This is a genomic window from Streptococcus sp. bf_0095 (assembly GCF_004166885.1).
Taxonomy (GTDB): domain Bacteria; phylum Bacillota; class Bacilli; order Lactobacillales; family Streptococcaceae; genus Streptococcus.
The window spans coordinates 461,372-519,042 of the sequence record NZ_RCYU01000002.1 but is presented as its reverse complement, the minus strand read 5'-3'; the positions used below and the strand labels follow the sequence as shown (position 1 = coordinate 519,042).

Sequence of the window (57,671 nt, the reverse complement as noted above, 5' to 3'; positions counted from 1 at the left end):
TCAAGCCGACCTCTTTCGCATTCGGACCCTAGGTTTCCGTGGCGAGGCCTTGCCGTCTATTGCCTCTGTCAGTGTCCTGACCATCCTGACAGCTCAGGAAGGAGCTAGTCATGGGACAAAGCTAGAGGCTAAAGGGGGCGAAATCACTTCTCTTGAGCCGGCGACTAGCCCTGTGGGGACTAAAATCACAGTTGAGGACCTCTTTTTCAATACACCAGCCCGCCTCAAATATATGAAGAGCCAACAGGCAGAGTTGTCCCATATCGTCGACATTCTCAACCGCCTGAGTCTGGCCCATCCAGAGATTGCCTTTACCTTGATCAATGACGGCCATGAAATGACACGGACGGCAGGAACGGGGAATCTCCGTCAAGCCATCGCAGGAGTCTACGGGCTCGCTACCGCTAAGAAAATGGTTGCCATCGAGACAGGTGATTTGGACTTTGAAGTGTCGGGCTTCGTCTCTTTGCCAGAATTGACCCGGGCCAATCGCAATTACATTAGTCTCTTTATCAACGGTCGTTACATCAAGAATTTCTTGCTCAATCGGGCCATCTTGGACGGCTACGGCAGTAAACTCATGGTTGGACGCTTCCCGATAGCGGTCATCAATATTCAGATTGACCCCTATCTAGCGGATGTCAATGTCCACCCGACCAAGCAAGAGGTGCGCATTTCTAAAGAACGAGAACTAATGGCCTTGATCTCCCAGGCCATTGTCTCCGCTTTGAAAGAGCAGGATCTGATTCCAGATGCTTTGGAAAATCTAGCCAAGTCGACGCTTCGTCGAACAGAAAAACCAGTCCAGACCAGCCTCCCTCTAAAAGAAAATAGCCTCTATTACGACCGAGACAAGGGAGACTTCTTTGTCCGTCCAGAGGTTGCAGAATCCCAGCCAAGTGGTGAATTGACCCCAGAGCAAACGGTTCTCTTTGCCTCAGAAGAGGGAAATCAGGAGGCTAAATCACCAGCCATCAAATTTGCGGAGCGAAAGGCGCCTCAGTATGATCAACTGGACCATCCAGAGTTGGATCTAGCTAGTCTAGATAAGGCTTATGACAAGTTGGAAGGAGAAGAACATTCGACCTTCCCAGAGTTGGAATATTTCGGTCAGATGCATGGGACCTATCTCTTTGCCCAAGGCAATGGGGGTCTTTACATCATTGACCAGCATGCGGCCCAAGAGCGGGTCAAATACGAAGAATACCGGGAGAGCATCGGGGACGTAGACGGCAGTCAGCAACAACTGCTGGTGCCTTATATCTTTGAATTCCCTGCAGACGATCTGATCCGCCTGCAACAGCGTAAACACCTCCTAGAGGAAGTGGGCGTCTATCTAGAAGAGTACGGAGCCAACCAGTTGATCTTGCGGGAGCATCCGATTTGGATGAAGGAAGAAGAGATCGAGTCGGGTATCTATGAGATGTGTGATATGCTCCTTTTGACCAAGGAAGTGTCCATCAAGAAATACCGGGCGGAGTTGGCCATCATGATGTCTTGCAAACGCTCCATCAAGGCCAATCACACACTGGACGATTACTCCGCACGGGATCTCATCTACCAACTGTCCCAATGTGACAACCCTTATAACTGTCCCCACGGCCGTCCCGTCTTGGTCAACTTCACCAAGTCGGATATGGAAAAGATGTTCCGACGCATTCAGGAAAATCACACTAGCCTACGAGAATTGGGCAAATATTAAGTAAACGATAAAGGAAGATTATGTACGAATACATTAAAGGAATTTTAACGAAAATCACCGCTAAATACATCGTGGTGGAGACAGCTGGGATCGGCTATCTCTTGCATGTGGCCAACCCCTATGCCTACTCTGGTAAAATGAATCAAGAGGTGCAAGTTTATCTGCACCAAGTGGTCCGTGAAGATGCTCACCTTCTCTATGGCTTTGCGACCGAAGAAGAGAAACAGCTCTTTTTAAACTTGATCTCAGTCTCTGGGATTGGACCTGTCTCAGCTCTGGCTATCATTGCTGCAGATGACAATGCAGGCCTTGTCCAAGCCATCGAAAGCAAGAACATCACCTACTTGACCAAGTTTCCAAAGATCGGCAAGAAAACAGCCCAACAGATGGTCTTGGATCTGGAAGGTAAGATCAATCTTGACCTAGAAGATGCACCGGCTCAGTCCAAAGCCAAAGTTGCAGAAGAAAACCAAGCCCTTGAAGAAGCTATGGAAGCTATGTTGGCATTGGGATACAAGGCAACGGAGCTTAAGAAAATCAAGAAATTCTTTGAAGGCACGACGGATACAGCAGAGAACTATATCAAGTCTGCCCTGAAGATGTTGGTGAAATAGGAGGTTCCTATGCCAAAACGTTGTGGCTGGGTCAAAATGACCAATCCGTTATATGTAGCTTACCATGATGAAGAATGGGGTTGGCCCCTCCATGATGACCAGGCGCTTTTTGAGTTGCTCTGTATGGAGACTTATCAGGCTGGTCTATCTTGGGAAACGGTGCTCAATAAACGGCAGGCTTTCCGAGAATCTTTTCATGGTTACCATCTTCAACGCGTCGCAGAGATGACGGATGAAGAACTGGAATCCTTGTTAGACAATCCAGCCATCATCCGCAATCGTGCAAAGATTTTTGCGACACGGGCCAATGCTCAAGCCTTTCTACAAGTCCAGGCAGAGTTTGGCACCTTTGATGCTTATCTTTGGTCTTTTGTCAATGGGAAAACCATCGTCAATGATGTTCCAGATTACCGGCAGGCTCCAGCGAAGACAGTTCTTTCTGAGAAGCTAGCCAAGGACCTCAAAAAGCGTGGTTTCAAGTTTACGGGTCCCGTTGCGGTCTTATCCTACCTACAAGCAGCAGGCCTGGTCAATGACCATGAGAATGATTGTGAATGGAAAAATCCGAATAGCTAACCCATCGTAGAAAATTTTTCTACGATTTTTCTATTTTTGTGTTACAATGAAGAAAAATTACGAATAGTATAAGTGGAGGCGTTATGAAAGCAGAGATCATTGCAGTGGGAACTGAAATTCTCACAGGACAGATTGTCAATACCAATGCGCAATTCTTATCAGAAAAGTTGGCCGGTCTAGGGATCGACGTTTATTTCCAAACTGCAGTTGGGGATAATGCCGATCGTCTCTTGTCTGTTCTTGCGATTGCGCGTGATCGAAGTGATCTCGTCATCCTCACGGGAGGCCTCGGACCGACCGAAGACGACCTGACCAAGCAGACCCTAGCGCAGTTCTTGGGTAGAGACCTGACCTTTGATCCAGAAGCAATGGCCAAGTTGGACCGCTTCTTTGCCAGTCGGCCAGAACATATCCGAACTCCCAACAATCTGAGACAAGCGCAAATAGTGACAGGCTCAACACCGCTCCAAAATCTGACTGGTTTGGCAGTGGGAGGGCTGATTGAAGTAGAGGGCGTTAGCTATGTGGTCTTGCCTGGTCCCCCTAGTGAACTGAAACCTATGGTTACTGATGAGTTAGTGCCCCTTCTAGCCACAGGCGAGAAGCTCTACTCACGCGTCTTGCGCTTTTTTGGAATCGGGGAAAGCCAGCTGGTAACCGTTCTAGCCGATGTGATTGATGGCCAGACTGACCCGACGGTGGCTCCTTATGCCAAGACCGGAGAAGTGACCTTGCGCTTGTCGACCAAGGCTGCGTCACAAGAGCAGGCTGATCAGAAATTGGATCAGTTGGAGCAAGTGATCCTTCGTCATGAGACTTTAGATGGTCAAGCCTTGAGCCAGCTCTTCTATGGCTATGGAGATGACAATTCCCTAGCTAAGGTTGCTTTTGAACTCTTGCGAGAGAGAGGTTTGACCCTAACCGCAGCAGAGAGCTTGACAGCCGGGATGTTCCAATCGACTCTGGCTAATTTCTCAGGAGCCTCAGCAGTCCTACCAGGAGGTTTCGTCACCTACAGCATAGAGGAAAAGAGCAAAATGCTCCAAATCCCCCTAGCTGAGTTGCAAGAACATGGAGTGGTCTCTGCCCATACAGCTGAGCGGATGGCGGCGCAAGCCCGTCTCTTAACAGGGGCTGATTATGGAGTTAGTCTGACAGGTGTTGCTGGCCCAGACAGTCTAGAAGGCCACCCAGCAGGGACCGTTTTTATTGGAATTGCAGGTCCTAAAGGAGTCCAATCGATCAAGGTCAATATCGCTGGCCGGAGTCGTATGGATGTTCGGAAAGTTGCAGTCCTCCATGCCTTTAATCTGGTACGCCGGACTGTATTATTAGATGAAAATTTGCTATAATGATAAGAAGCTTGTATAGCATTACGCTTTGAATATAGGAGAAAAGAATGGCGAAAAAACAGAAAAAATTAGATGATATCTCTAAGAAATTCGGAGACGAGCGTGAAAAAGCGCTCAATGATGCCCTAAAGTTGATCGAAAAAGACTTTGGTAAAGGATCCATCATGCGTCTGGGCGAACGCGCAGAGCAAAAAGTTCAAGTCATGAGCTCAGGTTCCTTGGCTCTTGATATTGCCTTGGGTGCTGGTGGTTATCCAAAAGGTCGGATCATCGAAATCTATGGTCCAGAATCATCTGGTAAAACAACCGTTGCCCTCCATGCAGTAGCGCAAGCACAGAAAGAAGGAGGCATTGCTGCCTTTATCGATGCCGAGCATGCCTTGGACCCATCTTATGCGGCAGCTCTTGGGGTTAATATTGATGAACTCCTCTTGTCTCAACCAGACTCAGGGGAACAAGGACTTGAAATTGCTGGTAAATTGATCGACTCTGGTGCCGTTGACTTGGTCGTTATCGACTCTGTTGCTGCCTTGGTCCCACGCGCAGAAATCGATGGAGATATCGGTGACAGCCACGTTGGTTTGCAAGCGCGGATGATGAGCCAGGCTATGCGTAAGCTTGGAGCTTCAATCAACAAGACCAAGACCATTGCTATCTTTATCAACCAATTGCGTGAAAAAGTTGGGGTCATGTTTGGGAATCCTGAAACCACACCTGGTGGTCGTGCCCTTAAATTCTACGCTTCTGTTCGTCTAGATGTTCGTGGAAATACTCAAATCAAAGGTACTGGGGACCAAAAAGATACCAACGTTGGTAAGGAAACCAAGATTAAGGTTGTGAAGAACAAGGTGGCTCCACCGTTCAAAGAAGCCATGGTTGAAATCATGTACGGAGAAGGAATTTCACGTACAGGCGAATTGCTAAAAATTGCAACAGACCTTGATTTGATCCAAAAAGCAGGGGCTTGGTATTCTTATAACGGTGAGAAGATCGGCCAAGGTTCTGAAAATGCTAAGAAGTACTTGGCAGACCATCCAGAAATTTTTGATGAGATTGACCACCAAGTGCGCGTGCGCTTCGGTTTGATCGATGATGACACTGCTGTAGTTGCACAAGATGAAGTAGCTGAAAGCCCACTTCTTGAAGAAGTAACACTAGATCTTGATGATGCCATTGAGATTGAAGAGTAATTTTTTTTAAAATAGGTCGAAAGACTGATGGTTTTTATGGTATAATATACTACAATGTTATTATCGTGTGGCGAAAGGAGTGCATGCATGATTAAAATTTACACAGTTTCAAGTTGCACGAGTTGTAAAAAAGCCAAAACTTGGCTAAATGCTCATCAGTTGATCTATAAAGAACAAAACCTTGGTAAAGAAGGGATTACAAAAGAAGAATTACTCGATATTTTGACCAAAACAGAAAATGGCATTGCAAGTATCGTTTCTTCAAAAAACCGATACGCTAAGAATCTAGGTGTCGATATTGAAGACCTCAGCATGAATGAAGTCATCGATATCATCTTAGAAACACCACGAATCTTGAAAAGTCCTATCCTAGTGGATAACAAGCGACTTCAAGTTGGTTATAAGGAAGATGATATTCGGGCCTTTTTACCACGTTCTGTACGAAATGTTGAAAATGCGGAGGCTCGCTTAAGAGCAGCCCTATAAGAAAAGTAGCCAATCGTTTAGCTACTGAGAAGAGTCGAGATGTCAGAATCTCGACTTTTTCTTTTGTATCCGGTCAAAGAATCCACGAAAAAATGGTTGTAAGAATGTTTTTGCGGGGCATTCTATGGTACAATACTTCTGTGGGGAAAATCCCTTTTATAGAAGCTTATCAAAGGAGAAAACATGAAAAAGAAGCTTATTTGTCTAGGAGTCTTGCTTCTGGCGCTGACAGCTTGTGGACAGAAGAAACATGGGAAAACCGATTCTTCCAGTGTTCAAAAATCCAACAGTGCTAAAATTGAATCATTCAATAAAGAAAATCGAAATCTGTTAGAAAAGGCAGAAGAACAGCAAGTCTTTACCAAGCATTTTGTCCTTCCGACAGATGAGAAAGGTATTCGCCAAGAACAGACCATCACCTATCAAGGGGAACAATTACAAAAATTGGTCATGACCAATACCACTCCTGCCAGTGATGAATTGAAAAAAGCCATTCAAGAGGTCGGCCTCGAAGAAGCCCAACGATTGATGGTGGAGTCGATGGACAAGGATGAACAACTCCAACAGGCACGGACTCTTCCAGGCTTTACCATTGAACTGACCGTACCAAATGAAAATGAATACCAAACGGTCATCGCCTATGACTTCACTCAGTTGGATACTAAAAAAGCGGTTGAGTTAGAGTACTTCAAATCAGCGAATATTGCGGATTTGTTGAAGTTGACACCAACAGAGTATATGAATAATCTACTCCGTAATGGAGCAAAAGAAGAATAAGGAGAAAACATGAAAAAATTTCTATTACTAGTCGTTGCTGGATTGCTTGTCTTGGTAGGTTGTGGGAATTCTCAATCAAAAGGGGGCAACTCCCTATCGAAAGATAGCGTCATCACTCGGACCTTTAAGATTGACAGAGATGTTGATGAAGTTGACGTGGTAGGTAAACAGGAAATCACAGTAACCGTATCCTACCAAGGAAAGAAATACAAGAAAGTTTCCATCAAACTAGCAACTCATGTGTCGGATGAATTCAAAGCTGAAATCAAGAAGATGATTGATGCTGAGGATGATAAAGAAGGTGCCAAGCAAGCCTTGATCGAAGGTTACGAAGGTGAAGGTGGCATTGATGAATTGAGAGACTACGATGGAATCACCGTGACATCAGATTGGACAGGTGAAGCAATGGTCTCTGAGATTGAGATTGACCCTGATAAAGTAGACTTCGATGACATTAAAAACAGCGAAGACTTGGGAGAAATTTGCAAAATGATCAAGACCTATTCTCCAACGCTCTTCATCAAAAACATGGAAAAAAATGGTTTTAAAGAAGTAAAATAAAGTCATTGAAAACTGTAGAAGATTGCTTTCGGAAACAAGTGATGAAAAGTCCAAGAAAGCCCATGAAATCAGTAATTTTCGTTTGAGAAAGTATGGAAATTATGATATAATAGTATGAATATAAAGAAAGAGGGTGGTATTGTGGGATTTACAGACGAAACAGTACGTTTTAATCTTGACGATTCAAACCGTAAAGAAATTAGTGATACATTAAAGGATGTCTACTTATCTTTGGATGAGAAGGGCTACAATCCAATCAATCAAATCGTTGGTTATGTACTCAGTGGTGATCCTGCTTATGTACCTCGTTATAACAACGCTCGCAACCAAATTCGTAAGTACGAACGAGATGAAATTGTTGAAGAATTGGTTCGTTACTACTTGAAAGGGCAAGGGATCAATCTCTAATGAGAATTATGGGACTAGACGTTGGCTCGAAGACTGTCGGAGTAGCCATCAGTGATCCATTAGGTTTTACTGCTCAAGGTCTGGAGATTATTCAGATTGATGAGGAGAAAGGAGAGTTTGGTTTTGACCGTCTCTCTGAACTGGTGAAGGAATACCGGGTTGATCGTTTTGTCGTTGGTTTGCCGAAAAACATGAACAACACAAGCGGTCCTCGAGTGGAAGCGAGTCAAGCTTATGGAAAGCGCCTTGAAGAGTTATTCAACTTGCCGGTTGAGTATCAGGACGAGCGTTTGACGACCGTTGCCGCAGAGCGAATGCTGATTGAACAAGCGGATATCAGCCGAAATAAGCGAAAAAAAGTAATTGATAAATTGGCTGCCCAGTTGATTTTGCAAAATTATTTAGATCGAAAATTTTAGAAAAAAGAGGAAATAAGATGGCACACAATCATGATCATGACCACAACCATGACGAACGCGAATTGATTACATTGGTAGATGAGCAAGGAAACGAAACCTTGTTTGAAATCCTTTTGACCATTGATGGAAAAGAAGAATTTGGTAAAAACTATGTTCTTTTGATTCCTGCAAATGCAGAAGAAGATGAAAACGGTGAAGTAGAAATCCAAGCTTACTCATTTACTGAAAACGAAGACGGAACAGAAGGCGACCTTCAACCAATCCCAGAAGATTCAGATGATGAATGGAACATGATTGAAGAAGTCTTCAACAGCTTTATGGAGGAGTAAAAACGTCCGGGGGACGTTTTTAGCCTTGCGCTGGAAATGAAAACCGTAAGTAAGTCTGGGAGACTGTATCACCTCAACTCCTAGAAACTAGAAAGAGTTGAAACATCCAGTGGATGTTTTTAGCCCTGCTTCAAAAAACAAGAAAAAGCAGGAAGTCCGGGGGACGTTTTTAGCCCTGCTTCCAGATACACTGGAAGTGAAATAAGAAACCAAAGAAATAGCAGAGCGTGAGCCAGCAACAAGGCTTGATCGCTCTTTTCTTTTAGGAGAAAGATATGAATCAAATTGAAGAATGGATGAATAGCCGAATTGGACTCAATTTTCGTTCAGGCTTGGGGCGGATGCAACAGGCTGTAAAGCTCTTAGGGGACCCTCGTGAAGCTGTTCCGATGATCCATGTGACGGGGACCAACGGTAAGGGCTCGACCATTGCGTTTATGCGCCAGCTATTCCAACAACATGGCCTAAAAGTCGGGACCTTTACTTCTCCGCATATTGTTAGTATGCATGATCGGATTTGTATCAATGGGCAACCAATTTCGGATCAGGACCTGATTCGCTTGGGTCAGAGCATCCAAGCGATGGAGTCTCAGCTTCTCGAGACCCACGACCAACTGTCTTACTTTGAGATTATCACCCTCTTGGCCTTTTTGTATTTCCATGAACAAAAAGTAGACCTGGCCTTGATAGAGGTTGGGATCGGAGGGCTCCTTGATACGACCAACGTCATCACAGGAGAGGTAGCAGTGATCACCTCAGTAGGGCTGGATCACCAGGAGACCTTGGGAGGAAGCCTAGAGGCCATTGCTAGGCAAAAAGCTGGGATCTTTAAAGCCGGGAAGCCGGCTGTTATCGGTCCACTGGCTAAAGAGGCTGAGAAAGTCTGCATAGAAAAGGCCCAAGCAATAGGCTGTCCGCTAGCTCGCTATGGAGAAGATTTCCAACTGGTGAAGGGCGTCTTTCAAGATGCGCAGCATCGGTTTGACTCACTAAAAATTGGGCTCAATGGAGCTTATCAGGAAGAGAATGCTGCGGTGGCTCTCGAAGCCTTTCTCCTCTTCATGGAGCAGAGAGGTCTGGCGGTCGATGAAAACGGTGTTCGGGAGGCTTTGCAAGCGACTAGCTGGCCGGGTCGTCTGGAAAACTTTAGCCAAGGCATCTATCTAGATGGCGCTCATAACCCCCATGCCATCCATCGCTTGGTCGAATATGCCCGCACTTTTTCAGATAAGCGCGTGAAGATCCTCTTTGGTGCTTTAAAACGCAAGGATTACCAGGGAATGTTGGAGATCTTTGCAAGCGATTTGCCGGAGGCGGACTTGACGGTGACGACCTTTGCTTATGGGGAAGTGGTCCAAGAGGCGGATGGCTTAGGCTATCCTTATGTGGCGGATTTCAGAGATTATTTGCAAGATTTTTATAGCCGACAAGATGGTCAAGAGGTGCTCTTTGTCACTGGCTCTCTCTACTTTATTTCCGAAGTTCGCACATATCTATTAGAGCAGGGAAAGAATCCTTTATAGGTAGCAACTCTCATCGGCCAGTCATAAAGATTGACCAAAAACAGGCTCTAACGTATACTAAAGGTGAGCCACAAATGAACGGGGAAGTCCGTTGAAAAGTTGGCGCGAAAGGAGACCATCCATGGCAAAGAAAGTAACTGCTTTATTAGTAACAGCTACAGTCCTCCTACTTGGAGCGTGTTCGAACCAGCAAACACCATCGCAAACGAACACGTCATCAAGTGCGACGACCACAACGGCAACTTCTTCTCAACAGACAACGACTAGTCCGCAGGTTAACCAAGCAGGTCTGAACGGAACCTATATGGGAATGGATGAAAGCGATCAAGTGACGCTCGTCATCGCTGGTGATTCAGGGACTTGGACGGCTGTAGAGGCAGATGGAGAGCAAGAGCTGAAACAGGTCAAGCTAGATGCTGCCAACCAGATCCTCTTTATCGGAGATGATGGCTACCGCTATCAACTGGAGGGGAAACAATTGACCCTGAAAGAAGCGGATCAAGACTTGGGTGATCAGGATACGATTGTTCTGACCAAGAAATAAACTAGCAGAAATGAGAGTGGGACAGAAATCCTAGCCTCTCAATTGTCTTTGGATTGTCGAGCAAGACGCAGTGGTTGAGTGGGCTCTACTACGCTGATTTTATCAGCTTTTACAGCCCTACTCAACTGTGCGGAGGTGGGACGACGAAATCGAATTCTAACGAATTACCGATTTCTGTCCCACTCTCTTTTTTCATTTTATCGGGTTTGCGCTCCCTTCTTAGAACTGGTATACTAGTAGGGATTATAAAAGAAGGAGAATGAGGGTGAGTTTTCGAAAGATTCGATTGTTAATGTCCAAATATGGGTTCAGTATCCTCTTTATGGGGTTTGAACTCTGGCTGTCCTTTGCGGCCTTCTTTTGGTTAAATGAATGGTTCCCCAACTGGATGTCTGTCACCATCATGGTCCTCTTATATATCTCGACCATTTTGGCGATCGTCAACCGAAATATGCCTCCAGAGAGCAAGGTGACCTGGCTCCTCATTGCCGTCATCCCTGTCTTTGGTTCCCTTCTTTACCTCATGTTTGGGGAGCGTCGTCTGTCCAAGAAAGAAATGGTCCAGTTGGAAAATATGGAGTCTATGAATTTCCGTGAGGACAACAGCCGTGAGCTTCGCCTGCAATTGAAAGAAGAGAGTAAGAGCGTCTATGGGATGGTCAAGTCTATTCTGTCCATGGACCACAACGCAGACCTCTACAACGGGACGGCTTCGACCTTTTTCCCACTAGGGGACCAGATGCTCCCACAACTATTAGAGGATTTGCGCTCAGCCAAGAAATTTATCTTTCTTGAATTCTATATCATCGAGGAAGGTTTCATGTGGAACAGCATCCTAGAGATCCTACTTGAGAAAGTCAAAGAAGGGGTCGAAGTGAAGCTGCTCTACGATGATATTGGCTGTATGGCGACCCTGAAGGGAAACTACACCAGACGCTTGCGCAAATTAGGCATTGATGCCCATAAGTTTAACAAGGTGGTGCCACGATTGACGGCGGCTTATAACAATCGAGACCACCGCAAGATCTTGGTCATTGATGGCCAGATTGGCTATACAGGTGGCGTTAACCTAGCGGATGAGTATATCAACCAGAGAGAACGCTTCGGTCATTGGAAGGATAGTGCAGTGCGCTTGGACGGCCGAGCCGTCAAGGCCTTGACGCGACTCTTTCTCATGAACTGGTACATCAACCAGGGAGAGATTGAAGATTTCGATAAATACCATATGGAAAACCAAGCGGTAGATGGAGAAGGCTTCTATATCCCCTTTGGGAGTGGACCGAAACCCATCTACAAGTCCCAGGTTGGTAAGTCTGTGTATCAGAATATCATCAATCAGGCAACAGACTATGTCTACATTACGACCCCTTATTTAATCATTGATTATGATTTGACGGAAGATATTCGAAATGCGGCTCTCCGTGGTGTCGATGTACGCATCGTGACCCCTTTCATTCCGGATAAAAAATTGATCCAAATCGTTACACGAGGGGCTTATCCAGACCTGATGGAAGCAGGGGTGAAAATCTATGAATACACCCCAGGCTTTATCCATAGCAAGCAAGTATTGGCCGACGATGAAGTCGCAGTAGTCGGGACCATTAACTTTGACTATCGGAGCCTAGTTCATCACTATGAGAATGCTGTCTGGATGTATCGAAGCCCAGAATTGACCAAGATCCGAGCGGATTTTGAAGAGATATTCTTCGTATCTCAGCAGATCCAGTTGGACACTTTCCGGATCACCTGGTACCAGCATTTGATCAAAGAAATTATGCAGTTATTTGCGCCCATGCTATAGGCGATTGAGAGTGGGACAGAAATCGGTAATCCGTTAGAATTCGATTTCGTCGTCCCACCTCCGCACAGTTGAGTAGGGTTGTAAAAGCTGATGAAATCAGCGTAGTAGAGCCCACTCAACCACTGCGTCTTTCTCGATAATCCAAAGACAATTGAGAGGCTAGGACTTTTGTCCCAGCCTCTTTTTTATTACGAAGGAGAGACAAAATATTACAATTTCCTTACATAGGCTTGTCTAAGAATGTTCAAGGGGGCTATTTTTGGTATAATGAACATAATCTATAAAAAATAAGGAGAACTTATGAAAAAGCTCGTAAAATATGGTGTCTTACCAGCCTGCTTGTTGTTGTTGGCAGCTTGTTCGTCAAAACCAGCTACTGAGAAAAAACCAGCCAAAGAGGACAAGGTAGAACAATCTAGCGAATCAAAAGAAGAAAAAACAAAAAAACAAATTGAGAAAGATGGAGATATCATTCTTCGTGCCATCTTCACTGACCATTCTTCTGGTTTCACAACTTTGATGGGAACATCGGTTGATAAGTGGAAAAAACAAATTACTGAAAAATTTGTTGATGAAAATGCATCAAAATATCTACCTGCAGAAGACTTCACGCTTGAACTGACAACTGAAACATTCACTCCAGAAAAAATCTTGGAATTGTTTGACCAAGCTCGTTTCAAAGTGTTAGCAACGATTGGTGATGACTATGAAATCACTAAGGTTGAAGACGAAGGAGATACTGCGACAGTTACCTTCAAATCTCGTGCGATTGCAACACGTGACTTGGCTAACTTGATCAACCGTGCAAAATCTAGTTTGTTTGAAAACGGAATTGAAGATGTTAAAAAATTAGAAGACAACACAGATCCAGAACTAGAAAAACGCTTGTCTCTATTGAACAACTTCTTGTTCTATTATGCCTTTGACCGTTTGAATGAAGACTTTGGTTACATCGAACCACGCGAGTATACTTTGGAATTGACTAAAACCAAAGAAGGACGTTACATCCTTAGCGATGAAAGCTTCCTTGAATTGCGTAAGGAAATCTTTGTAAACGAATATTCTGCTGATGGAGCTGAAACTCGTAAAGGAAGCAATTCCTCACAGAGTGACTCAACTAGCAAGGATTCAGATACAAGTTCAACCTCAAAAGATAAAGTATAAATCTATACAAAAGGTGAGTTTCCTCACCTTCAGATTGAAGATAAAGTCTTCCGAAAAACTTTCCTTAGGTGAGTGCGGACGTCAGCGAACTTCGAAGAAGTTCCATGACTTAGTTTTGAGCCCCCTCGCTCTTTAATTTCTGGGCTCGGGCTAAAACAGTTTCCCAAACTGTTTTACTCTCAAAACTCCCGAGTGCCTGAAACTATTGTGTTTCAGGCACTTTTCTCATAGCGGAAAGTTTTTAATCTTCTTAAATGGCAAAATAAATCATTTTTGAAGAGTAACTGGCTGTTTTATGTAAAATAATAGTTTATCTACATTCAAAAAGGTGAGTTTCCTCACCTTTTTTATTTACTCATTTCTTTGTCCCATATTGCTGTACAGAGAGCTCAGAATAGTATAAAATTAATAGTGGAGAATTGGGCCTAGATTCCGATTTTTAGGCTGATTTTATGTTATAATATTTAAGAAAATAGTATGGGGGATAAAATGAATCAAAGCAGAAAAAACAAACGCTCAACTAGAACTAGCAGTTGGGATCAGCTACGGATTGTCAATAGCGGTCTCTGGGTCTTAACGCTACTTGTGGCTGGGCTCTTTCTTTATAATGTCTTTAGCTACAATATCCTAGCCTTTCGCTATTTGAATATCCTTGTGACGGCCTTGCTGGTTGGCGGACTTTTTTTAACCTTGGGTTTGATCCTTGCAGGCAAGGCTAAAAAGACGACGCTATTTTTATTGGTCCTGGGCTTGCTAGGAACCTCTGTGGGAACCTATGTTACCCAGCAATTGGTCGATGTCGCTGGAAATGTGAACAGAAATGCCAATTATACGGAATTTGAAATGGCTGTCTATGTCAAAGATGATAGCCCAATCCAAGATATCAAAGAAATCAGCAGTGTAGCAGCGCCTACGGGGAATAATAATGCAGATGATCTGATGGCCCTAGTAGAGGAAGTGAAGAAAACGCGCCAGCATGACTTGACCATCGAAGATGTGGAATCTTATGCGGCAGCCTACCAGGCCCTACAAGAAGACAAGACGAAAGCCATCGTCCTGAATAGTACCTTTGAAGATACTGTAGCAAGTGTGGATGCTGACTACGCAAAAAAAATAAAGAAAATCTACTCTTACAAGATCCGTCGCCAAGTGGAAACCAAGGCAAAGGCAGATGCCAATGCGGATACCTTTAACATCTATGTCAGCGGGATTGACACTTACGGTCCAGTCACTTCGGTTTCTCGGTCTGATGTCAATATTATCATGACGGTCAATCGAAAGACCAAGCAAGTCTTGCTGACCACGACTCCGCGTGACGCCTATGTTCCAATTGCTGATGGCGGGAACAACCAAGGGGATAAGTTGACCCACGCTGGGATTTACGGAGTAGATGCGTCTATTCATACCTTAGAAAATCTGTACGACATCAAGATTGACTACTATGTCCGCTTGAACTTCACATCCTTCTTGAAGCTTGTCGACCTCGTCGGAGGGATTGATGTAGAAAATGATCAAGAGTTTACAAGTCTACACGGGAACTACCACTTCCCTGTAGGGGAAGTTCACTTGAATTCGGAACAGGCCCTTGGCTTTGTCCGTGAACGCTACTCTCTCGAAGGTGGAGACAACGATCGTGGGAAGAACCAAGAAAAAGTCATCGCAGCCATTATCCATAAATTAACATCGACCAAAGCATTGAGCAATTACAACGAAATCGTTTCTGGTTTACAAGATTCCTTGCAAACCAATATGCCCTTGCCAACCATTATGAATTTGGTCAATACACAGTTGGAGACTGGTGGAAGCTACAAGGTGACTTCACAAGCTGTCATTGGACAAGGACGAAATGACTTGCCTTCATATGCGATGCCAGGATCTGCTCTTTACATGATGGAGCTGAATGCTGATAGCGTGGCACAAGCCAAAGAAAAAATAAACCAAACCATGGAAGGAAAAAACAATGATTGATATTCATTCACACATTGTCTTTGATGTGGATGATGGACCAAAGACGATTGAGGATAGCAAGCTCCTCATCGAGGAAAGCTACCGTCAAGGGGTTCGTACCATCGTTTCGACGTCCCATCGTCGAAAAGGGATGTTTGAAACCCCAGAAGAAAAGATCTATCAAAACTACTTGGCAGTAAAAGAGATGGTAGAGACCTATCTGCCTGAAATGAAACTGCATTTCGGAGCAGAAATCTACTATACGCGAGATATCCTAGAAAAGCTAGAAGCCGGGACTATTCCAACGCTTGCTGAGACCAGTTTTGCCTTGATCGAGTTTAGTATGGCGACCCCCTACAAGGAGATTCACCAGGCCTTAAGTGCAGTTTTGCGCTTAGGAGTGACTCCGGTGGTTGCCCACATTGAACGCTACCACTGTTTGGAAAAAAATGAAAAACGGGTGCGAGAATTAATCCGAATGGGATGCTATACCCAGATCAATAGTTCGAGTGTCCTCAAGCCGAAGTTGTTTGGTGATCGCTATAAGTTCATGAAACATCGTGCCCAATATTTCTTGGATAAGGACTTGGTCCATTTTGTTGCCAGCGATATGCACAATGTTGATCAGCGCCCTCCATACATGGACCAGGCTTATCAGTTGATTGAAAAACGCTACGGTAGTGACCGGGCGCGTGCCCTTTTTGTTGAAAATCAGCAAACATTATTGGATGACGAATTGTTTTAATCATCAAGTTCCATCACGGAGATTGAAAAGGAGAAAGTGAATATGAAAAACCAAGAGAGCAAAGAGATCGAATTGGATGTGGTCTCCCTCTTTAAAACCTTATGGCGTCGTAAATTCTCAATTCTAATTACGGCCTTGCTATTTGCGATCGGAGCCCTAGGCTACAGCGCATTTGTGGCGAAGAAAATCTACCAAAGTACCAGTCGTATCTACGTGGTCAGCCGTCAGAATCAAGAAAACAATGCCTTGACCAACCAAGATCTTCAAGCGGGATCCTACTTGGTTAAAGACTATCGCGAGATTATCCTTTCTCAAAACGTCTTGAACCAGGCTATTGAAGAGTTGAAGTTGGAAATGACGCCAGCAGAGCTTGCTAAGAAAGTCTCAGTAGCAGTTCCGACAGATACTCGGATTTTGTCTATCACAGCATCAGATCCAGATCCCAAAGAAGCAGCTCGGATCGCGAATGGTTTGAAAGATGTAGCGGCAGAAAAAATTATTGCTGTAACCAAGGTGTCTGACGTGACGACTTTGGATGAGGCTGTCGTACCGCAAAATCCTTCTTCACCAAATATCAAACGAAATGTTGTCATTGGCTTTGTCCTTGGTGGTGTCTTGATTTCCATTCTGGTGATCTTGTCAGAGGTATTGGATGACCGTGTGAAGAAACCAGAAGATATCGAAGAAGTGATGGGCATCACACTATTAGGTGTGATCCCTAGTGTGAAGAAACTGTAAGAGGGAGAATTCATGGCAACCTTAGAAATTGTAAAAAGCAAATTAGCAGCGATGACTCAGGCTGAAGAGTATTTCAATGCCTTGAGTACCAATATTCAGTTGAGTGGGACCAATATTAAGGTCGTTGCCATCTCATCTGTGCAACCAAACGAAGGAAAATCAACCATTTCTACGAATTTGGCGACCGCCTTTGCGCGTGCGGGCTATCGTACCTTGTTGATCGATGCGGATATCCGTAACTCGGTCATGACAGGTGTCTTCAAGAGCCAAGGTCGTGTCGCAGGATTGACAGAAGTACTTTCTGGGAAGAGTGAGATCTCTCAAGCGATTGCGACGACAGATTATCCAAAACTGGATGTGCTCCTGGCAGGGCAGGTTTCTCCAAATCCAACGGGTCTCTTGCAAAGCAAAAACTTCGAGGTCATCATTGAGGCACTTCGCAATCACTATGACTATATCATTGTCGACACCCCACCAATTGGGATGGTGATTGATGCGGCGATTATTGCTCAACGCTGTGATGGTAGCTTGATTGTGACAGCAGCAGGAGCTGTTAGTCGCAAGGCTGTTCAAAAGGCCAAAGAGCAACTGGAGCAGACAGGGACACCATTCCTAGGAGTGGTCCTCAATAAATTTGATATTCAATTAGAAAAATATGGTTCCTATGGTAATTACGGGAACTATGGCAATTACGGGAAAAAGAGATAAGGGATAGGATAGGGATATTATGACAGAAGGAAGGGGATTTCACAAATTTGCTTTGGCCTTTGTCCAGAGCTTACCAGTCTTAGTTGTGGCTTATTTGTTTAGTTTTGTGACAGAGACAGAAATCCACTCTAATACAATTTTCTATCTGTATTTGTTGCATTACGTAGCCTTTTACGTCAGTGATTACAACCAAGATTATTTCAAGCGGGGGCACCTGGTTGATTTCTTACAAACCTTGAAATACAGCTTGTGTTTCGCGCTTGCCATCAGTTTTTCGAGCTTCTTTTTGGAGGAGAAGTTCTCCCTCTCCCGTCGGGGGATGATTTATTTTCTAGTGCTTCTTACTCTGACTCTTTACTTGATGAACTACCTCATCAAACGCTACTGGCGACGCTTCTATTATAGCCTCAAAGGAAGTCACAAGATTCTCTTGATTACAGCGAATTCTCGTCTGGATAAAGTCCTGGATCGGCTTCTTTCGTCAAATGATAGCGGTGGGGAAGTGGTAGCGGTCACTGTATTAGACCGCCCAGACTTTCAACACCGCTCTGTTCGGGTTGTTCCAAAGGAAGACCTATTGACCTTTGCGACCTATGAAGTGGTAGATGAAGTCTTTCTCAATCTTCCAAGTGAAGAGTATGATATTGGGGAGTATGTCTCACAATTTGAGACGATGGGGATCGACGTTACCGTCAACCTCAATGCTTTTGATTTGAACTTTGCTGGTAACAAACGGATTCGAGAAGTGGCTGGGCTCAATGTCGTCACCTTCTCGACCAACTTCTACAAACCTAGCCACGTGACCGCGAAACGTGTGATTGATATCTGTGGTTCCTTGGTAGGCTTGCTTCTCTGTGGTTTGGTGGCGATTGTATTGGTTCCTTTGATTCGTAAGGATGGTGGTCCTGCTATTTTTGCCCAGAAGCGGGTCGGGAAAAATGGCCGCTATTTCAAATTTTATAAGTTCCGTTCAATGTATGTCGATGCAGAGGAGCGGAAAAAAGAATTGATGGATCAAAACACCATGACCGGTGGCATGTTCAAAATGGACAATGACCCTCGGATCACGCCGATTGGCCGCTTTATCCGCAAGACCAGTCTGGATGAGCTACCCCAATTCTTTAATGTCCTAAAAGGAGACATGAGTCTGGTTGGAACCCGTCCGCCAACAGTGGATGAGTATGAGAAATACACTCCAGAACAAAAGCGCCGCTTGAGCTTTAAGCCTGGTATTACAGGACTCTGGCAAGTGAGTGGACGCAGCGAAATTACAGACTTTGATGAAGTGGTTCGCTTAGATGTATCTTATATTGATGATTGGACCATTTGGTCAGATATTAAAATCTTGCTGAAAACGATCAAAGTGGTATTTAAACGAGATGGAGCGAAGTAGGAAATTCCTGCTTCGTCCTTTCCATGTAAGGAGAAAAATGAAACAGTCAGTTTATATCGTGGGTTCTAAGGGAATTCCAGCGAAATATGGTGGTTTTGAAACCTTTGTCGAAAAGCTGACAGAGTGCCAACAAGACCGTGAAATTCAGTACTATGTGGCTTGTATGCGGGAGAATTCTGCAAAATCTGGGATTACTGCAGATACTTTCGAGCATAATGGCGCAATCTGTTATAACATTGACGTCCCTAATATCGGTCCTGCGCGTGCTATTGCTTACGATATTGCGGCACTTAACAAGGCGATTGAGATCGCAAAGGAAAACAAGGACCAGGCACCAATCTTCTATGTCTTGGCTTGCCGGATTGGTCCCTTTATTTCTAGGATTAAAAAGAAAATCAAGGCTATCGGTGGGACTCTTATGGTCAATCCAGATGGTCATGAGTGGCTTCGTGCGAAGTGGAGTCTTCCAGTCCGCAAGTATTGGAAGTTTTCTGAGCAACTCATGGTCAAACACGCTGACCTTTTGATCTGTGATAGCAAGAATATCGAAGCCTATATCCAGAAGGATTACGCAAAGTATCAACCTAAGACCACCTATATCGCCTATGGAACCGATACAAACAAGTCGCTCCTGAGTAAAGAAGACGAGAAAGTACGGACTTGGTTTGCGGATAAGCAAGTCTCCGAAGGGAATTACTATCTTGTCGTAGGTCGCTTTGTCCCCGAGAACAACTATGAGGCCATGATTCGTGGCTTTATGGCATCAAACTCTGACAAGGACTTTGTTCTCATTACCAATGTGGAACAAAACAAGTTCTATGAACAGTTGCGTAAGGATACAGGATTTGATCAAGATCCTCGAGTGAAGTTTGTCGGGACAGTCTACGATCAAGAATTGCTCAAATACATTCGTGAGAATGCCTTCGCTTACTTCCATGGTCATGAGGTGGGTGGAACCAATCCGTCACTTCTAGAAGCGCTCGAGTCTACTAAACTCAATCTCTTGTTAGATGTTGGCTTTAACCGTGAAGTCGGTGAAGATGGAGCACTTTATTGGAAGAAAGATCAATTGGCACATGTCATTGATCAGGCTGAACAAATGGATGCTCAAGCAATCGAAGATCTCAATCAAAAATCAAGTCAACGGATTGCTGAAGCCTTTACTTGGGAAAAGATTGTCACTGACTACGAGAAAGTATTTAAAGGATAGAAATGCAGAAAATTTTATATCTTCACGCTGGTGCCGAAATGTATGGTGCTGACAAGGTTTTGTTGGAACTTATTAAGGGGTTGGATAAAAATGCCTTTGAGGCCCATGTCATCTTGCCCAACGATGGTGTCTTAGTGAGTGCATTGGAAAAGGTCGGTGCAAAGGTTAAAGTTATTGATTATCCAATCTTGCGCCGGAAATATTTTAATCCAAAAGGCATTCTTGAGTACTTTGGCTCCTATAACAGTTACTCTAAACAAATTGCAAAGTATGCTAAGGAGAATGGTATAACCCTCATTCACAATAATACGACTGCGGTGCTGGAGGGAATTTATCTCAAACGGAAGTTAAAACTTCCTTTGATTTGGCATGTGCACGAGATTATCGTCAAACCAAAAGCGATTTCTGACTTCATCAACTTTTTGATGGGGCGCTATGCGGATACGATTGTGACAGTTTCAAATGCCGTTGCTAATCATGTCAAACAGTCTCGCTATGTCAAGGATGACCAAGTTCAAGTTATTTATAATGGGGTCGACAATGCCGTCTATCATGAAATCGATGCTAGCACTGTCCGTGATCAATTTGGGATCGCACAGGATGCTTTGGTTATCGGTATGGTTGGTCGAGTGAATGCCTGGAAAGGGCAAGGGGACTTCCTAGAAGCTGTTACTCCAATCTTACAGACCAATCCAAAAGCAGTAGCTTTTTTAGCAGGTAGTGCATTTGAGGGAGAAGAGTGGCGCGTGGATGAGCTGGAAAAAGCTATTTCAGACTCACCAGTAGCTGGACAAATCAAGCGAATTGACTATTATAGCAAGACGACAGAACTCTATAATATGTTTGATATCTTTGTCTTGCCAAGTACCAATCCAGATCCATTACCAACAGTCGTCCTAGAAGCCATGGCTTGTGGCAAACCTATAGTAGGTTACCGTCATGGCGGTGTCTGTGAAATGGTCAAGGAAGGGGAAAATGGTCTTCTCGCCACACCAAATCAGCCTGCAGAATTATCTAAGGCTATTCAAGATTTAGCCGAGAACACTGAGAAGAGAGAGCAATTTGGCAAGGCATCAGTCAAACGTCAAAAAGAACTCTTCTCCTTACAAAGTTATATTCGGAATTTTTCGGAGTTGTATAGGAAATACTAAAAAATAAAATTGGTTGAAAAATAGAACTATTTCCTGTCTGCTTTAAAGAATTACCATTATTATTAAATGTTGTAAAGTCAGTAAAACAGATTATGAAAATACAGACTAAAATAAAAGTTCAGGTGAAAAATATATGAAACCACTTTTAACTGTCGTTATTCCAGTTTATAATGTCGAAAAGTATTTAAACCGTTGTCTTAAGAGTATTCTTGTTCAAGAATGGAAAAACTATGACATCATACTTGTTGATGATGGAAGTACTGATCGTTCTCCTCAAATTTGTGATGACTATGTTAAAGCGTATGACTTTATTTCAGTCATTCATAAAGAGAATGGTGGACTTTCTGAAGCTCGAAATACGGGTCTTTCTCAGGCTAAGGGAGAATATGTTTATTTTCCTGATTCAGATGATTGGCTTGAGCCAGATACCTTTATAGCCTTGGCAGAAGCGCTTGAATCTCAAAAATTTGATATTATTTCTTTTAATCGTGAGTTTGTCAAAGGTGAAGAAGATGTTATAGTTTCGGATTCAGTAGAGACTCAAGTCTTTGACGGGAAGGATGCTTTTGTGCAAATGCTGAAGCATAGTTATATTACTGGTTTTGCTAACGACAAAGTCTATCGGAAATCCTTATTCGCTGATCATAACATTCAGTTTCCAATTGGTAAATACTATGAGGATCTTGGTACTAATTACAAGCTTTTTCTTTCAGCAAAGAGGGTTTATGCGACAAATCAGAAGTACTATCACTACTTAATCGATAACCCGGATTCCATTACACAGTCTTGGAATGAGAAGAAGTTTAGAGATATGTTTGGGTTCTACAAAGAAGTTTTTTATTCTACTTTTGTTCGTTCACAGTTGAATCAAGAAGAATTACAAATTTCACAGCTATATTATGTGAATGGCTTGACTCATATCTTGGCAAGTTTATATAAATCTAAATTAGATAAAAAATATATAGACATTACTAATGAAGTGAAACAAGAATTACTTAAGAATAATGTTTCTCTTTCTCAAATGAAAGACCAACCAAATAAGTTAAAATATATACTGTTTAGACTTAAAGTATTAAAACTAGCCTTCAGTATACAAAACATTTTCTGATATGATTTAGGAGTTTAATTTGAAATACTCTGTTATTATTCCAGTCTATAACGTTGAGAAATACATTGAGCGTTGTTTAAAAAGTGTTATTTCTCAGAATTATGATGACTTGGAGATTATAGTGGTAGATAATGGTTCTACAGATCGTAGTGGTAGTATTTGCGATATTTATGCTAATGAGTACGCAAATATCTCTGTCTATCATATTGAAAACCATGGTGTTGGTCCGGCACGTAATTTTGGCTTATCCAAAGCGAAAGGCGAGTTTATTTGTTTTGTGGATGCGGATGACTATCTTGTGGGAAATCTATTTTCAGATGTGGAAAGTCAATTAGATTCACAATTAGACTTATTGGTGTTTAGTTACTATAATTCGATTGAAAAGAATTTATCAGAAATAGATCGATCGGCAAAAATACTTCCTGCTGAAGGAAAAAAAGACAAGAGTGATTTTATTGCGCTTTTTCAAGAATTATGGTTAACAGACATGATGTATACTGTTTGGAATAAAATTTACCGTAGAGAATTTCTGGAGGAACATCAAATTGTTTTTGAATCCTATGAATTGGGAGAAGATGTTCGTTTCAATTTGAATGTTTATCAACATGTCAATTCAGTTCTCTTGGTGAAATCTTGTTATTATGTCTATATTTCAGGAAGAATAGATTCTGCGATGGGACAGTATCATCCTAATAGGATGAACTATCAATTGGAAGAACTAGGAAAAGTTGATCAGTTGATGACAAGTTGGAATATCCAAGATGATCAATTTATAGATCAAATAAAGGCGCGCATCCTGATGAGTAATATTCAGAACATATCAAAGCAAAAGATGTCTCTTTCTAAAAAACGACACTATGTTGAGGTCTTGTGTAGAAATCAAGAGATGTTTTCATTGATAAAAAAATCTACTTCTCCGCTTCACCCTCTAGTTAGACGGTTATTACATTTCAGAATGTATCTGACAGTATTTTTTTTAAAAAAACTGCAAACCTTGATAAAATAGGGAAATTCGCTATTTAGTTGTGAGAGGTTTTTATAGATACCGGTAATAAGACTATATGATCATGATTGAAAGGTTTGGATGACTGTTGTGATGAACAATCGTTTTATCTCAGAAAAATTTTATTTATTTACCTTGTTTATATGGGTTGTTGTCGCTTCGTTAGTCACAACCACTTATTTTGTTCGATTAGATGGTTTTCTATCGCTTTATCGTTTACTCCTTTACTTTACAATTATTATGCTGTTGATAAAGGAGTTGATGAACTTTCCGAAAACGCTATATTACTTTAGATTTCATTGGCAACAATTATTAATAGTAACGGCATTTTTTATTGCAATGTTTATAGTTGCAAAAAATCGCGATGGATTGTTAGATATAAATGTGTTGCTTCTTGTTTTTTCCGCTAGAGATATTGATTTTAGGAAATTATTAGGAACTTTTTCTGTGGCGACATTCCTGGTGCTTTGTTTGACAATTTATGCCAGTCAAAAAGGTATGATTACCAATATGTTTATGAATGCAGATGGTGGCTACCGTTTTAGTCTAGGATTTAACTATGTATCATTTGCATCACAGAGACTGTTCTTTGCCTTGTGTACTTATCTGATGTTTCGGGGTAAAAGAATTTCGTATCTTGAATTGTTGGCCTTACTCTTGGCTACGATTTATATGTACCAACAAACTTCGACATCTAGTCCATTTTACTTAAGTATTTTGATACTAACCTATGCCTTGTTGAGTATTAAAATCTTTAAAAAAGAGTTTATCATTGGAAATTTCTTGTCAAAGGCACTTGCACAGTACGGTTTTATTGTAGCTTTAGCGGTTATCTTGTATTTTTGTTTTTATTCATCTGGCAATTTATTTCACTTAGTCGATCAATTTACGCATAATCGTTTGCGTCTCAGTGTGGATGGTTTCCGAAATTTTGGTGTATCTTGGTTAGGGCAACCAATTTCCTTTACAACTCTTGATATGTTTGGAAATTTCACTAGTAATTACAATTATATTGATAGCTCTTTTGTTCAATTATTGGTTATTGATGGCTTGATTGTCAGTGCCTTCATGTTGTTTGCTCTTACTAAAGTTATGAAATATTTCATATCCATTCAAAAAGATATCGTACTGGCTTGCCTAGGAATTATGATTATCCATGGAATGTTCGATCCTCAGATGTTGGTTCTTCGCTACTCTCCGTTAATTTTGTTCATCAGTCGATTGTTTATTATGAATCCAGATAATAAAATTGAATAAAAAGAGTTAGTCCAGTTAAAAAGAAAGATTAAGACGAGTTACATCCTTATGAAAGTTCTTAAAAATTACGCCTATAATCTCTCCTACCAATTGCTAGTGATTATTCTACCGATTATCACCACACCTTATGTGACACGGGTTTTTAGTTCAGATGACTTAGGGACTTACGGCTATTTCAACTCCATTGTCACCTACTTTATCCTTTTAGCGACCCTAGGAGTAGCCAATTATGGAACCAAGGAGATCTCAGGACACCGCAAGGACATCCAAAAGAATTTCTGGGGGATTTATACTCTCCAGTTAGGCGCGACCTTTGTCTCCATTTTACTCTATCTCTTGCTTTGCTTGGCGCTTCCTTCCATGCAAAATCCTGTTGCCTATATCTTGGGCCTTAGCTTAGTATCAAAAGGGCTCGATATTTCCTGGCTCTTTCAGGGCTTAGAGGACTTTCGCAAGATTACGATTCGGAACATCACGGTCAAACTGGTTGGAGTCATCTCCATCTTCTTGTTTGTTAAGTCTGCTAATGATCTTTATCTCTATGTATTCTTACTAACGATCTTTGAATTATTAGGTCAGCTCAGTATGTGGTTGCCCGCCCGTGAATTTATTGGGAAAGCCCATTTTGATATGGCTTATGCACGGGTGCATTTAAAACCGGTCATTTTGCTTTTTTTACCGCAGATTGCTATTTCCCTCTATGTCACCCTTGACCGGACCATGCTGGGGGCTCTCGCCTCTACAAAGGATGTGGGGATCTATGATCAGGCCTTGAAATTGGTCAATATTTTGCTGACCCTAGTGACCTCACTGGGAAGTGTCATGTTGCCTCGGGTATCGAGCCTCTTATCCTCAGGGGACCACAAGGCTGTCAACAAGATGCACCAAATGTCCTTTTTGATTTATAATTTGGTCATTTTCCCGATCATTGCCGGCATGCTGATTGTCAATGATGACTTTGTTCAGTTCTTCCTAGGAAAGGATTTCCAGGATGCGCGTTATGCCATAGCCATCATGATTTTTAGAATGTTCTTTATCGGCTGGACCAATATCATGGGGATTCAAATCCTCATCCCGCATGATAAAAACAAAGAATTTATGATTTCGACCACTGTTCCTGCCATTGTCAGTGTCGGGTTGAATTTGCTCTTCTTGCCTCACTTTGGTTTTATCGGTGCAGCCATTGTTTCGGTTTTAACAGAATCCTTGGTCTGGGGAATTCAATTGTACTATACCCGTCATTACCTCAAGGAAGTACCGATTCTTGGGGCTATGGCAAAAATTATTCTCGCTTCTGCTATAATGTATGGCTTGTTGCTAAGTGCAAAACCATTCTTGCATTTTTCACCTACTTTAAATGTTCTTGTGTATGCAGTGCTTGGTGGCCTCATTTACCTGCTTGTTATTCTAGTTCTGAAAGTGGTAGATGTGAAAGAGTTAAAACAAATAATAGGAAAACAATCGAAATGAAGAAAATACGGAATACAAACCTAGATTTGCTTAAAATTATGGCTTGTATAGGAGTTGTTCTACTCCATACCACAATGCCAGGATTTAAAGAAACTGGATCTTGGAATTACTTAACATACTTATATTACTTAGGTACCTATTCAATTCCGCTATTTTTTATGGTAAATGGCTATTTGTTATTGGGAAAAAATGGAATAAGCTATTCATACATCCTGCAAAAAATAAAATGGATTCTTGTAACCGTATCGATATGGACTTTAATCATTTGGATTTATAAGAGGGATTTTTCAGAAAACCCAATAAAAAAAGTTTTGGGTTCTTTGTTACAAAGAGGTTATTTTTTCCAGTTTTGGTTTTTTGGTGCTTTAATTCTTATTTACTTGTGTCTACCAATTTTGAAAAAATTTCTAAAATCAAAAAAACGGTATTTGTTGATTCTTTCTGTACTGGTAATTATCGGTTTGGTAGTTGAGCTGACAAATATTTTACTTCAAATGCCAGTTCAAGTTTATGTTATACAGACATTTAGATTATGGACCTGGTTTTTCTATTATATTTTAGGTGGATTTCTAGCACAATTTAGCTTGGATACTCTTAAAAAATGTTTTAGGAGTTGGATGAAAGAAATAACCGTAGTTTTACTATTTGCTTCACCATTAATCTTATTTATGCTAGCGAAGTATATTCACCATAATCTTTTTGCTGAATATTTTTATGATAGTATTTTTGTGAAAGTTATAAGTTTAGGGACTTTTTTGACGGTGCTGACGTTTGATTTAAATACAGATAAAAACAGATGGATAATCTATCTTTCTAATCAAACTATGGGTGTTTTCATTATACATACATATGTTATGAAAGTGTGGGAGAAATCAGTTGGATTTAGTTTTGCAGGAGCACATTTGCTTTTTCTCATCTTCACATTGAGTGTAAGTTTTATTGTGGTTGGAATATTAATGAAAATCCCTTATTTCAATCGAATCGTTAAATTATAAATTATTAATAGGAGACAACTATGTACGACTATCTGATCGTTGGTGCTGGTTTATCGGGGGCAATTTTTGCTCATGAGGCAACCAAGCGTGGCAAAAAAGTAAAAGTGATTGACAAGCGTAATCACATTGGCGGAAATATTTACTGTGAAAATGTTGAAGGAATCAATGTTCACAAGTACGGTGCCCACATTTTCCATACTTCAAATAAAAAAGTCTGGGATTATGTCAATCAATTTGCTGAATTCAATAACTATATCAACTCGCCGGTGGCTAACTACAAGGGGAGCCTCTATAATCTTCCCTTCAACATGAATACCTTCTATGGCATGTGGGGAACAAAGACTCCTCAAGAAGTCAAGGACAAGATTGCGGAGCAAACGGCTGACATGAAAGATGTTGAGCCGAAAAACTTGGAAGAACAAGCCATCAAGTTGATTGGTCCAGATATCTACGAAAAATTGATCAAGGGCTATACAGAAAAACAATGGGGCCGCTCTGCAACAGACCTTCCACCATTTATCATCAAGCGCCTTCCAGTTCGTTTGACCTTTGATAATAACTACTTTAATGACCGTTACCAAGGAATTCCAATCGGTGGATACAACGTCATCATTGAAAACATGCTGGGCGATGTAGAAGTAGAGCTTGGGGTTGATTTCTTCGCCAATCGTGAAGAGCTTGAAGCTTCAGCTGATAAAGTTGTCTTTACAGGGATGATTGACCAGTACTTTGACTACAAACATGGGGAGTTGGAATATCGTAGCCTGCGTTTCGAACATGAAATCTTGGATGAGGAAAATCATCAAGGGAATGCCGTGGTCAACTATACCGAGCGTAAGATTCCTTACACTCGGATCATCGAGCACAAGCACTTCGAATACGGTACTCAACCGAAGACAGTTATCACCCGTGAGTATCCAGCTGATTGGAAACGTGGAGATGAACCCTACTACCCAATCAACGACGAAAAGAACAACGCTATGTTTGCCAAGTATCAAAAAGAAGCCGCTAAAAATGACAAGGTTATCTTCTGTGGACGCCTGGCAGACTATAAATACTACGACATGCACGTGGTTATAGAGCGTGCTTTGGAAGTCGTTGAGAAAGAATTTACTAAATGACACAAGAAAAAATTGATATCGTGGTTCTTTGGGTCGACGGAAGTGATCCTGAGTTTATCCGCGAGAAACAAGCCGTGACAGGTCAAATGTCAGAAATAGACCAAGAAATCGACGGAGAGCAACGTTATCGTGATTACGGCATTTTTAATTATTGGTTTCGAATGATTGAAAAGCACGCTCCTTGGGTCAATCATGTTTACTTAGTCACCAATGGACAAAAACCGGAATGGTTGAACTTGGAGCATCCAAAACTCAAGTTGGTCACTCATAAAGAATTTATGCCAAAAGAGTATCTACCTACTTATAATTCAGCGGCTATTGAACTTAATCTCCATCGGATTGAAGGCTTGTCGGAAAACTATCTCTATTTCAATGATGATATGTACTTGATTAGAGACAGTCAACCTTCCGATTTTTATAAGAATGGACAACCCAAGCTTTTAGCAGTATACGATGCTTTGGTTCCTTGGTCGCCGTTTACGAACACTTATCACAATAATGTTGAATTAATTTATCGTCATTTTCCTAATAAGAAGGCTTTAAAATCTTCACCTTGGAAATTCTTTAATTTCCGTTATGGGTCTTTGCTTTTGAAAAACTTGCTACTCCTGCCTTGGGGGCCGACTGGATACGTAAATCAGCATGTGCCTGTTCCAATGAAGAAGAGTACCTTGGCACATTTATGGGAAATTGAAGAAGAAACGCTAGATAAAACGTCACGAAATAAAATTAGAGACTACGGAGTAGATGTTAATCAATATATCTGTCAACATTGGCAAATTGAAAGTAATCAGTTTTACCCTATGTCAAAGAATTTTGGAGTGTCGATAGATTTAAATCAAGTAGATCGGTTAGAGAGTATCTTTAAAGACAAACATAAAAAACTGATTTGTGTGAATGATGATGTTGACATTAAAGAGGAGAATATCATTCGTTTTAAGGAAATCTTGAAAGAACGCTATCCTGAAAAATCAGCTTTTGAAAAATGAGAAATAAGAGATGAAATACTATTTAAAAGAAGAATTTTTACACGATAACAATGTAAAAAATGCGGGTAACAAGGCACGTAATGACGTTGAAGAAATTGTAAAGAGAGAGGGCTATCAAGCCTTGGTTCTTTCAGTTGACAATTGGTACGAGATGAGCACGGTTAAAGCACAGCTTCATAAATCAAAGGCTTTTGGTCAGGCTTTGGATCAATTGCAACAAGGAGATGAATTGCTTATTCAATTCCCAATGCTTCACCATAGCTTTTTTACGACACATCATGTCAAGAAAGCGCAGAAAAAAGGGGTAAAAGTTAATTTTATTATCCACGATTTAGAAGCTCTTCGTTATGTCAATGTTGAGAATTTCCCTTTAAAGCACAAGATTCGTATTCAGGTTCAAGAATCAGGTCTTCTTGGTGCAGCTGATGGCATTATTGCCCATAATCCTATTATGAAGTCAGTTTTGGTGGATAAAGGAGTGGTGGAAGATAAGATTGTCAGTCTTGGCATTTTTGACTATTTGATTCCAAATTTCCAAGAGAAGAGTGGCCAAACAAAAGACCAGCCGATGATTGTGGCAGGTAATTTGGCACAAGAAAAAGCTGGCTATCTATACTCACTTCCTGCTGAACCTGCATATAACCTTTATGGTGTTGGCTTTGATAAGACTAGAGCACTTGCAAATGAAACCTACTTTGGTTCCTTTCTACCAGATGAACTTCCTGCTGCTCTTGAGGGTGGTTTTGGATTAGTTTGGGATGGGGATAGTGCGGAAACCTGTAGTGGTGTTTTTGGCGAGTACCTTCGCTACAACAACTCTCACAAAGCGTCGCTTTATCTAGCATCGGGCTTCCCGCTTGTGGTGTGGAAGCAGTCGGCTTTGTCTCACTTTGTACTTGAGAAGGGTTGCGGGATTGCAGTAGAGTCTCTTCATGACTTGAAGGCAACCATTGAAAATCTTTCAGATGAGGCTTACAGAACCTTGGTTGAAAATGCCAAGCGTGTTGGCCAAGAAATCCGAGATGGTCACTACTTAAAGACAGCCTTAAAGCATTTAGCATAAGATCAAAAGAAGTCAAAAGGACTTCTTTTTTTAGTTTTTAAAAAATATCACTAATTTTAAAAATTGCCTTATAAAACTTTTCATCGCTGAAACCGTGTGGTAAAATGATTTACGTATAAAATTTGTATAAAGGGAAGTTTATATGAAAAAGAAAGATCTTATTTTTTATGCCGGAGCGGCAGTCTTGATGGCTGTATCTGCTCAGGGAGTCAGTGCAGATGAGCTGGTTTTAAATGAGGCCGCTACTACTGAAGGCAACCAAGTCCAAGCTGAAAAAGCGCCAGAAGTAGCCGTTTCTGAAAAGTCGGTAGCACCTGTCGCAAGCAACTATGCAGCACCAGCAAATGTGACTGAGCAGCCTGTGTCACCTGCGAGCAAGGTCGCGGCTTCAGAAAGTGGGACCCCATCTGTGGAGAAGGCCACAGAAGTAGCGCCTACTGAGAGGACAGAAGAAACTCCTCTTCAGTCTGATGCAGGAAGCACCACCTTTTTCAATACGGGTTCAAACGCTCCAGCTAGTCGCTCTACGGATGTAGCAGTTCAGCCAAAATCATTCGTTGATGTGAGTAGCCACAACGGAGAGATTAGTATTGGTGACTACCGTACCTTAGCTAATAAGGGCGTGGGCGGTGTCGTTGTCAAATTGACAGAAGACACTTGGTACAAGAACCCGAATGCGGAGAACCAAATTCGCAATGCACAAGCTGCGGGTCTGCAAGTATCGACCTACCACTTCTCTCGCTATACTTCTGAAGAAGCAGCGCGTGCAGAGGCACAATTCTATATTGCGGCTGCGCAACGGTTGAATCTTCCAAAGAACACCCTCATGGTCAATGACTTTGAGGATGCTAAGATGCAGCCAAACATTAACCGTAACACCCAAGCTTGGGCGGACGAAATGCGTAAAAATGGCTACACCAACTTAATGTTCTACACCAGTGCTAGCTGGTTGGATGAAAACAACCTTCGCAAGAAAGGTCCTGTCAACACCGCTCAATTTGGACTTCAGAATTTCTGGGTTGCCCAATACCCTTCTCCAAAATTGTCTGTAAACGATGCGAAAAGCTTGCGTTACAATGGGAAAGCTGGTGCGTGGCAGTTCACTTCTCAAGCGGAATTGCTTCCAGGAAAACACCTCTTTGACCACAGTGTGGACTATACCGGTCGCTTTACAGCGAACGCAAAACTTGCAGCAGACCCGACAGAAGGCAGCTTAAGTGGGAAGATTGACATTGTCAATAACGATTCTATGACGGGCCGCTTTGATGTTGTCATCTCAAATGTTAAGGCACCAAATGGAGTTCGAACCGTTTCTGTCCCAATCTGGTCAGAAACAGGCGGTCAAGATGACCTTGTTTGGTATACAGCTAACCGTCAAGCAAATGGGACCTATACCGTCAATGTAAAAGCAGCGGCCCATAAAAACTCAACCGGTCTTTACAATGTTCACCTTTACTATGTTCAGAATAATGGACAAATGACGGGTGTGGGTGGAACAACGACAAACGTTTATATTGGGAAACGACCAGAGGATTTAAAACCAAGCGGCACTGTAACGATTGAAAATAACAATACAGAGACAGGTACCTTTGATGCAGTTATTCGCAATGTAGTAGCTCCAAATGGATTGAAGGAAGTCTTGATCCCAACCTGGTCGGACAAGAACTGGCAAGACGATCTAGTATGGCATAAAGCAGTCCGTCAAAGTGACGGCAGCTACCGTGCAACTATCAAAGCCTCAGATCATAAAAATGAAGATGGTAAATACAATGTCCATGTTTATTATGTAGATCAAGCTGACAAACGAAACTACATCACAGAGACCAAGACAGAAGTGCACCACGTAAAACCAAGTGGAACTGTAACGATTGAAAATAACAATACAGAGACAGGCACCTTTGATGCAGTTATTCGCAATGTTGTTGCACCAAATGGCTTGAAAGAAGTCTTGGTTCCAACCTGGTCGGACAAGAACTGGCAAGACGATCTAGTATGGCACAAAGCGGTCCGTCAAAGTGATGGCAGTTATCGTGCAACGATCAAAGCGAGTGATCATAAGAATGAAGATGGTAAGTACAACGTCCATGTCTACTTTGTTGATCAAAATAACCAACGAAACTACATCACAGAAAGCACAACATACATTGCAAAGACTACGACAGAAGTGCACCACGTAAAACCAAGTGGCACGTTAACGATTGAAAATAATAATGTTGAGATGGGTACCTTTGATGCAGTTATTCGTAATGTAGTAGCCCCGAATGGATTAAAAGAAGTCTTGGTTCCAACCTGGTCAGACAAGAACTGGCAAGACGATCTAGTATGGCATAAGGCAGTCCGTCAAAGTGACGGCAGCTACCGAGCTACCATCAAAGCCTCAGATCACAAAAATGAAGATGGTAAGTACCATGTCCATGTCTATTATGTAGATCAAATGGACAAACGAAACTACATTACAGAAACCGCTACAGAAGTACATCACGTAAAACCAAGCGGCACGTTAACGATTGAGAATAACAATACTATAACAGGCACCTTTGATGCAGTTATTCGCAATGTAGTAGCTCCAAATGGATTAAAAGAAGTCTTGATCCCAACCTGGTCAGACAAGAACTGGCAAGATGATCTAGTATGGTACAAAGCAGTCCGTCAAAGTGACGGCAGCTACCGTGCAACCATCAAAGCCTCAGATCATAAAAATGAAGATGGTAAATACAATGTCCATGTTTATTATGTAGATCAAAATAACCAACGAAACTATATTACAGAAACCACGACAGAAGTGCGTCAAGCCCGTCTTTCTGGTACTCTCTTAATCCAAAATAATAACAAGGATACAGGTACCTTTGACGTCATTATCAAGGATGTTTACAGCCCTAAAGGTGTTCGGACTGTGCAAGTCCCAACTTGGTCTGATAAGGATGGCCAAGACGACATCCGCTGGTATGAGGCGGCTCGCCAATCAAATGGAGACTACAAGGTATCGGTCAAAGCGAGCGATCACAAGAACTCTACTGGTAAGTACCATGTTCACCTTTACTATATTCAAAACGATGGCTCTCGTGTGGGTGCTGGTACAACGACTACAGAAGTGGAGTTCCGAAATGCCCAGACCAAGACGCAAGCTTCTATCAAGAATGTTAATACAACGAACGGAACCTATACGGTAGCTGTAGATCAAGCACCTCAGGGACGTCAGATTAAGAATATTCGTGTTGCAGCTTGGTCTAAAGCTCATCAAGAAAATCTTTACTGGTATTCCGCAACACCGACAGGTATGCACACAGAGATCACTGTCTCTGCCAATAATCACGGTAATGAAGCGGGCAACTATACCACTCACGTCTATGTAGACTACAAAGATGGGGGAGTTGAAGGTTTTAACCTCGGTCAGACAGCCTTGTCTCCACGAAATCAAAAGGTAAATCCACAAACAACCTATTATTCTCAACGGGACCCTCGTTGGGGAGCAAAATGGTATGGTGTGAGTAATATGGACCAATCAGGGTGTGTTCCAACCTCTTTAGCGATGGCATTTACGGATATTCTCGGAAGAGAAGTACTACCAACGACAGTAGCGGATTATCTGTATCACAACACCAATTCCTTTAATAAAATTGCTGTAGCTGGAACTGATGCAGATGGACTAGTGGCTGCTACTAAGCATTGGGGATTGACGAGCCAAATGCTTACAGGGAAAGATGCAATTGCAGCTACCTTAGTATCAGGAAAACACGTTCTTGCTGCAGTTGAAGAAAGCATCTTTATCAATGCTCCTTATACGCATGAAATTGTCTTGCAGGGCTACGATAATGGGAAAACTTATGTAAGAGATCCATTCAACCCTGCTAATAACGGTTGGCATTCTATTGATTACATCTTCTCGGTAAAAAGTACAGATCCAATTGATGCAAAATTAGGATCACCATTTTTCAGTGTTTTTGCTTAGCTATTTCTAAAAAAGTAAGTAAATTTTATTCAATGGCAATCAGGTATAATCCATTTTGTTTTGGAAAAACGAGTATTCTCATAGACGGAGATGCTCGTTTTTAATTTAAAAATATAGGGACTTACTGAATCAACCGAGAACTTTTTTTTCTACTTCAACTTATACTTTTTATAGAGGTTCCTTGATCCGGTGGTTTGTGCTATAATACTACTACGTGGATACAATCCGTAAAAAAATTGTAAGGGAAGATACATGAAAAAGAAAGATCTTATTTTTTATGCTGGGACAGCCGTTTTGTTAGCTTTTTCGACACAACAAGTCAAAGCTGATGAGCAACATGCGTCCGATCAAACACCAGAAAATACATCAGCTGTCGTTGCAAATACAACAACTTCATCAGAAGCACAGAATACTGTGAACGAAGGAGTGGGAGTTAAGAAAGGTGTTCAGACAGAAAATACCGTTGCAACAGCGATAGCACCTGTCACACAGACTGTTAGTGACAATCAGTCATCTGAGCAGGTCACTGACGAGAAGGGTTCATTAGAGCAACCAGCACCTACTGTGGTAGCTAGTCGCGCCCCATACGGCGCACGCGCACGAGTGGTAGATGCAGAAAATAATAGTTTACCGATAGATGAAGTACAGAAACCAAGTGGTACGCTAACAATTGAAAATAACAATACAGAGACAGGCATCTTTGATGCAGTTATTCGCAACGTAGTAGCCCCGAATGGATTAAAAGAAGTCTTGGTTCCAACATGGTCGGACAAGAACTGGCAGGATGATCTAGTATGGCACAAGGCAGTCCGTCAAAGTGATGGCAGCTACCGAGCTACTATCAAAGCCTCAGATCATAAAAATGAAGATGGTAAATACAATGTCCATGTTTATTATGTAGATCAAGCTGACAAACGAAACTACATCACAGAAACCACTACAGAAGTACACCACGTAAAACCAAGTGGTACGGTAACGATTGAAAATAATAATTCTGAGACAGGCACCTTTAATGCAGTAATTCGTAATGTTGTTGCACCAAATGGACTGAAAGAAGTCTTGATTCCGACCTGGTCAGATAAGAACTGGCAAGATGATCTTGTTTGGCACAAAGCGATTCGTCAAAGTGACGGCAGCTACCGTGCTACCATCAAAGCTTCAGATCATAAAAATGATGATGGCAAATACAATGTTCATGTCTACTATGTAGATCAAAATAACCAACGAAGCTATATCACAGAAACCACTACAGAAGTGCGTCACGTAAAACCAAATGGAACTGTAACGATAGAGAACAATAATTCTGAGACAGGCACCTTTGATGCAGTAATTCGTAATGTTGTTGCACCAAATGGACTGAAAGAAGTTTTGATTCCGACCTGGTCAGATAAGAACTGGCAAGATGATCTTGTTTGGCACAAAGCGATTCGTCAAAGTGACGGCAGTTACCGAGCTACCATCAAAGCCTCAGATCATAAAAATGAGGACGGCAAATACAATGTCCATGTCTACTATGTGGACAATGACAACCAACGAAACTATATTACAGAAACTACAGCAGAAGTACGTCAAGCCCGTCGTTCTGGTACGATTGTAATCCAAAACAATAACAAGGATACGGGAACTTTTGACGTCATCATTAAGGATGTCTACAGCCCTAAAGGCGTACGGACTGTTCAAGTTCCAACTTGGTCTGATAAGGATGGTCAAGATGATATCCGTTGGTATGAAGCGACTCGTCAAGCGAACGGAGACTACAAGGTTTCTGTCAAGGCTAGCGATCACAAGAACTCTACTGGCAAATACCATGTTCATCTTTATTACATCCAAAATGATGGTTCGCGTGTAGGGGCTGGAACAACAACCACAGAAGTGGAATTTAGAAATCTGACGACCAGGACCCAAACAGGGATCAAGAATGTTAATTCTGGTGCGGGAACCTATACGGTAACAGTGGACCAAGCACCTCAGGGACGTCAGATCAAGAATATCCGTGTTGCTGCCTGGTCTCAAGCTCATCAAGAAAACCTCTACTGGTATTCTACAGCACCTTCTGGTACGCATACAGAAGTGCAAGTCTCTGCAGCAAATCACCAGTACCAATCAGGTAACTATACCACTCACGTCTATGTGGATTATGTCGATGGTGGCGTTGAAGGCTTTAACCTTGGTCAAACAGCCCTTCATCCCCGTGCGACAGTAGATCAAACTGCTTTCACTCCTCGTGTAACGAATGGACAACGGGACCGTGTCTTACGGGCAGCAGCAAGTTTAGTCGGTGCTCGCACAGGAAGTGCAGCTCACCAACAATTGGTCAATGATTACAACAGTATCAAACCACTTCCAGTTGGTTATGAGGTGAAGATGACTGATGACTGGTGTGACGTCTTTGTCACAACGGTCTTTCAGCGGGAAGGCTTGAGTGGTTTGATTGGCCGTGAATGTGGAGTTGAACGTCACATCCAAATTTTCAAACGCTTGGGCATTTGGAATGAAAATGGTGCTTCTACACCAAAAGCAGGGGATATCATCACCTTTAACTGGGATCAAGATTATCAATCAAATGATGGTTGGGCAGACCATATTGGAATTGTGGAACGCGTCGAAAATGGACTGATTCATACAATCGAAGGAAATTCCGGTGCCGTTGGAACTGTCAAACGCAATGTATACCGTATCGGACATGGGAATATCCGCGGATTTGCGACACCGCGCTATAAATAACATACATATTTTTCAGCATCATTGCCTAATGACATTTCTAGAATAGAAAGACAACCAGCTCTATGAAGGGGCTGGTTTTTTGCATCCCTTTGATGATAGGAGGAGGAGTCATTAGGCAAGGAGTTTTTGTCCAAAAAAATTTAAAAACACCCTAGAGATATCTATGCAACTATTTAAAGGTAACTGAGAAGGGTATAAAAAAGCTATGAAAACAAGGGCTGGAGCCATATAATAGATCTTTGCAATCATATCTTTGGAGGACTTAACCTAAATTGGCTGGTTGATGCAGAAATCAAGAAAACTTAAAAAAACAAAAACATTAGATGGTTAATTTGTTCATTTAGCGACACTTTTTATATAATCGTTGGCTAAATTGGCTCATATGTGATAAAAATGGAGTGAGGAACTTTTGCGGTTCAAAATGATAAAAAGGAGATGAAAGAATGAACAGGAGATCATCCTTATGGAAAAGCTTTTTAAAAAAAGGGTTTGCTCTCTTCACCATTTTGATGATGCTGGGTCAATTGGGCCAAGGTGCTGTAACAGCCTTGGCGCAAGAGCTAGCAGTCGGAGATAATGGTGCCTTAGATGTTAGCCTCTTGTATGGAGATAAGCAAGAGCATCCAGGCGGCATGGCCTATAACACATCTGATACCATGTCTGGCTACATTCAGATTACCCCTAAGAATCTGACAACAGATCTCGATGACGTGGTTGTCAATCTAGTGCTTCCAGGGAAGTACTTGGATGAGGTCAATGTTCCCGAGTTTAATAGTAGCTCACAACATGATGCACCAACAGTGACAAAGGTGGGAGATGACTACCATGTAAGTTTACATTTTACGAACTACCAAAAATCTGAAGTCTTGACCTTACCCTTCATCGCCAAGTTTAAGCTAGGTTTCCCTCCTACTAACTACTCGATGGATATTACAGGGACGCTCAATATCAATGGTGCTGAGACTGCTTTAAATAGTATCACTTGGAAACCTCAATACAAGGATTATACCTTGACCAAGTTTGTCAATCAGAACTATGATGCGACCATGTCCAGAGACTATGCGGAAGCCTCTCCAGGGATTGTAACTGGAGCAGATGGCAAAAAGTACATCGAAAAAGCTACTTCCGTTCCTTTTGCCTTCTTGTTAGATGGGATGCGTGGACAGTACAATGGTAGCTATCGTCAGTTGGAATCTGCAACGATCACAGATAAGCTGCCAACCTATACGGACAAAGATGGAAAAACTCGTACAGCGGTTCTAGATACAGAAAAATCAGAAGGCTGGGTCGACAATGGGGATGGTACGGTTTCAAAAACTTTTGTAGCTGATGAAAATAAAAATGTTCAAAGTTACCACTCAGATTTGATGCAAAAAATCCAAGATAAGAGTTTCTTATACTTGAAATTCCCTGATTTGGTCATGGAAAAAGACCAAACCTTAGAAGATGTCTTAGTGAAAGATTTGACCAACACTGCGTCTGTCGTGGGGATTCCTGCGGAACGTGGTGAGGGAGAGCCGGATGTAACGGCTGAAGATTCTCTCATCTTCCGACTTACTTCGCGTGACTTGGAAGGTAAAGGAGCTTTTGCTAAACAAGCAGAAGGAAATGTCTACGATTCGACAGACTACAAGGCGGCTAACTACAAGTGGCTCTTGAAATACAATAACACCACACCATTTGCTCAGAAAAACATTGTCTTTTATGATGAGCAAGTAGACTCGCGCTTGAAGTTTACCAAAATTGAATATGGTCGTATGTTGATTGGAATCTATGGAAATGGACCTCTGATCAATCAATACGTGAAACGCATCATCCTAACCATGGAAGATGGCTCAACTAAAGAAATCCAACCAGAGGCAGACAAGGATGGATTTGGAAACATTGATTTGACCAAATATGGAACGGTTGTCGGCTGGAGACTGGAGATGAAAGATGACTTCGCGCTTCCATCTGGTCAAGGGATTTATATTTCTACCTATACAGCCTTCAAGGATCCAGAAAAGACCCATATCGATCAAAATGATGAGTCCAAGAATGCCTATGAAAATACTGGACGGATCACCTATAAAACCCAGTCAGGGGCAGACAGAGACCAATCTGCTAAATGGCAGTTCAAACTTCTTCCATTGACAGAAAATGTTGAACTGACTAAGAATACAGATTATAACAATGTCCAATTCACAGATGGAAAAACCATTCGTTTTGCCCTATCTGCTAATAATGTTCGCTTAGATCCAGGTAAGGATTACAAGGACTTGCGTGTTATTGATCTCTTTGATCCAAATACCTTGGATATTGACTTCAAATACCTAGATCAATACTTTGATAAGAATAACACTCGTTTTTATGCCCCTTGGTACAAATCCTATGAGGTCATTGAAAACTACCACAATTCTGGACGTTCTGCCTTGATTATCCATTTGGATCAAAAGGAATTTATCAAACGCTCCCTAGAGACTGGTGGCAAGGCTAATTTACCATTCATCTATACTAAATTAAAAGGGAAGGCTGATGGCGGAACCTTTACCAACCATATCTATCTGGCAGGAGAAGGCCTCTGGGATCTAGAAACTGCTAACCCGAATACAGTTGCAGTAGATAGCTATGATTTAAACAACAATGGTTCGACAACGGATAAGATTCCTCATGCGGAATCCAACTATACTATTGTCGCAGCTGAAGGGGTTTATTCTCGTAAGTTCATCGCCAAGAACGATGACTTGTCTGATGCTTCAACAGTAACTCGAACCTTTAAACCAGGGGAAACCTTTAATTACAAGTTAACGATTAAAAACAACACAGATAGTCCAGTTGAAAACACGGTTATCTATGACGTTCTCCCTAAAGTTGGAGATGTCAATACACTGGATGCTTCAGCCCGTAAGACAGAATACACCGTTAGTCTTCGCGGACCAGTCACTGCTCCGGAAGGATGGACAGTATACTACACAACAGATACCACAGTTACAGCTAGCACCATGGCACAAGCTGCAGATAAAGATATTTGGTCAGCAGATGTCACAGACTATAGTAAAGTAACAGGAATTAAGGTCGTAGCCAATGAGGGAACCACTATCGGTGCACGTAGCCAAGTAGATGTTGCGGTGCCAGTGGTCAACCCAAGCGAATTGACAGACCAAGTCAAGCAGTTGATGCTAGAACGGACAGAAGATAACAAGGACAATGGCGGTCGTTCAGGTGTCGTCCAAGCCCATAACCAATTCGGATACAGAGCTAAAGGACATGAAGGAAACCGCGAATCCAACACCGTAACGTCTCAAATCTTTGCGGCGAGCTTCCATGTGAAGAAAGTAGACAAGGATGATACTAGCAAAGGCTTAGCTGGTGCGGAGTTCACCTTGTCAGATGCGACTGGTACTGTCCTTGCGACTCAAGTTTCTGATAAGGATGGAGACCTTGCTTTCACCACCCTAACAGAAGGAACTTACACTCTTAAAGAGACGAAAGCTCCAAACAACTACAAGTTGGATGAGACAGAGCATGCAGTCGTTGTGACCTACGATGCAGATCAACAGCTTTACCATGTCACGATTGATGGCGAAGCGACTGGTTCAAAAGCTTCACCAAAAGTGATCGCCAATGAGAAAGATATCCATTATATCGATCTGGAAGCTTCAAAAGTCTGGGATGACCAAGACAACGTCGAAGGTCTTCGTCCAGAAAAGATTGAATTCCAATTGTACAAGAATGGAACAGCAGAAGGCAAACCAGTAGCCCTTTCAGCAGGAAATGACTGGAAAGTAACCTTCAGCGCTCTTCCAGACAAAGACAATGATGGTAATGTGATTACCTATACTGTAAAAGAAGTCAAGGTACCGACTCATTATACAGCTGAAAGTCAAGAAGCTCAGTTCGTCGATGGAAAAGCGACCATTACCAACAAGCGTACTCCTGAAACTACAGAAGTCAGCGTGAAAAAAGTTTGGGATGATGCTCAGAACCAAGACGGACTCCGTCCATCAACCATCACGGTCCATCTCCTAGCCAACGGAGAGGAAGTACAGACGGCTACTCTGTCTGGTGAGGGAGATACATGGAGCCACAGCTTCACTGACTTGCCAGTCTATAAGAATGGTCAAAAACTAGTCTATACGGTAACGGAAGATACAGTTGCCAACTACTCGACAGCTATCGAAGGATCAACCATTACCAACACCTACAAACCAGGTAAGACAAGTGTAACAGTGACCAAGAAATGGACAGATGCAGAAAACCAAGATGGCCTTCGTCCGAAGAGCATCAAGGTCCAACTCTATGCGAATGACCAAAAATCAGGTAAAGAGGTAGAACTTTCTGCAGACAACGACTGGACTTATACCTTCTCTGATTTGGATGAGAAAAAAGCTGGTCAAGCTATTCAGTATACCGTGAAAGAAACAGAAGTTCCAGAAGGCTATACTCAAACGGTAGAAACGACCAATCCAGGTCAGGTAGTGATTGCGAATACCCACACTCCTTCTAAGACGAAAGTTCAAGTAACCAAGAAATGGGACGATGCCAATAACCAAGATGGTCTTCGCCCAGCGACAATTACAGTCAAACTCTATAAAGATGGGGTTGCTACAGACCAGACTCTAGAATTGTCAGAAGCGAATCAATGGCAAGGAACGTTTGAAAATCTTGATGAAAAAGCAGCCGGCAAGGCCATTCACTACACTGTGAAAGAAGAGAATGTCCCAGAAGGCTACACCCTTTCAATTGATGACAAGGATCCAGCTCATCCTGTCTTGACCAATAAGCATGAACCGGCTGTCACTCAGGTCAAGGTCACTAAGAAATGGGATGACGCTCATAACCAAGATGGCCTTCGTCCAAAAGAAATTCGCGTCCAATTGTATGCGGGTGATCAAAAGCTAGGCAAGGAAGTTGTCTTGTCAGCTGACAATAAATGGACGCATACCTTTGAGAAACTTGCTGAAAAAGCAAACGGACAAGAGATTCACTATTCTGTTAAAGAAGTGGATGTCCCTGAAGGTTACACCGTAACAGAAGAGAGCAAGGAGAAGGGCGATATCGTCTTGACCAATACGCACACTCCAAGTACGGTGGATATTCCAGTCACTAAGATCTGGATGGACAATGACAACCAAGATGGTCTTCGTCCGACTAAGATCACTGTGAAACTTCTTGCCAATGGTGGAGAAGTGGCTCGCAAAGATATTACAAGCGAGACCGATTGGAAAGAAACCTTTACTGGCCTTCCTAAGTTTAAGGATGGCAAGGAAATCGTCTACACCCTTCAAGAAGAAGAGGTTAATAACTATTCACCAAGCATTGACCAAGAAAGCTATACTATTACCAATACGCACACTCCAGGTAAGACCACCCTCTCTGTAACCAAACAGTGGGATGACCAAGAGGACAAAGATGGCCTTCGTCCGAAGAGTGTGAAAGTGCAACTTTATGCAGATGGTAAGAAGTCTGGTAAAGTCATTGAATTGTCAGCTGAGAACAAGTGGACTCATACCTTTGCGGATCTGGACAAGAATGTCAAGGGCAAAGCTGTCACCTATACGGTGGAAGAAGTCGATGTTCCAACCGGTTACCAAGTGACGAAAACAGAGGATGGTCAAGGTAATGTTGTTCTGACCAATAAACATGAACCAACAGAGCCAGTGACACCAGAACCTAAGAAACCAGGTAAGAAGGTTGGTATCTTGCCAAGCACTGGTACCACTATCTCCTTGATTAGCTTGGTATTAGCCTTTGTAGTCGCAAGCGGTGCAGCTTATCTCCTTAAAAAGAAGAAAAAATAAGCGCATGGTTTGATCTAACTAATCGAGAGTATTAAAGAGGCCCTTAGGGGCCTCTTTAGAATAGAGATAAAGCATTCTTAAAAACTTTCCTTAGGTGAGGGCGGATGTCAGCGAACTTCTATGAAGTTCCATGACTTATTAAGATACAAAGGGCGTCTGCGGATAAAGTCAAAATAGGAAGTTTGACGCAGAATCTTTCGATTCTAGGAGAACTTATCTTTTTGACACAATCCGCAGCCCGTGTTCAATTAGTTTTGAACCTAAAGTTTCAAAACTCCCGAGTGCTTGAAACTTTAGGTTTCAAGCACTTCTCTCACAGCGGAAAGTTTTATAGCTGCTCAAATGACTTAAGAAAATAGAAATCATATTTTAAAAAAATAGTTTGCCTACATTCAAAAGAGGCCTTTAAGGGCCTCTTTTTTCTGTGTGATAAAAAATACAAAAAAATTCTTGACAAACTAAAAAATTAACGTTATCATTAACTAGTTAATTAACTATTTAATAAACCGATTAAGAAAAAGAAAGGATTTATACATGTTTGGGAGGAAACTAAGGGCCTTAGGAATAGGATTCATCTGCCTTTTGTTGCTAGTGGCTTGTGGGAGTCAGAGGAGTTCGGAAGCTGGCTCTACTAAAAAGGGGCTCAAAATTGTGACGAGTTTTTATCCTGTCTATTCCCTGGTGAAGGAAATTTCAGGCGATCGAAACGAAGTATGGATGGTTCAGTCAGGTGCTGGGATTCATGATTACGAACCTTCGGCCAAGGAGACAGCCCAGATCTATGATGCGGATGTCTTCGTCTACCATTCTCAAACACTAGAATCTTGGGCTGGACGTCTAGATCCTAGCTTGCAAGACTCGAAACTGCGGGTCATCGAAGCCAGCAAAGGAATGGAATTGGATAAGGTCGCTGGCTTAGAAGATATTGAGGATACGGAAGGGAAGGATGCAAAACACTTGTATGACCCCCATACCTGGATGGATCCACTGAAAATCGCCGAAGAAGGGAAGATCATTGCCCAAGAGTTGGGAGACATCGATCCAGAAAATAGAAGTTATTATGAGGCCAATGCCCAAAAGCTTGCAAAACGCTGTGAGGCTTTGGTGGACAAATACCAACCTCTCTTTGAAAAAGCGACACAAAAAACCTTTGTGACTCAGCATACAGCCTTTTCTTATTTAGCCAAGCGCTTTGGTTTGAAACAATTAGGAATTGCAGGGATCTCGCCTGAGCAGGAACCAACAGCCCGTCAATTAGCTGAGATTCAGCAGTTTGTCAAGGACTATCAAGTTCAGACGATCTTTGTTGAGAAGCATACCTCGTCCAAGGTGGCTGATAGCATTGCCAAGGCGACAGGGGCAAAGGTGAAGGTCTTGGATCCTCTCGAAGCAGATCCAGAAAATAACAAAGATTTCTTGGAGAACCTAGAAGAAAATATGGCGAGTCTAGCGAAAGAATTACAGGAGTAAGTAGAAAGAATGAAGAAAAAAGGAACAATTGGATTAGTAGCGACCTTAGGTCTGGGTTTATGTGCCTACGCCTTAAGTCAGCAAGCACCAGTCAAGGAAGACAAAAAGAGTCAGAATCAGGTGCAGTATTTACAAGGAGACAAGAAAAAGTCAGCTAGTAGCTCAAACAAGCAGGAAGAAAGCATTGAATCCGTCAACTCGAAGGAAAAGACCAAGGCAGAGCAGATTGTGGTTAAGATTACTGACGAGGGCTTTGTGACTTCCCATGGAGATCATTTCCATTACTACAATGGCAAGGTCCCTTACGATGCGATTTTTAGTGAGGAGTTGATTTTACGGGACCCTTCTTACCAACTACAGCAATCAGACATAGTCACACAGGTGCGAGATGGCTATATTATCAAGAAGGATGGGAACTACTACCTTTATCTAACCGATCCGCAACATACACTGAATGTTCGTTCGGTGGAGGAAATTGCCCAACAGAAAAAAGGAGAGCTGGTTTCAGATTCGAAAGAGAGTGTCCAAAAAGCTGGGCAAACTCGTGATTTTAGTCAGCCAAGTCAGGCTTTACGAGAAGGGAAAACAGTAGCCAGTCTAACAGCAGGAGTCAAGCCTAGCCAGGGTGGCTACCGGACAGATGACGGCTATGTCTTCCATCCTGGGGATGTGATTTCTGATACAGGAGATGGCTTTATCGTGCCTCATGGGGGACACTACCACTATATTCCGAAGAGTGCCTTATCAGCTGGAGAATTATATGCTGCCTTAGCGGTTTTAAATGGAGGAGGAAAAAATGAAGTAAATCCTATTGCTCCACCTTCTAGCCAGCTAGCTTCATCGGTTAATCCGAATCAGCCAATCTCAGAGCCGGTCACTCCAACGATTACAGCTTCTGTGCCTCATCCAACAGCAACTAATAAGGGGGGGACCTTGCCGAGCCTTTTGGAAGAGTTGCAAAAAACTCCGCTTTCAGAGCGCCATGTTGAGTCGGATGGTTCTGTTTTTGATCCAAGTAAGATTACCAAATGGACAGATCAAGGGGTAGTTTATCCTCATGGGGATCACTTCCATTTCATCCCTTATAGTCTCCTTTCGCCTTTAGAGCGGGAGTTGGCACGACAGTTCCAACTATCCCGTACACAAGGTGGAAATATCGCAAAAGAAGAGAGTCCAACTCAACCTTCAAGCCCAGACACAAAGCCAGTCGATCAGGACCACGACCATGAGAAGGAGGATCCTCATCACAAGCATGACCATGAGGACCATGAAGCCGATCATGATCATCATCATGAAGGTGAACAGGCCCATGAGCACGATCATGGATTCCATGCAGATCATGTTATCAGCAAGGATGACGAGGGCTATATGGTCGCTCACGGGGACCATGCTCATTACTTCTACAAGAAGGATCTCTCTCCTCAAGAGATCGCAGCTGCAGAGGCGGTGTTGGCTGGTAAGAAGGAAGAGGACAAGGGTCAACCACTGACAGATGATGTGGCGACCTATTCCCGCGATGCTTCGGATGAAGAAAAAATTCAGTACATTAGCCAGACTTACGGTGTCCCTCGAGAAGCTATCAAGATTTCAAACGGTTTCTTTGTCTTTAACAATCCAGACCAAGAATACGATCCAACCCATATCCACCCTTATGCAGTACGGAAGGAGCATGTCCGGATTCCGCTTGAAACAGGGAATCCTGAGCTAGACTTTATCAACGAGCTCTATGCAACAGCGCTTCGCTCTGGTATTTCTCCATATACGATGCAAATCGAGAATGGTCAGTTTGTCATTCCGCATGGAGACCATAACCACTATATCAAGGTGCGCTCTGCAGGCCTGGCGGACTACTTAGCTCACCGTCTACCGACCATCCAAGCAGCTTACCAGAAAGGTGACTTGGACCAGAAAGCTATAGAGGACAAGGTCAACCAACTCCTAGCAGAAAGTCGGACTTTGTACGCATCAGACCCTCTGCAACAACGACGGATTGAGTTGAACTTGGGTCAATTCTTAGAAACAGTTAAAAACTTCCCAAGCAATTCGACAGCAGGCTACTTGGCGAGTCTTGACCAAGTTGATAAAGAATATATCCATGCGACCCAGGAAGTCAAGCCAAAAGAAGAAACGGCCTTGGACCGTCGTTACCAGGAATTATTGGAACAGGTTCGCTTGCTTGATACCGAAGCCTTCCAACTCAAGAAAGAAAGCCTTGTTTCTCAGTTGCAGGAAGCCTATACAGCTAAAGATAGCCAAGGCTTGGATCAGCAAGGAAAATTGTTGCAAGCTATTCAGGAGATGCAAGATCGGACTGGTGTGACTTCGGTGGACTACCTCAAGTATTTCTACCAAAGTTTAAGCGATGCGCGTTTGACACCAGAATTGCGTGCGAAAGCATCAGACCTTGCTTTGAAGCTTTACCGGGCTCAGGCCTTTGAAGAAGCTTGGGACTCAAAAGCCCATTTCATGGAACTCTACCAAGCTAAGCAAGCGATTGACCAGCTACTGTCCCAGGAAAATGCTCCAACCTATCCAATTGAAAAAACAGTTCTGGATCAAAAGGGAGGAGATGCTTCGTCCTATAACCTAGCTGTTTACGACTTCCTCAAAGGAGTCTATGGTGACTTGGATGAAAAGACAGAGTCTCGTCAACGCTCTAGTATCTTGACAACACTTTTGGAACAAGTTAGCTCTCTTTTGCCACAAGTAGAAGAAAGCAAGCGTCCTGCCTTTGAAGAACGATTGGAACAGGTGCGCCAAGAGCCAGATGCTGACAAGGCCTTGACTGCAGGAAAAACTCTTTTGCGTGAAGTTGGTGAAACGATTGAACAACAAAAGCAAAAGAAAACAGAGGAACCTCAACTTGGAGACGTGGCCCTCTATCAAGAGATTTATAACCAGTTGATAGCTCTCCACCAACAATTGGCCGAAAAAGGAGCCAGTGATGCTCAGTTTGAACGCTTAGAAGCTCTCTTTGATCAACTAGCTGATCCAAAGAGTGACAAGAAAGCCTTGCTACAAGCGATCCAAGCTCTTCGAGAGGATTTGCTAGCGGCTCCATCGACAGCAGTGGCGGAAGCAGACAAAGCAACTCCAGCCCCTCAAAGTCCTACCACAAGCGATCCTAGCCAAAATAAGGAAGAGGCTTCAGATCCTGTTCAGACCCCATCACCAGAGTCAGAAAAAACAGAAGCCAGTCCAGTCGCAAGTGAAGAAACGACGGAATAGGACCTATGCAGAAATAACAGAAAGAGGCTGGGACAAAAGTCCTAGCCTCTCAATTGTTTTTGGATTGTCGAGCAAGACGCAGTGGTTGAGTGGGCTCTACTAGGCTGATTTCATCAGCTTTTATAGCCCTACTCAACTGTGCGGAGGTGGGACGACGAAATCGAATTCTAACGAATGACCGATTTCTGTCCCAGCCTCTTTTAAGCCTTTCTCAAAACTTGGAGACGTGGCCTCAACTTGAATTTTCTCTAAGGTGAAGGGGTGGGTGAGTCGCAAGCGGTGGGCATGGAGCATGAGACGAGGAGCTCTTTCTGGGTTATAGAGAGGGTCACCCACGATCGGATGGCCATGATGAGAGAGGTGGACGCGGATCTGGTGGGTGCGACCTGTCTGGAGCTGACAGTTGACTAAGCTGGTGCGCTTGAAAGTCTTTAAGCTAGTCACATGGGTTTCCGCATAGAGGCCCTTTCGAGGATCGACAATACGCTTGTGTCGATCATGGCGATCACGGCCTAATTTGTCCTTATAAACCAGTTGCTTTTTGGGTAAGGTGCCTAAGATTAGGGCCCAATAGTCTCGTTGAATTTTCTTATCTTCTAGCAGCCGATTCAGGACGGGTAAGACAAAGGGATTCTTGGCAAAGACAAGAGCTCCACTGGTTTCCTTGTCCAAGCGATGAACGACATAACAGGTCTTCCCAACATAAGTGGAGACATGATTAAGAAGGGCGATTTCATCTGGTTGATTGGCGTGTGTTTTCATGCCTTCCGGCTTGTTTACGATGATGAGGTGCTCATCTTCATAGAGGGTTTCGACCAGGCCAGCATCCCCTGTCAAGAGATCCTTTTCTTCATAATCTTCCGGATCAAAGGTGAGGGTGAGTTGGTCACCAGCTTCAAGCATCGATTGCCAATGGACAGTCTCCCCATTGACTTGAACATGTTTTTTGGTTCGCAAAAAATGACGAATCTTTCGTGGGATGAGAAAGTAATCTTCTAGGGCCTCTTTGACCGTCATGGTGGGCAAGGCGCTTGGTATCGTAATTGTATAGTGCATAGTGTTATTGTATCAGAAAGCAAGGGGAAAGAAAAGGCGAGAAGGAGGAAGAGGGAGGGAGGAACAAGACGCTGAAACCCGCTCTAGAGTGGACTAGATGGCAACCTTAAAGAAAGCTAAAAGCATCCTTTCTTGCGAAGGTCTTTCTTGTCTAGACGTTAGGAAGGTGATAAAATAGGGACTATGAACAAATTAAAAGAATTAATGGAGGGAATGATTCGTCATTTCCAACGAGAAAAAAAACCAACGAAAATTGCGGAAGAGGTTGAGTTATCAACAGACGGGGAGGAGCAAGCTCCAACCTATAGCCGCTTGGACAAGTCACGGAGAAAATCTCACTCCCAACATCCGATCAGACGCTTTTGGCGCAAGTATCACTTGACCAAGATCTTCTTACTGATTGGCCTGACCTTTAGTCTCGTCGTCGGAGGTTATCTTTTCTACATAGCCAAGACGACCAATGTAGCAGATTTGCAAAATGCCCTCAAGGCAACCACGATCATCTATGATAAAGATGGGAACCAAGCAGGTAGCCTAACGGGGCAAAAAGGGACTTACGTTGAGTTAGATGCCATTAGTGAAAACTTGCAAAATGCAGTTGTTGCGACAGAAGACCGGAGTTTCTACAAAAATAGTGGGATTAACTATGGGCGTTTCTTCCTGGCGATATTGACTGCCGGTCGCTCAGGTGGGGGATCGACGATCACCCAACAGTTGGCTAAAAATGCCTATCTTTCTCAGGATCAGACGGTTGAGCGGAAGGCTAAGGAGTTCTTCCTAGCCCTTGAGATTAACAAAAAATATAGTAAGAAAGAAATCCTGACCATGTACCTCAATAATGCCTATTTTGGAAATGGGGTTTGGGGGATTGAAGATGCTTCTAAGAAGTATTTTGGTGTATCCGCTAGTGAGTTGACTTTGGATCAGTCAGCTGTCCTTGCCGGTATGCTCAAGGGGCCAGAAATTTATAACCCCCTTTATTCAGTCGAGAACGCAACCAATCGTCGCAATACGGTCCTACAAAATATGGTCGCAGCTGGCTATATCGATCAAGCGACAGCAGATCAATCCGCCGCAGTCGACATTCATGGCCAACTGATTGATGCCTATGAAGGCAAGTCAGAAGATTATCGCTACCCTTCCTATTTCGATGCGGTTATCAACGAGGCTGTCAACGAATATGGTCTAACAGAAGAAGATATCATCAAGAATGGGTACCGGATCTACACAGAGATGGACCAGAACTACCAAGCTAGCATGCAGGTCATCTACGACAATGTGGATCTCTTCCCTGTTGCTGAAGATGGCACGCGGGCAGAATCTGGTAGTGTAGCCCTGGATCCTAAGACTGGAGGAGTGCGGGCAATCGTTGGGCGCGTGGCTAGTGACCAAGATGCTGGCTTCCGAAGCTATAACTATGCGACTCAATCTGCGAGAAGTCCTGGTTCTACCATTAAACCTCTCGTCGTGTATAGTCCAGCTGTTGCCAACGGCTGGTCAACCAACAAAGAATTGGACAATACGACCAAGGTCTACGGCAGTTATACAGTCGATAACTACGGCGGCATTCAAGGTAGCCCGACTGTCCCTATGTACCAAGCCTTGGCAGAATCTCTCAATCTTCCAGCAGTCGCTACAGCCAATGAGTTAGGGCTCAATACTGTCTTTGATTACGGGACAAAATTTGGTCTCAATATGGACAAGGTGGACAGATCTCTCGGAGTTGCCCTCGGATCTGGTGTGACGACCAATCCGCTTCAGATGGCTCAGGCCTATGGAACCTTTGCCAACGATGGAGTGATGAACGATGCCCATCTCATTACGAAGATTGAAAATGCTAGTGGTCAGGTGGTGAAAAGTCACAGCCAGAAATCGAAACGAGTGCTCAGCAGTTCAGCCAATAAGAAGATGACTAATATGATGTTAGGAACCTTTACCAATGGAACGGGTGTCAATGCAGCACCATATGGTTATACCATGGCTGGTAAAACAGGAACGACTGAAACGGACTTCAACCCCGATCTTTCCGGAGACCAGTGGGTCATCGGCTACACGCCAGATGTGGTCATTAGTCAGTGGCTAGGCTTCCCTAAGACGGATGAAACCCACTATTTGACAGGGACCAGTGCAGAGACAGCCTCAGTGATCTTCCGAAATGTAGCCAATAGCGTCCTTCCTTATACAGAAGGAACTAGCTTTGACAATGAGAAAAATTCTTACCAGGAAAATGGCATTGCCCCTGTCGGTCAAGAAACAGAAACAGAGAGTCCAGAAGAGGACAAGGGCTTCTTTGATACGGTCAAAGAACGCGCTGCAGGTATTGTAGACGATGCCAAAAAAGCCATCGATGAAGCAGATATTCCTGGAAAAGCACAAAATGCCTGGGATACTTTCAAAGGTTGGTTTGGATTCTAAAAATAGATGCTTAAAAGATGGGAAGATTCTTTCCATTCACAGTCTTCTTAGAAACTTTCCTTAGGTGAGTACGGACGTCAGCGAACTTCGAAGAAGTTCCATGACTAATTATTGAGCCTAAGGTCTCAATAATTCCGAGTGCTTGAAACGTAATGTTTCAAGCACTTTTCTCACGGTGGAAAGTTTCGAGATTGAGTTGAATAATTTCATAAAATAGAAATCATCTTTATTTATTGAACACTCCCAGCCATTATAAAGCGTAGATCGCTGTAGATAAAGTAACAAAAAAGCCTTCAGATAATCTGAAAGGCTTTTGGTTTTAGGGTTGTTACAAGTCTTCGTCAGAGACGCTGAAGGTATCTCCGTGTTCAAAATCACCGTATTGGTAACCACGTTTGAACCAGCGCATGCGTTGTTCAGAAGTTCCGTGGGTGAAGCTATCAGGGACGGAGTAGCCATAGGCTTGTTCTTGAAGGGTATCATCTCCCACGGCATGGGCAGCATTGAGCGCTTCTTCGATATCTCCTGTCTCCATGAGGCCTTGTTCTTCAATGTAGCGAGCCCACATACCCGCATAGTAGTCAGCTTGAAGTTCCAAACGGACATTGAGGGCATTTTTTTCTGTCTCGCTTTTCCCTCGGATGGCTTTCTGGTAACTCTGAAGAGTCCCCAATTCGTTTTGGATGTGGTGGCCGACTTCGTGAGCGATGACATAAGCCATAGCAAAATCTCCGCTAGCCTTGTATTTGGTGGTCAACTCTTTGTAGAAGCTGATGTCCAAATAGATCTTTTGGTCTGTCGGACAGTAGAAGGGGCCGGCAGATGCTTGGCCTACACCACAGCCAGTTCGAGTTTGACCCGTATAGAAAACCAAGGTTGGCTTGTGATAGGTTCGGCCTTCATTTTGGAAGGTTCGCCCCCAGAAATCCTCAGTAGTTCCAAGGACTTGACTGACGAATTTGCTATCTCCGTCACTCACCTGGGTATTGCTTTGGCGCGTGACTTGTCCTGAGTTATAGTTCTGCGTGCTTTGACCTTGGTCAAAGAGCCCGCTTAATCCAGCTCCACCGCTCAAAAAGATGAGGACCAGGATCAAGATTAGTTTGCTCTTGAAGCTTCCAGGTGAGAGGAGGATTTGTAAAATACCACCCCCTAAATTCCCACCAGAGCGGCCAGATGAGTAGCTTCCGCCACTTTGCCCGCGACGGTCTTCAATGTTTTTACTTTCTTTCAGATGATCGCTTTTCATAATTTCTCCTTTATCTCCTATATTGTACCAAATCGTAGAGAAAAGCCAAACAAAATGCGCTTCCAGAGAGCAGAAGAACTTGTCAAATAGTAGAAAACTTGCTATAATGGTGTGAATGGAGGCGTTATGGCATTAAAAAAAGCAAGTCTAGCGTGTACGGTTTGTGGGTCACGCAACTACTCAATCAAGTTGAGTGCGACGCCAAAACCAAAACGTCTAGAAGTTAACAAGTTTTGTAAACATTGTAGCAAATATACAATTCATAAAGAAACCAGATAGGAGAATGTTGTGAAATTTTTTAAAGATATTTTTGTCTTGCTAAAAAACACGACTTGGCCAAATCGCAAGGAAAGATGGAAAAACTTTATCTCCGTGATTGAGTACACCGCTTTTTTTGTAGCTTTGATTTATTTATTTGACCAAGTAGTGGCTAAAGGTATTTTGAAGCTAATCGATATGTTCTAAAAAAGAAACAAATTTGCGTCCCCTGTGGATGCTTTTTTTCTTATCTTGCTGAAGAAAAACAAGAGAAACTTCTTTGCTTTCTCCGGTTTTATGTTATAATGGAGCTAGGAAAACAAGAGCCAGAAGGCTTTTTTTAGTATCGTGATGAAACGATGGACCTCTGGTAGATAAGAAAGGAAACAAAAATGGATAGTTTTGACAAAGGCTGGTTTGTCCTACAGACCTACTCAGGATATGAAAACAAAGTGAAGGAAAACCTTCTTCAACGCGCACAAACCTATAACATGTTGGAAAACATCTTGCGTGTAGAAATCCCTACTCAAACTGTGCAAATCGAGAAAAACGGGAAGACAAAAGAAATCGAAGAAAATCGCTTCCCTGGTTATGTCTTGGTAGAAATGGTCATGACGGATGAAGCTTGGTTTGTCGTTCGGAATACACCAAACGTAACTGGATTTGTTGGATCACACGGGAACCGTTCAAAACCAACTCCACTTTTGGAAGACGAAATCCGTAACATCTTGATTTCGATGGGACAAACCGTTCAAGATTTCAACATTGATGTGAAGGTAGGAGATACTGTACGCATCATCGATGGAGCTTTTGCAGATTACACTGGTAAGATCACAGAAATCGATAACAATAAGGTGAAAATGATTATCACCATGTTTGGAAATGACACTGTGGCAGAAGTCAACCTCAATCAAATTGCAGAATTGTAAGGAATGAAAGAGAGTGGGACAGAAATCGGTCCTTCGTTAGAATTCGATTTCGTCGTCCCACCTCCGCACAGCTTCAACAGTCTGGGAGACTGTTGAAGGTTGCAGATAAAGGAAACTTTGTTTCCCTCATTAGGTCATATTTGGAGCTTAAAAGCGAACAAAGACTTAGGATACTTGCTTCGCAAGTTCTATCCACCACCTCAAAGCAGTGCTTTGAGCACTCAACCACTGCGTCTTGCTCGACAATTCAAAGGCAATTGAGAGGCTAGGACTTTTGTCCCAGCCTCTATTCAAAAAAACCCTCCAAGACCAATGTCTTGGAGGGTTTGTGTGTTATGAAAAGGACTTCTATCCCATCGGTGAGAAAATCAGCTGAGCGCTTGAATAGGATCAGAAAAGAATCCCGAAAAAGGGAATTTTATGCAGGTTCAGAGACTTGGAAGACTGTTTCTTTGTCAAAACCGACAGAGTAGTCCTTTCCGTCTTCACCTTTCCAAGTAAAAATCGTCGCGTAGCCAAAGACGAAAACAGTTTCTGGACGGCCGTGTTTTTCAACGACTTCTTTAGCTGTCATTCCAGGTTGAATATCCTTGAGATTCGTAACCTTTTTAGAGTTAGGCAAGGTTGCAATTTTGTTAGTGGCTTGACCTTTTTCATTAAAATCAATCAAGATAGCACTGCCATCTCCATGCCAGTAAGCACCATTGCCAGAAGTGGAATCAGTAGGACCTAACTTGCTGATGGCTTCTTCTTTTGAAGTAGGAGCAAGGGCTTCATTTCCAACAAGAATTTCCACTTTAATTTCTTTGAAGGCAGCCCATTTTGGCATTTCAGGGATATCCCCGATAGCTTCTAGTGATTCTCCCTGATCCATCAAGCTCATCGTATAGTTAGGATCCTCGCGCGTGTTAGAGTCTGAAGAGCTAGAAGAATGATCGTCATCGAAGCCTGATGAAAAATCCTTTTTGCTAGATGACTTTTTAGAGTATGAACTTCTAGAACTCTTAGAGCTTTTAGAGGTTTTTTTAGAGCTGCTAACAAGAGGCTTTCTTTCTTGAGTCTCTTTTTGTGCTGGTTGGCAAGCTGTAAGCATGGCCAAAGAGAGGATACTGAGAGCATATAAGGTCACTTTTTTCATCATATCTTTTCCTTTCATGATTGGAAAACACGATCACTGACAAAGCAGCGAAAGTGAGATTCAATCAAGTGATGGTATCAAAAAAGCCCATTGCTGGGCTCATTGATATTTGTTTGTGAAGGCGGTAGACGGATTTGAACCGACGATCAAGCTTTTGCAGAGCCGTGCCTTACCACTTGGCTATACCGCCACAACATATTCTATTTTATCTTAAAAATCAGATAAGGTCAAGAAAAATTTTCGGACAAAAGGCTTATAAAAGGGAAAGAATGAGAATCGTGCAGAAAAAAAGAAAAGAAGGAGGGAGAGCCCTGAAGAAAAGCAGGAAAGTCTAGGAATTTATCTCAAATGACTTGCAAAAAGCTTCTAAATCTGCTATACTGATAAAGTTGCGTAAAGCAATAAATACTCATCCCGGAACCATTGTGGCACCGTTGCCCTTGTGGTCGTGTTGCAAGCTGACGTCTGGGAGAGGAGAAAAAAACAAAAAGGAGAATTTACTCATGGCAGTAATTTCAATGAAACAACTTCTTGAGGCTGGTGTACACTTCGGTCACCAAACTCGTCGCTGGAACCCTAAGATGGCTAAGTACATCTTCACTGAGCGTAACGGAATCCACGTTATCGACTTGCAACAAACTGTAAAATACGCTGACCAAGCATATGACTTCATGCGTGAAGCTGCTGCAAACGACGCAGTTGTATTGTTTGTTGGTACTAAGAAACAAGCTGCTGAAGCTGTTGCTGAAGAAGCTGTTCGTTCAGGTCAATACTACATCAACCACCGTTGGTTGGGTGGTACCCTTACTAACTGGGGAACAATCCAAAAACGTATCGCTCGTTTGAAAGAAATCAAACGCATGGAAGAAGAAGGAATCTTCGACGTTCTTCCTAAGAAAGAAGTTGCACTTCTTAACAAACAACGCGCTCGTCTTGAAAAATTCTTGGGTGGTATCGAAGATATGCCTCGTATCCCAGACGTAATGTACGTTGTGGATCCACACAAAGAGCAAATCGCTGTTAAAGAAGCTAAGAAATTGGGTATCCCAGTTGTAGCGATGGTCGACACAAACACTGACCCAGACGATATCGATGTAATCATCCCAGCTAACGATGACGCTATCCGCGCTGTTAAATTGATCACTGCGAAAATGGCTGACGCTGTTATCGAAGGACGTCAAGGTGAAGATGCAGTTGCATCAGTTGAAGCTGAATTGGCAGCAACTGAAACTCAAGCAGATTCAATCGAAGAAATCGTTGAAGTTGTAGAAGGCGACAACGCTTAATTATCACAATCGTAATTACCTAGGAGGGCGGGGCTTAGCCCGGCTCTCCTATTTTTAAAAAAATATAGGAGAATCAAAATGGCAGAAATTACAGCTAAACTTGTTAAAGAGTTGCGTGAAAAATCTGGTGCTGGTGTCATGGACGCTAAGAAAGCCTTGGTTGAGGTTGAAGGTGACATCGAAAAAGCAATCGAATTGCTTCGCGAAAAAGGTATGGCTAAAGCAGCTAAAAAAGCTGACCGTGTTGCCGCTGAAGGTTTGACTGGTGTTTATGTGAACGGTAACGTTGCAGCAGTAGTTGAAGTAAATGCTGAAACTGACTTCGTTGCGAAAAACGCTCAATTCGTTGAATTGGTAAACGCAACAGCGAAAGTCATCGCTGAAGGTAAACCAGCTAACAACGAAGAAGCTCTTGCTTTGACAATGCCTTCAGGTGAAACTCTTGAGGCAGCATACGTATCTGCAACTGCTACAATCGGAGAAAAAATCTCATTCCGTCGTTTTGCTTTGCTTGAAAAAACAGACGCACAACACTTCGGTGCTTACCAACACAACGGTGGACGTATCGGTGTTATCTCTGTTGTCGAAGGTGGAGACGAAGCACTTGCAAAACAAATTTCAATGCACATCGCTGCAATGAAACCAACTGTTCTTTCATACAAAGAATTGGATGAGCAATTCGTGAAAGATGAGTTAGCACAATTGAACCACGTGATCGACCAAGACAACGAAAGCCGTGCAATGGTTGGTAAACCAGCTCTTCCACACTTGAAGTATGGTTCTAAAGCTCAATTGACTGACGAAGTGGTTGCTCAAGCTGAAGAAGATATCAAAGCTGAATTGGCAGCTGAAGGTAAACCAGAAAAAATCTGGGATAAAATCATCCCAGGTAAAATGGATCGCTTCTTCTTGGACAACACAAAAGTTGACCAAGCATACACTCTTCTTGCACAAGTCTACATCATGGACGACAGCAAGACAGTAGAAGCTTACCTTGAATCAGTAAATGCTTCAGTTGTTGAATTTGTTCGCTTTGAAGTTGGTGAAGGTATTGAAAAAGCTTCAAATGACTTTGAAGCAGAAGTTGCAGCTACAATGGCAGCAGCTCTTAATAACTAAGAATAAAAAGAAAAGAGGTTTCCATAGAAACCTCTTTTTTTCAAGATGAAAAGAGAGTGGGACAGAAAGCGGTCATTCGTTAGAATTCGATTACGCCGTCACACCTCCGCACAGCTTCAACAGTCTGGGAGACTGTTGAAGGTTGCAGATAAAGGAAACATAGTTTCCGTCAACATAGGGCATCTTTGAAGCTTAAAAAGCGAACAAAGACTTAGGATACTTGCTTCGCAAGTTCTATCCACCACCTCAAAGCAGTGCTTTGAGCACTCAACCATTGCGTCTTACTCGACAATCCAAAGACAATTGAGAGGCTAGGACTTTTGTCCCAGCCTCTTTTATAATTAATGCGCAAAGGTATTGAGTCCAAAAAGAAGCGAGAGAGTACCCATGATAAGCCCTGCTAGAATGACTCCCAACATGACCGCTAGGACACTCCGTTTGAAGTCCCAGTCTAGAATAGAGGCGGCGAGGGTTCCAGTCCAAGCTCCAGTTCCTGGTAAAGGAATGCCGACGAAGAGGAGTAGGGCCCAAAAGATTCCCTTATCTCCTGCAGCCTCTTCTAATTTTTGGCCTCCACGATGCCCCTTATTGAGACACCAAGTAAAGAAATTCCCGATAAGAGGCTTCTCTTTCCCCCATTCCAGGATATGGCGAGCGAAAAAGAAGATAATAGGGACAGGAAGCATATTGCCAATGACCCCGATCAGGAGGGCTTGCCAAAGAGGA

Annotated in this window: 45 protein-coding genes and 1 tRNA gene (2 of these 46 running past the window's edge); 41 read left to right on the top strand and 5 right to left on the bottom strand. The window is 42.7% G+C overall.

The features are described 5' to 3' along the window. The 35 genes from mutL to EAI95_RS06840 form a co-directional block, all read left to right on the top strand. Positions 1-1,702, top strand: partial view of a DNA mismatch repair endonuclease MutL gene (mutL, locus tag EAI95_RS07020; protein ID WP_129822579.1) — the 3' portion only. 248 nt of this gene lie to the left of the window's left edge; 1,702 of the gene's 1,950 nt are visible here — the last part of the coding sequence; its start codon lies off the left edge, out of view; the stop codon is at positions 1,700-1,702. A gap of 20 nt (positions 1,703-1,722) precedes the next feature. Then, positions 1,723-2,316: a Holliday junction branch migration protein RuvA gene (ruvA, locus tag EAI95_RS07015; protein WP_003009115.1), complete on the top strand. Its 594-nt coding sequence runs from the start codon at positions 1,723-1,725 to the stop codon at positions 2,314-2,316. Between the two features lie 9 nt (positions 2,317-2,325). After that, positions 2,326-2,892, top strand: coding sequence for a DNA-3-methyladenine glycosylase I (locus EAI95_RS07010; protein WP_129269776.1), 567 nt, complete (start codon positions 2,326-2,328; stop codon positions 2,890-2,892). Between the two features lie 83 nt (positions 2,893-2,975). Further along, positions 2,976-4,244: a competence/damage-inducible protein A gene (locus tag EAI95_RS07005; protein WP_023027383.1), complete on the top strand. Its 1,269-nt coding sequence runs from the start codon at positions 2,976-2,978 to the stop codon at positions 4,242-4,244. Between the two features lie 47 nt (positions 4,245-4,291). Further along, positions 4,292-5,434 carry a recombinase RecA gene (recA, locus tag EAI95_RS07000; protein ID WP_125335103.1) on the top strand — a complete coding sequence of 381 codons (1,143 nt, stop codon included), beginning with the start codon at positions 4,292-4,294 and terminating at the stop codon, positions 5,432-5,434. 87 nt (positions 5,435-5,521) lie between these two features. After that, on the top strand, positions 5,522-5,920 hold the full coding sequence (spx, locus tag EAI95_RS06995) for a transcriptional regulator Spx (RefSeq protein ID WP_006595399.1): 399 nt from the start codon (positions 5,522-5,524) through the stop codon (positions 5,918-5,920). 183 nt (positions 5,921-6,103) lie between these two features. Then, positions 6,104-6,697 (top strand): SP0191 family lipoprotein, encoded by a 594-nt coding sequence (locus EAI95_RS06990; protein WP_129822578.1) that lies wholly within the window; start codon positions 6,104-6,106, stop codon positions 6,695-6,697. A 9-nt stretch (positions 6,698-6,706) separates the two neighbouring features. Next, positions 6,707-7,258, top strand: coding sequence for an SP0191 family lipoprotein (locus EAI95_RS06985; RefSeq protein ID WP_023027380.1), 552 nt, complete (start codon positions 6,707-6,709; stop codon positions 7,256-7,258). Positions 7,259-7,399: 141 nt separating this feature from the next. Further along, on the top strand, positions 7,400-7,666 hold the full coding sequence (locus EAI95_RS06980) for an IreB family regulatory phosphoprotein (protein WP_129822577.1): 267 nt from the start codon (positions 7,400-7,402) through the stop codon (positions 7,664-7,666). After that, a complete protein-coding gene (gene ruvX / locus EAI95_RS06975; RefSeq protein ID WP_023027379.1) occupies positions 7,666-8,085 on the top strand; it encodes a Holliday junction resolvase RuvX in 420 nt (139 codons plus the stop codon). Before EAI95_RS06980 ends, ruvX begins: the two co-directional genes overlap by 1 nt. A 17-nt stretch (positions 8,086-8,102) precedes the next feature. Continuing rightward, positions 8,103-8,414, top strand: a complete 312-nt coding sequence (locus EAI95_RS06970) for a DUF1292 domain-containing protein (protein WP_006595405.1) — start codon at positions 8,103-8,105, stop codon at positions 8,412-8,414. 275 nt (positions 8,415-8,689) lie between these two features. After that, the gene (locus EAI95_RS06965) at positions 8,690-9,937 is read left to right on the top strand and encodes a folylpolyglutamate synthase/dihydrofolate synthase family protein (RefSeq protein ID WP_129822576.1); all 1,248 of its coding nucleotides are present in this window, start codon (positions 8,690-8,692) and stop codon (positions 9,935-9,937) included. 121 nt (positions 9,938-10,058) lie between these two features. Then, positions 10,059-10,481: an SP_0198 family lipoprotein gene (locus EAI95_RS06960; RefSeq protein WP_129822575.1), complete on the top strand. Its 423-nt coding sequence runs from the start codon at positions 10,059-10,061 to the stop codon at positions 10,479-10,481. A gap of 265 nt (positions 10,482-10,746) precedes the next feature. Further along, the gene (cls, locus tag EAI95_RS06950; RefSeq protein WP_129822574.1) at positions 10,747-12,282 is read left to right on the top strand and encodes a cardiolipin synthase; all 1,536 of its coding nucleotides are present in this window, start codon (positions 10,747-10,749) and stop codon (positions 12,280-12,282) included. 300 nt (positions 12,283-12,582) lie between these two features. Beyond that, entirely contained in the window at positions 12,583-13,446 is an 864-nt protein-coding gene (locus EAI95_RS06940) for a hypothetical protein (RefSeq protein ID WP_173018614.1), read from the top strand. A 489-nt stretch (positions 13,447-13,935) separates the two neighbouring features. Then, positions 13,936-15,414: an LCP family protein gene (locus EAI95_RS06935; protein WP_173018613.1), complete on the top strand. Its 1,479-nt coding sequence runs from the start codon at positions 13,936-13,938 to the stop codon at positions 15,412-15,414. Continuing rightward, positions 15,407-16,138 carry a capsular polysaccharide biosynthesis protein Cps4B gene (gene cps4B / locus EAI95_RS06930; RefSeq protein ID WP_129269788.1) on the top strand — a complete coding sequence of 244 codons (732 nt, stop codon included), beginning with the start codon at positions 15,407-15,409 and terminating at the stop codon, positions 16,136-16,138. Before EAI95_RS06935 ends, cps4B begins: the two co-directional genes overlap by 8 nt. Before the next feature lie 42 nt (positions 16,139-16,180). Next, a complete protein-coding gene (locus tag EAI95_RS06925; RefSeq protein ID WP_129269790.1) occupies positions 16,181-16,876 on the top strand; it encodes a Wzz/FepE/Etk N-terminal domain-containing protein in 696 nt (231 codons plus the stop codon). 12 nt (positions 16,877-16,888) lie between these two features. Then, positions 16,889-17,584, top strand: a complete 696-nt coding sequence (locus tag EAI95_RS06920) for a tyrosine-protein kinase (RefSeq protein ID WP_048715614.1) — start codon at positions 16,889-16,891, stop codon at positions 17,582-17,584. Between the two features lie 19 nt (positions 17,585-17,603). After that, positions 17,604-18,977, top strand: coding sequence for a sugar transferase (locus tag EAI95_RS06915; RefSeq protein ID WP_129822572.1), 1,374 nt, complete (start codon positions 17,604-17,606; stop codon positions 18,975-18,977). A gap of 37 nt (positions 18,978-19,014) precedes the next feature. Then, complete coding sequence (locus EAI95_RS06910) at positions 19,015-20,187, top strand: glycosyltransferase family 1 protein (protein WP_048715611.1); 1,173 nt, start codon at positions 19,015-19,017, stop codon at positions 20,185-20,187. A 2-nt stretch (positions 20,188-20,189) separates the two neighbouring features. Beyond that, the gene (locus EAI95_RS06905; protein WP_048715609.1) at positions 20,190-21,338 is read left to right on the top strand and encodes a glycosyltransferase family 4 protein; all 1,149 of its coding nucleotides are present in this window, start codon (positions 20,190-20,192) and stop codon (positions 21,336-21,338) included. A gap of 133 nt (positions 21,339-21,471) precedes the next feature. Then, the gene (locus tag EAI95_RS06900; protein WP_129822571.1) at positions 21,472-22,446 is read left to right on the top strand and encodes a glycosyltransferase; all 975 of its coding nucleotides are present in this window, start codon (positions 21,472-21,474) and stop codon (positions 22,444-22,446) included. Between the two features lie 19 nt (positions 22,447-22,465). Then, on the top strand, positions 22,466-23,452 hold the full coding sequence (locus EAI95_RS06895; protein ID WP_129822570.1) for a glycosyltransferase: 987 nt from the start codon (positions 22,466-22,468) through the stop codon (positions 23,450-23,452). 78 nt (positions 23,453-23,530) lie between these two features. Then, positions 23,531-24,706 carry a polymerase gene (locus tag EAI95_RS06890; protein ID WP_155223247.1) on the top strand — a complete coding sequence of 392 codons (1,176 nt, stop codon included), beginning with the start codon at positions 23,531-23,533 and terminating at the stop codon, positions 24,704-24,706. 48 nt (positions 24,707-24,754) lie between these two features. Further along, complete coding sequence (locus EAI95_RS06885; RefSeq protein WP_048715603.1) at positions 24,755-26,176, top strand: flippase; 1,422 nt, start codon at positions 24,755-24,757, stop codon at positions 26,174-26,176. Beyond that, on the top strand, positions 26,173-27,171 hold the full coding sequence (locus EAI95_RS06880; RefSeq protein WP_048715601.1) for an acyltransferase family protein: 999 nt from the start codon (positions 26,173-26,175) through the stop codon (positions 27,169-27,171). The genes EAI95_RS06885 and EAI95_RS06880 overlap by 4 nt, the downstream gene beginning before the upstream one ends. 20 nt (positions 27,172-27,191) lie before the next feature. Next, on the top strand, positions 27,192-28,292 hold the full coding sequence (glf, locus tag EAI95_RS06875) for a UDP-galactopyranose mutase (RefSeq protein WP_129822568.1): 1,101 nt from the start codon (positions 27,192-27,194) through the stop codon (positions 28,290-28,292). Further along, on the top strand, positions 28,289-29,281 hold the full coding sequence (locus EAI95_RS06870; protein ID WP_129822567.1) for a stealth family protein: 993 nt from the start codon (positions 28,289-28,291) through the stop codon (positions 29,279-29,281). The genes glf and EAI95_RS06870 overlap by 4 nt, the downstream gene beginning before the upstream one ends. Positions 29,282-29,291: 10 nt before the next feature. Continuing rightward, positions 29,292-30,344 carry a sugar transferase gene (locus tag EAI95_RS06865; protein WP_048715595.1) on the top strand — a complete coding sequence of 351 codons (1,053 nt, stop codon included), beginning with the start codon at positions 29,292-29,294 and terminating at the stop codon, positions 30,342-30,344. A 142-nt stretch (positions 30,345-30,486) separates the two neighbouring features. Continuing rightward, the gene (locus EAI95_RS06860; RefSeq protein ID WP_129822566.1) at positions 30,487-34,293 is read left to right on the top strand and encodes a GBS Bsp-like repeat-containing protein; all 3,807 of its coding nucleotides are present in this window, start codon (positions 30,487-30,489) and stop codon (positions 34,291-34,293) included. Positions 34,294-34,545: 252 nt separating this feature from the next. Beyond that, positions 34,546-37,017 carry a GBS Bsp-like repeat-containing protein gene (locus tag EAI95_RS06855; RefSeq protein ID WP_129822565.1) on the top strand — a complete coding sequence of 824 codons (2,472 nt, stop codon included), beginning with the start codon at positions 34,546-34,548 and terminating at the stop codon, positions 37,015-37,017. 443 nt (positions 37,018-37,460) lie between these two features. Continuing rightward, positions 37,461-42,797 carry a Cna B-type domain-containing protein gene (locus EAI95_RS06850; RefSeq protein ID WP_129822564.1) on the top strand — a complete coding sequence of 1,779 codons (5,337 nt, stop codon included), beginning with the start codon at positions 37,461-37,463 and terminating at the stop codon, positions 42,795-42,797. 534 nt (positions 42,798-43,331) lie between these two features. Further along, the gene (locus EAI95_RS06845) at positions 43,332-44,267 is read left to right on the top strand and encodes a zinc ABC transporter substrate-binding protein (RefSeq protein WP_129822563.1); all 936 of its coding nucleotides are present in this window, start codon (positions 43,332-43,334) and stop codon (positions 44,265-44,267) included. Between the two features lie 9 nt (positions 44,268-44,276). Further along, positions 44,277-47,495, top strand: coding sequence for a pneumococcal-type histidine triad protein (locus tag EAI95_RS06840; protein WP_129822562.1), 3,219 nt, complete (start codon positions 44,277-44,279; stop codon positions 47,493-47,495). A 132-nt stretch (positions 47,496-47,627) separates the two neighbouring features. Here the strand turns inward: EAI95_RS06840 and EAI95_RS06835 are convergent, their stop codons facing one another. Beyond that, on the bottom strand, positions 47,628-48,551 hold the full coding sequence (locus EAI95_RS06835; protein ID WP_238662897.1) for an RluA family pseudouridine synthase: 924 nt from the start codon (positions 48,549-48,551) through the stop codon (positions 47,628-47,630). A 183-nt stretch (positions 48,552-48,734) separates the two neighbouring features. Here EAI95_RS06835 and pbp2a point away from each other — a divergent pair, with 183 nt between their 5' ends. Further along, positions 48,735-50,966, top strand: coding sequence for a penicillin-binding protein PBP2A (gene pbp2a, locus EAI95_RS06830; protein WP_129822561.1), 2,232 nt, complete (start codon positions 48,735-48,737; stop codon positions 50,964-50,966). 328 nt (positions 50,967-51,294) lie between these two features. Here the strand turns inward: pbp2a and EAI95_RS06825 are convergent, their stop codons facing one another. Beyond that, positions 51,295-52,215: a neutral zinc metallopeptidase gene (locus EAI95_RS06825; RefSeq protein WP_129822560.1), complete on the bottom strand. Its 921-nt coding sequence runs from the start codon at positions 52,213-52,215 to the stop codon at positions 51,295-51,297. A 126-nt stretch (positions 52,216-52,341) separates the two neighbouring features. Between EAI95_RS06825 and rpmG the strand changes: the two genes are divergently transcribed. The 3 genes from rpmG to nusG all read left to right on the top strand — a co-directional run bounded on the left by rpmG (position 52,342) and on the right by nusG (position 53,402). Beyond that, positions 52,342-52,494: a 50S ribosomal protein L33 gene (gene rpmG / locus EAI95_RS06820; RefSeq protein WP_006595433.1), complete on the top strand. Its 153-nt coding sequence runs from the start codon at positions 52,342-52,344 to the stop codon at positions 52,492-52,494. Between the two features lie 9 nt (positions 52,495-52,503). Then, positions 52,504-52,680, top strand: a complete 177-nt coding sequence (gene secE, locus EAI95_RS06815; RefSeq protein ID WP_006595434.1) for a preprotein translocase subunit SecE — start codon at positions 52,504-52,506, stop codon at positions 52,678-52,680. A 185-nt stretch (positions 52,681-52,865) separates the two neighbouring features. Then, entirely contained in the window at positions 52,866-53,402 is a 537-nt protein-coding gene (gene nusG / locus EAI95_RS06810) for a transcription termination/antitermination protein NusG (RefSeq protein WP_006595435.1), read from the top strand. Between the two features lie 418 nt (positions 53,403-53,820). On the opposite strand, the gene EAI95_RS06805 is transcribed toward nusG, so the two are convergent. Beyond that, positions 53,821-54,543, bottom strand: coding sequence for a hypothetical protein (locus tag EAI95_RS06805; RefSeq protein WP_227877758.1), 723 nt, complete (start codon positions 54,541-54,543; stop codon positions 53,821-53,823). A gap of 116 nt (positions 54,544-54,659) precedes the next feature. Beyond that, positions 54,660-54,730, bottom strand: a tRNA-Cys gene (locus EAI95_RS06800). Positions 54,731-55,043: 313 nt separating this feature from the next. On the opposite strand from EAI95_RS06800, the gene rpsB reads away from it, so the two are divergent. Together rpsB and tsf are read left to right on the top strand one after the other, a co-directional pair. Continuing rightward, entirely contained in the window at positions 55,044-55,826 is a 783-nt protein-coding gene (gene rpsB, locus EAI95_RS06795; RefSeq protein WP_048716695.1) for a 30S ribosomal protein S2, read from the top strand. 78 nt (positions 55,827-55,904) lie between these two features. Next, positions 55,905-56,945 carry a translation elongation factor Ts gene (gene tsf / locus EAI95_RS06790; RefSeq protein ID WP_125335075.1) on the top strand — a complete coding sequence of 347 codons (1,041 nt, stop codon included), beginning with the start codon at positions 55,905-55,907 and terminating at the stop codon, positions 56,943-56,945. Positions 56,946-57,286: 341 nt separating this feature from the next. Here tsf and EAI95_RS06780 read toward each other — a convergent pair whose 3' ends face one another. Then, positions 57,287-57,671, bottom strand: the 3' portion of a protein-coding gene (locus EAI95_RS06780) for a small multi-drug export protein (RefSeq protein WP_023027359.1). 86 nt of this gene lie beyond the right edge of the window; 385 of the gene's 471 nt are visible here — the last part of the coding sequence; its start codon lies beyond the right edge, outside the window; its stop codon occupies positions 57,287-57,289.

Bases quoted from the DNA above. Each gene is read 5' to 3' on its own strand.
- cps4B (WP_129269788.1), top strand. From the start codon at position 15,407: ATGATTGATATTCATTCACACATTGTCTTTGATGTGGATGATGGACCA.
- glf (WP_129822568.1), top strand. From the start codon at position 27,192: ATGTACGACTATCTGATCGTTGGTGCTGGTTTATCGGGGGCAATTTTT.
- spx (WP_006595399.1), top strand. From the start codon at position 5,522: ATGATTAAAATTTACACAGTTTCAAGTTGCACGAGTTGTAAAAAAGCC.
- EAI95_RS06970 (WP_006595405.1), top strand. From the start codon at position 8,103: ATGGCACACAATCATGATCATGACCACAACCATGACGAACGCGAATTG.
- EAI95_RS06960 (WP_129822575.1), top strand. From the start codon at position 10,059: ATGGCAAAGAAAGTAACTGCTTTATTAGTAACAGCTACAGTCCTCCTA.
- EAI95_RS06940 (WP_173018614.1), top strand. From the start codon at position 12,583: ATGAAAAAGCTCGTAAAATATGGTGTCTTACCAGCCTGCTTGTTGTTG.
- EAI95_RS07010 (WP_129269776.1), top strand. From the start codon at position 2,326: ATGCCAAAACGTTGTGGCTGGGTCAAAATGACCAATCCGTTATATGTA.
- EAI95_RS06885 (WP_048715603.1), top strand. From the start codon at position 24,755: ATGAAAGTTCTTAAAAATTACGCCTATAATCTCTCCTACCAATTGCTA.
- EAI95_RS06880 (WP_048715601.1), top strand. From the start codon at position 26,173: ATGAAGAAAATACGGAATACAAACCTAGATTTGCTTAAAATTATGGCT.
- EAI95_RS06890 (WP_155223247.1), top strand. From the start codon at position 23,531: ATGACTGTTGTGATGAACAATCGTTTTATCTCAGAAAAATTTTATTTA.
- tsf (WP_125335075.1), top strand. From the start codon at position 55,905: ATGGCAGAAATTACAGCTAAACTTGTTAAAGAGTTGCGTGAAAAATCT.
- EAI95_RS06805 (WP_227877758.1), bottom strand. From the start codon at position 54,543: ATGATGAAAAAAGTGACCTTATATGCTCTCAGTATCCTCTCTTTGGCC.
- EAI95_RS06985 (WP_023027380.1), top strand. From the start codon at position 6,707: ATGAAAAAATTTCTATTACTAGTCGTTGCTGGATTGCTTGTCTTGGTA.
- EAI95_RS06915 (WP_129822572.1), top strand. From the start codon at position 17,604: ATGACAGAAGGAAGGGGATTTCACAAATTTGCTTTGGCCTTTGTCCAG.
- EAI95_RS06860 (WP_129822566.1), top strand. From the start codon at position 30,487: ATGAAAAAGAAAGATCTTATTTTTTATGCCGGAGCGGCAGTCTTGATG.
- EAI95_RS06855 (WP_129822565.1), top strand. From the start codon at position 34,546: ATGAAAAAGAAAGATCTTATTTTTTATGCTGGGACAGCCGTTTTGTTA.
- EAI95_RS06910 (WP_048715611.1), top strand. From the start codon at position 19,015: ATGAAACAGTCAGTTTATATCGTGGGTTCTAAGGGAATTCCAGCGAAA.
- EAI95_RS06920 (WP_048715614.1), top strand. From the start codon at position 16,889: ATGGCAACCTTAGAAATTGTAAAAAGCAAATTAGCAGCGATGACTCAG.
- nusG (WP_006595435.1), top strand. From the start codon at position 52,866: ATGGATAGTTTTGACAAAGGCTGGTTTGTCCTACAGACCTACTCAGGA.
- EAI95_RS06925 (WP_129269790.1), top strand. From the start codon at position 16,181: ATGAAAAACCAAGAGAGCAAAGAGATCGAATTGGATGTGGTCTCCCTC.
- EAI95_RS06865 (WP_048715595.1), top strand. From the start codon at position 29,292: ATGAAATACTATTTAAAAGAAGAATTTTTACACGATAACAATGTAAAA.
- EAI95_RS06965 (WP_129822576.1), top strand. From the start codon at position 8,690: ATGAATCAAATTGAAGAATGGATGAATAGCCGAATTGGACTCAATTTT.
- EAI95_RS06845 (WP_129822563.1), top strand. From the start codon at position 43,332: ATGTTTGGGAGGAAACTAAGGGCCTTAGGAATAGGATTCATCTGCCTT.
- rpsB (WP_048716695.1), top strand. From the start codon at position 55,044: ATGGCAGTAATTTCAATGAAACAACTTCTTGAGGCTGGTGTACACTTC.
- recA (WP_125335103.1), top strand. From the start codon at position 4,292: ATGGCGAAAAAACAGAAAAAATTAGATGATATCTCTAAGAAATTCGGA.
- rpmG (WP_006595433.1), top strand. From the start codon at position 52,342: ATGGCATTAAAAAAAGCAAGTCTAGCGTGTACGGTTTGTGGGTCACGC.
- ruvA (WP_003009115.1), top strand. From the start codon at position 1,723: ATGTACGAATACATTAAAGGAATTTTAACGAAAATCACCGCTAAATAC.
- EAI95_RS06990 (WP_129822578.1), top strand. From the start codon at position 6,104: ATGAAAAAGAAGCTTATTTGTCTAGGAGTCTTGCTTCTGGCGCTGACA.
- ruvX (WP_023027379.1), top strand. From the start codon at position 7,666: ATGAGAATTATGGGACTAGACGTTGGCTCGAAGACTGTCGGAGTAGCC.
- EAI95_RS06900 (WP_129822571.1), top strand. From the start codon at position 21,472: ATGAAACCACTTTTAACTGTCGTTATTCCAGTTTATAATGTCGAAAAG.
- EAI95_RS06935 (WP_173018613.1), top strand. From the start codon at position 13,936: ATGAATCAAAGCAGAAAAAACAAACGCTCAACTAGAACTAGCAGTTGG.
- EAI95_RS07005 (WP_023027383.1), top strand. From the start codon at position 2,976: ATGAAAGCAGAGATCATTGCAGTGGGAACTGAAATTCTCACAGGACAG.
- EAI95_RS06850 (WP_129822564.1), top strand. From the start codon at position 37,461: ATGAACAGGAGATCATCCTTATGGAAAAGCTTTTTAAAAAAAGGGTTT.
- EAI95_RS06870 (WP_129822567.1), top strand. From the start codon at position 28,289: ATGACACAAGAAAAAATTGATATCGTGGTTCTTTGGGTCGACGGAAGT.
- EAI95_RS06835 (WP_238662897.1), bottom strand. From the start codon at position 48,551: ATGCACTATACAATTACGATACCAAGCGCCTTGCCCACCATGACGGTC.
- pbp2a (WP_129822561.1), top strand. From the start codon at position 48,735: ATGAACAAATTAAAAGAATTAATGGAGGGAATGATTCGTCATTTCCAA.
- EAI95_RS06905 (WP_048715609.1), top strand. From the start codon at position 20,190: ATGCAGAAAATTTTATATCTTCACGCTGGTGCCGAAATGTATGGTGCT.
- EAI95_RS06825 (WP_129822560.1), bottom strand. From the start codon at position 52,215: ATGAAAAGCGATCATCTGAAAGAAAGTAAAAACATTGAAGACCGTCGC.
- EAI95_RS06840 (WP_129822562.1), top strand. From the start codon at position 44,277: ATGAAGAAAAAAGGAACAATTGGATTAGTAGCGACCTTAGGTCTGGGT.